Below are 54,366 nucleotides of genomic sequence, written 5' to 3' on the forward strand. Positions count from 1 at the left end.
CCGTCGGCGGTCGCGACTTCCGCGCCCGCCTCGATCGCGCTCGCCGTCGGTCCCGCCGCGGGCAGATACGTGCAGCCCGAGATCGCCGTCATGGCGAGCAGAGCGAGGGGGAGTTTGCGCATCCAGATGTTGCCCATCGGTTTTGCCGAGCCCGTGCCTAGCCCATAGCGGCTAGGGTGTCCGTAGCGGGTGGGCCACACTTCGCCCGCGACGGGCGAGAGGACGGTTTCATCCTCGCTAAGCACAGCTTTTTCGAGGCGAATCAGGGAAACGTGCCTGGTGCGTTCGGCAAACGGCCCGCCGGCGCGCCGCGGCGGCGACCGATCGAGGCGGCCCCGGATCGCCCCATTCAGTCGGCTTGCGTAACGGTGGCGCTGATCTGGTTGTAGATCGGGATCATCCGGGAGCCGTAATAGCGGATGCTGCCGGCCGCGACGATGAAGATCAGCGCGCCGATCAGCGCGTATTCCATCGCCGTGGAGCCGTTCGCATCGCGGGCGAACCCCATGGCCCGGCCGGTCGCGCGGAGGCGGGATCGTCCGTCGGGCGCCCCAGACCTGTCGCAGCTCGGCTCGCCCATCCGTGACTCCGACATCCGCCGCGTCCGGCCGGCCCTTACGCGCTGGCTTCAAGTCTAGCCCGGTCCCATTGCCGCCGGCTTAATGGAATCTCCGAAACGCGGCGCATGCGGCGCCCGGCCCCGAAACGGCGAAGGGCCGGAACCTGGACAGGTCCCGACCCTCGCGGATGCATCGGCGTGAACCGGGCCCCGCCGAACGGCGAGACCCCGGAGAAACCTCAGGCGTGGCCGGCCTTGTGCCGCAGGTCGTCGATCCGCTTGGAGGCCTCGGCCTTGTCGAGATCGGCGTCGAACGCCTCCGGCTCCTTGGCCTCCTCCGACAGGGTCTTGAGATACGAGGCCTGTGCTCCGGTCATCGGCTCGCCGCCGGTGGTCCACTGATCCGGATCCTTGATCTGATTCGACACGTCCTTCGGATCGGTCTTCGGGTTCTCCTGGGTGGTGTCGTGCTTGTCGGCTGCCTTGGCCATGGGATTCCCGTTCCTGAAATGTTCCGTCTTCGCCATCGAGAACGCGGCGCCCTCTCCCGGGGTTCCGGGCGATGTCGGGGTGCGGCCCGGTGTTCCCCAGAAACCTTTTCTTCCCGATCCCCGATCCTATTGATGAGGCGCCGGCGCACGGTTGCGCCCCTGAACACGGTGGTCCGGATGACCTCGGAGAGGCGGATTCATAAAGAGGCGGGCGCGGCCGCCCGCACGGCGCAGGTGCTCGTGGTGATGGGGGTCTCGGGCTCCGGCAAGAGCACGGTCGGCGCGCTGATCGCCGAACGGCTCGGCTGGATCTTCGTCGACGGCGACAGCTTCCACACCCCCGAGCACATCGCGAAGATGCATGCGGGCCACGCCCTGGACGACGAAGACCGTGCGCCGTGGCTCGCCCGGATCGCGACCTGGATCCAGCACCGGCTCGAGGCCGGGGAATCCGGGGTGGTGGTCTGCTCGGCCCTGCGCCGGGCATACCGGGACGTGCTCACCCGCGGCAGCCGGCGCGTGCGCATCGTCTATCTCGAGGGCGACAGGGCCCTGATCGCCAAGCGCCTCACCGAGCGCCACGGCCATTTCATGTCGCCCCGCCTGCTCGACAGCCAGTTCGCGACCCTCGAAGCCCCCGGCCCCGATGAGCGCCCGATCGTCGTGGGGATCGATGAACCGCCGGACGCGATCGCCGATCGCGTCGCGGCGCAGCTCGCCGAAGAAGCCCGCACCACTGCCGGAAGGACCTGAGCCATGGATGCGGGATCGCGCAAAGCCTCGGGGATCGCCCTGGTGATCTCCGACGTCGACGGCACGCTGGTGACCGACGACAAGAGCCTCGCCGCCTCGACCATCGCGGCTGTGAAGCGGCTGCGGGCGGCCGGGATCGGGTTCAGCATCGCGTCGGCGCGCCCGCCGGTCGGCCTGAGGGCCCTCGCCGCCGAACTCGCGCTCGACCTGCCGATGGGGGCCTTCAACGGCGCCAGCGTGGTCCGGCCGGACCTCTCGACGATCGAGGAGCGGCTGATCCCGGAGGCCGCCGCCCGCGAGGCCTTGCAGCGCCTGGAGGCCGAGGGCCTCGACGCCTGGGTCTTCGCCGAGGGGGCCTGGTTCCTGCGCGACCCGTACGGCCCCTACACCGACCTCGAGCGCCGGACGATCGGCGCCGAGCCGCGCGTGGTCGCCGATCTCGGCACGCTCATGGGCGCGGCCTCGAAGATCGTCGGGGTCAGCCGCGATCACGCCCATCTCGCCGCCTGCGAGGCGCGGATCGGCGCGGCCCTCGCCGAGCGGGCCACGGTGCACCGTTCCCAGGCCTATTACCTCGACGTGACGCCCCCCGGCCTCGACAAGGGACAGTTCGTGATCTGGATGAGCCGCCATCTCGGCATCCCGCCCGAGCGGATCGCGACCTTCGGGGATGCCGGCAACGACCGTCCGATGTTCGCCCGCAGCGGCTTCTCGGTGGCGATGGGCAATGCCGAGGAGGCCGTGAAGGCCGCAGCCAGCGCCGTCACGGAGAGCAACGGTGCCGACGGCTTCGCTCACGGGGTCGCGCGATTCATCCTGCCCTGACGGGTCCGACTTCGCAGCGTCCTGTGGATAACCGGGATGGTTAACCGACGGCGCGCGCCTGTGGCCGGCGAGGCACAGACGCGCGCCGGGCGGCAGTCGCCCACAGGCTGCCGAATCCGGGCCGCTTTCCGGCCTCATTTCCCCGCGACCTAGCTTGACCACAGAACAAGCAGGACCGGGTCTCGGAATGCATCGCCTTATCCTGGCTGCCGCTCTCGCGGTCGCGCCCGTCGCCGCCTTCGGGCAGGCCCCGCGCGACAACATCGACGCGCTGATCGAGCAGCAGGCCAAGGCGAACGGTGTCCCGGCGAGCTTCGTCCACGCGGTGGTCAAGCGCGAGAGCAACTACAACCCGAACGCCAAGGGCGGCAGCGCACTCGGCCTGATGCAGATCAAGCACGCGACGGCGCGCAGCCTCGGCTATACCGGCGACGCCGCCGGGCTCCTCGATCCCGCGACCAACCTGCGCTACGGCGTCGCCTATCTGGCGGGGGCCTATCGCACCGCGCAGGGCAACGTCAGCCAGGCGTACCAGTACTACAACCGCGGCTATTACTACGCCGCCAAGCGCCGGGGCATCTCCAGCGAGGTCGCCTCGGTGGTGGCCCCCGTGGCGGCCTCGGCCAGCGCCCTGGCCAGCCTGTTCAGCGGCGGCGTCACGGATTCCAGCGCCGCCTCAACGGCCCTGGCCTACGCGCCCACCGCCGCCACGGTGGCCGCCGCGCCGACCGAGACGGTCGAGGTGCCGCTGCCGCCCCGGCGTCCCGCCGCCCTCGGCGCGGCGGTCGATTACGCGAGCCTCTCCGTCGAGCCCGCCTCCGCGAGCCCGGCGCCGAGCGCCGCCGTGCAGAGTGCCGCGGTCGAGACCGTGGAGGTGCCGCTGCCGCCGCGTCGCCCGGCCGGCCTCGGCACCGCCGTCGCGGAGGCCGCCCCGGCCCAGCTCGCCGAGCTGCGCCTGACGTCGCAGCCGGAGGCCGCCGCGGCACCGCAGGCCGCCCCGATCTCCGAGACCGTCGAGGTGCCGCTGCCGCCGCGCCGGCCGTCGATCCAGCTGCTCGCCGCCGCGACGCCGCGCCGGGCCCCCGCGGCCGCGCCGGTCCGCGAGGCCACGGCGATTCCCGTCGAGTGATGCCGCACGCGGCAGATGGGCCATCGGACAACCACCGCTTGTCCAACATCTGCCCACACGAGGATCCTGCTCAAGGCTTGACCACCGGGCCGTTCCGCAACACATAGGCGCCACGCCAGCAACAGGGTTGGATCGCCGCCGCAACGGTCCGTCGATCGGTCGAGGCGGCCGGACACAGGCGGCGCAATACAGACTTCAGGGCAGGACTCGCCAGGCTTCGCACGAACGGTCGGGCAAGCACCCGCTCGATCCCAGGTTGCGAAGCAGAATTCATCTTGAAGTGGCAGACATGCAGGGCAAGCACTCTGCTTTCGGGCTGGCAGGAAAGCGGACGACGCCATGACCGGCGTGTTGGAACAGGAATCACTCTTTCTCACGGATCTCGGGCGCCGCGTCAGGCACGCCCGCACCGTGCGCGGTCTGTCGCGCAAGGTCCTGTCCCAGACCTCGGGCCTGTCCGAGCGCTATATCGCGCAGCTCGAGGGCGGCCAGGGCAACGTGTCCATCATCCTGCTCCGGCGGGTCGCCAACGCCATGGGCGTGCGCCTCGACGACCTGATCACCGGCAATGACGGCCTGCCCGACTGGCCGGTGGTGCGCGACCTGCTCGGCCAGGCGACGCCGGCCCAGATCGCGGCCGCCAAGGAAGCCCTGTCCGGCGGCAGCCGCCCGGAATCGAGCGGCCGCCTGCGCGTGGCGCTGATCGGCCTGCGCGGCGCCGGCAAGTCGACCCTGGGCAAGCTCGCCGCCGAGCGCCTGGGCTGGACCTTCGTCGAGCTGAACGCCGAAATCGAGCGCGAGAACGCCCTGTCGGTCCAGGAGATCTTCGCGATCTACGGCCAGGAGGGCTACCGCCGGCTGGAGCAGGCGGCCCTGCGCCGCCTCACCGAGCATCCGGGCCCGCTGATCCTGGCGACCAGCGGCGGCATCGTGGCCGAGCCGCTGACCTACGACCTGCTGCTCCAGGCGTTCTACACGATCTGGCTCCGCGCCCGCCCGGAGGAGCATATGAGCCGGGTGCGCGAGCAGGGCCACCTGGCCACCACGGGCGACCATGCCTCGGCGATGCAGGAATTGCGCGCCGTGCTGGCGAGCCGGGAACCGCTCTACGCCCGGGCCTCGGCCACGGTCGACACCTCCGACATCCCGCTCCAGACCATGGTCGACCGGCTCACCGCGGCGATCGAGGCGCGGTTCGGCGAGACGGCGGTCGCGGGCTGAACCGCGCCCGGAACCGGTGACAGCGCCGCCGGTGCGGCATCCCCGGCAGCCCCCATACCCTTGATCACCGCATTGCGGCGCACCACGCTATGACCTCATCCCGACGGGGCCGGCCGGGCTGCGGAACGCACGATGCATGAGACCAAGCGCCTCGCGCATGGCTTCGCGTGTAGGACGATGTGCTAGGATGACCCGCGACGGCGGGGTCCTTCACCTCGCTGGTGGCTGCACCGGAGCTTTGCTGCAGCGCCGGCCGGACCCGTCGTCGGAACAGCGTGGTGCGAGCCCGACAACTCGATCATGAGCCATCGTCCATGAGCGCCAGTCCAGCCCTCAGCCCGGCCTTCAACCACGATTCGGCCGACCTCTCGGTCTGCGATCCGGTCTGGTCGCGGCTGCGCGCCGAGGCCGAGGACGTGCTGCGCACCGAGCCGCAACTCGCCTCCTTCATCGTCGCGACGATCCTCAACCACGCCACCCTCGAGGGCGCGGTCGCCCACCGGGTCGCGGCGCGGCTGGGCCATCCGTCGCTGCCGGCCGAGCTCGTCGCCCACGCGTTCCACGAGGCGATCGGCGCCGATCCCGCCATCGGGCAGGCGTTCCGGGCCGATATCGGCGCGGTGATCGACCGGGATCCCGCGACCCTGCGGGCGCTGGAGCCGGTCCTGTACTTCAAGGGCTTCCACGCGCTCCAGGCCTACCGCCTCGCCCACCACGTCTGGACCCGGGGCCGGCGCGACCTCGCGCTCTACCTGCAGAGCCGGGTCTCCGAGGTGTTCCAGTGCGACATCCACCCGGCCGCCCGCATCGGCCGGGGCGTGTTCCTCGACCACGCCACCGGCCTGGTGGTCGGGTCGACCGCGGTGATCGAGGACGACGTGTCGATCCTCCACGCGGTGACGCTGGGCGGCACCGGCAAGCAGCGCGGCGACCGGCATCCCAAGATCCGCCGGGGCGTGATGATCGGCGCCGGCGCCAAGATCCTGGGCAATATCGAGGTCGGTGCCTGCGCCCGGGTGGCGGCGGGCTCGGTGGTGCTGCGGCCCGTCCCGGCCAACACCACGGTGGTGGGCGTCCCGGCGCGGGTCGTCGGCACCGCGGGCTGCGACGATCCGGCCCGCGCGATGGATCAACTGGTCGCCCTCGACCAGTTCATCCATGTGGGCGACGGGATCTGACCCCGACGCGGCCGCGCTTGCCGCTCCGCCGTGGGCGTGGCAAGCCCTCCGCCGATCCGGGCGTCAGCGCCGACAGGGGAGGCCAGACAGCGTGACCAAAGCCGAGACCGCGAAGCTACAGGACTACCTGCGCCGCAAATTCGCCAACAACAACATCCGCCTGACCGCGATGAAGACCGGCGATTCCGCCGAGGTGTTCATCGGCGAGGAGTCGATCGGCGTCATCGCCGACGACAAGGAGGACGGCGACGATTCCTTCGTCTTCCGCATGGCGATCCTCGACATCGACCTCGAGGAAGAAGCCTGACGCACGCGTCGCGGGCCGGGTTCCGCCGGCCCGCGCCTGTGCACGGGTTAAGGCTAACCGGCGTGATTGCTTAACAACCGGTAAATCGTGTGGCTAAACTGCGCCCAACCTTTTTTGGAGCGCGAATAATGGTCCTCACGCCCGCCGCCCTCGAATCCATCCGGACCTTGTGCATCGGTCTGGCGCTCTCGGGGCTGATTGCCAGCGCGTTCGAGCTGTTTGCCGCGCGCCGCGCGAGCTTCAGCCTGCTGGAGCGGGGCGGCCTGCCGGCGGTGGCGGCCCTGCCGATGCTGGCCTTCTCGGCCCCGTTCATCATCCTGCGCAACACCCTGCGCGGCCGCAAGATCGAGGGCCGCCCGATGCCGTTCGTGATGCTGGCCACCGTCATCGCCTGCGGCTGGGGCCTGCTCTCGGGCCGGGTCGCCCTCGACCTAGCGGCGATGCTGGTCGGCGCCTGACGTCCCATCAGGGCTCCGCGGTCGCCACCTGGGCGGCGCCGTCCCGGCCCTCCAGGGAGACCCAGGCCTGGCCGTCCTGGCCCGCGCGCTTGATGAAGCTGTAGCCGGTGCGCCGCCACGGGCGGATCGCGTCGGTCTTGTTGTCGAGGATGAAGTCGCCGTGGTCGGTGCGCACCGTCAGCACCGCGTGGCCGGCATTGGTCTCGTCGATCACGACGGTCATCAGCAGGGCCCGCCGGGGCAGCCCGCGCTCGGCCAGCATCCGGCGCTTGAGCAGCTGGTAATCCTCGCAATCGCCGAACCCGTCATCGGGAAAGTCCCAGCGGTCGACGACGCCCCAATGCGCCTGGTCAGTGATCGGCCGGATGCGGGTGTTGACCCGGTGGTTGACGCTCCGCAGCGTCCGCCACACCGCCACGGTCAGCGGGATCACGGCGGGCTCCGCGACATCGAGCGCGCATTCCTCGGGCATGCGCGCGCAGAACGCGGTCCAGCCGGCGATCGGGCTGATCGGGCCGTTGGCCTCGTGGGCCGGCGCCCCATCGGGCAGGGTCAAGCGGGCATGGGCGTGGGTGTTGGCGCCGCCCAGCATCAGGATCGTGCCGACAAGGGCGAGGCTCGCGGCCTGCCGGGCTCGGCGCAGCGGCGTGGCCCATCCGCGCCAGTGCGGCGCCACGAGCGCGAGAGCCGGAATCCCACCATCCGCGTGCCGCATGGATCACGCCCCATCGACCGATGATGACGGGAAGGTGACACGCGGGCGTGCGACGCACAATGGCACGGAGGGCGGAACAAACGCCCGAGGCCGCGTATCGGTTCCGCTTTAAAGGAGTGTTGCATCCGCGTTGCTGCCGCTCGGCGTATGCGCTGGCGGAATGCCCGCCCTGCCCGCTCACGGAAGAGCTTGATTCGAACCAGCTTTGCCGGCTTGAGACAGGGGATGCCCGCGCGTGGATTCGCGGGTGGATCGATCGTTTCGCAAGAACTCGGCCATCCCCGCGCGGGATCGCCTCAGGCCAGAGAAGGATTTCACGATGCAGCCCGCCATCCAGCAGGTGATCAGAGCGCTCGCCGAGGATGGTCGGGCCGGTGCAATCGGCATCGCCGAGCACGCCGTGGAAGCCTATCTCGCCGGCTCGCCCACCGAGGGCGACCGCGCCCTGTCGCGCGACATCCTGGTCCGCGACCTCGCCAGCCTCCGGGGCATCGCCCCGCACCTCGCCGGCTTCATCGGCCGGGTCGAGACCTTCGTGGCGAACCTCGCGCAGCCCTCGCTGAGCCGCGCCGCCTGAACAGGCCTCGCAGAATCAGGGTTTCAAGGTCCAGAGCCTGAACTTTTCGAGGTTTTGGGGAAGGCGGCGGGCAGTTCACTGTCCCGCCTACGCGACGACGCGCGGCCATCCTGACACCAGTCCCGTCATCCCGGGGCCGCGCAGCGGAGCCCGGGATCCAGAACCACCGTGACATCAGGATCTTGCGCCGTCGGCGGCTCTGGATCCCGGGCTCGCCTTCAGCGCCCCGGGGTGGAGGCTGCTACGGTGGAAGGATCGCTTTGCGATGCGTCTCCCGCATCCCCAGCCCGCCAAAAGGCCGAGCCTTCTCGAAAACCGTGATCGGTTGGAGATCGAGGACCGGATCAGCGGTTGGCGGTGGTGACCGGCGAGGTGACGCCGCCGAGGGAGACCCAGGCCGTGGCATCCTGGCTCTCGCGCTTGATGAACACGTAACCGGTCTTGTGCCAGGCCTCGATCACGTTGGTCTTGTTGTCGAGGATCAGGTCGCCCCGGTCGGTGATCAGGGTCAGCACCGCGTGGCCCTCACCCTTCTCGTCGATCACCACGGTCATGCGCATCGCCCGGCGGGGCAGGCCGGCCTCGGCCAGCAGGTGGCGCTTGAGCAGCTGGAAATCCTCGCAATCGCCGATGCCGTCCTCGGCGAGGTCCCAGCGGTCGGCGACGCGGAGATGCTCCATGTCGGTCATCGGCTCGACCGACTTGTTCACCCGGCGGTTGACCGAGACGATCGTCGCCCAGATCGCCGGGGTCAGGCTGATGCGGGCCGGCTCGCTCCGGTCGACCGTGCATTCGGCCGCGTAGGCCTGGCAAAACGTCACCCAGGCCGCGATCGGGCGGGCATCGCCGAGCACCTTGGCACCGACCTCGGTGGGCAGGCTCGCCAGGGTCTGGGCCTCGGCGGTCGCCGCGAGGCCGAGCAGCACCAGCGCGCCGGCGAGCGTCACCCGAACCGTGTTGAGAAGCCCCGCGCCCATCGAACCGTCCTCGTTGTTGAGGACAGGATTGCGCCGCAGAGCCTCCGCGGCGCTGAAGCGGATCGGCGCAATTTTATCGATTCGCCGATGGCGGCGGCGTCTAGCGCGACAACGTCGACGGGGGGCTTGGGAACCCCGGCAAATCCGCGGCTTCCGGTTCGGAAACCGGAAACCTTGAGGGCGCCTTCAGGGGCCGAGCAGCTTCACGAAGGCGGCACCAGCGCCGAAGAACGCGGCACCGGCCGCCATCCCAGCGAGTCCGATCTGCCAGGGTGCGAGGGCGCGGTCGCGCTCCAGCTTCGCCGCCTCGGCCATCAGCTTCTTCTGCTCGGCCACGAATTTCTGCGACTCTTCGATCGCGCGCAGCACCCGCGTGACCTGCTCGGCGAGATCGAGCGAGTCGGGAGCGGACGTGTCGGCCATCGGCCCTGATTCCTCAGCGTTCCAGCTACAATAACCTGAGGACTCCCCAGCGGGACGGCAAGGGGCTTACAGGCGCCTGAGACGCGGGTCGATCCGGCTGCGGAAGCCGGATCGACGGCCTCCCTCACCCCGCCGTCTGGTCGAGCTTGCGCTCCGTCTCACCCTTCAGCTCGGGGAAATCCGACTGCGTGTAGGCCCGGCCCCGGTGCGGATCCTCGGTCACGCCGTCATGCTCCAGGCGGCGCAGCTGGACACGGCGGATCTTGCCCGAGATGGTCTTGGGCAGCTCGGTGACGAATTCGAGGCCGCGCAGGCGCTTGAACGTCGCCAGCCGCGCATTGGTGAAGCGGAAGATGTCGAGCGCCGTCTCCGGGCCGGCCGAGGCGCCGGCCACCAGCGAGACATAGGCCTTCGGGATCGTGTGGCGCATCGGATCGGGGATCGGCACCACCGCGGCTTCGGCCACCGCCGGATGCTCGATCAGCACGCTCTCCAGCTCGAACGGGCTGATCCGGTAGCCCGACGACTTGAACACGTCGTCGGCGCGGCCGACGAAGGTGTAGCAACCCTGATCGTCCACGAAGGCGACGTCGCCGGTGTGGTAGAGCGCGCCATCCGCGCCCGACAGGTTGCCGCTGCCGTCGTCGTAGCCCTGCATCAGGCCGGCGGGACGGTGGGCGCCGAGTTCCAGGCAGACCTCGCCCTCGCCCGCCGGCTCGCCGTCGGCGTCGAGGACGCGCACGCGATAGCCCGGCAGCGGCCGGCCGAGGGCGCCGGGCACCACCGGCTGGCCGGGCGTGTTGGCCATCAGGGCCGTGGTCTCGGTCTGGCCGTAGCCGTCGCGGATCGTGACGCCCCAGGCGTCCTTCACGCGCTCGATCACCTCGGGATTCAGCGGCTCGCCGGCGGCGCAGACCTCGCGCAGAGCCAGCGTCCGGCCGGTCAGGTCCTCCTGGATGATCATCCGCCAGACGGTGGGCGGCGCGCACAGCGTGGTGGCGCGGGTGCGCTCAAGCTGCGTGAGCAGCGCCGCCGCGTTGAACGGCGCCTGGTTGATCACCAGGATGGTCGCGCCGGCATTCCAGGGGGCGAAGAACGACGACCAGGCGTGCTTGGCCCAGCCGGGCGAGGACACGTTGCAATGCACGTCCCCGGGCTGCAGCCCGAGCCAGTACATGGTCGAGAGCGCCCCCACCGGATAGGAGCGGTGGCTGTGGCGCACCAGCTTCGGCTTCGCGGTCGTGCCGGAGGTGAAGTAGAGGAGCAGCGGGTCGTCGGCCGCGGTCGGCCCGTCGGGCGTGAAGGTCTCGGAGGCGCCGAACGCGTCGTCGTAGGCGCTCCAGCCCTCCGTCGCCGGGCCGGTGACGATGCGGATCGCGCCGCCGGTCTCGAGGCCGGAGAAGCGCCCGAGCTGCTCCGGGCCGGCGACGATCGCCCGGGGCCGGCCGCGGGCCAGGCGGTCGCCGAGCTCGTCCGCGGTGAGCAGGGTGGTGGCCGGGATGACCACGGCCCCGAGCTTCATCGCCGCCAGCATGGTCTCCCACAGGGCCGGGACGTTGCCGAGCAGCAGGAGCAGGTGGTCGCCGCGCTTCAGCCCGAGCCCGCGCAGGTGGTTGGCGACCTGGTTGGACCGCCGCGCCATCTGCCCGAAGGTCAGGCTCTGCTCGGCGCCGCTGGCGGCCTCGACGATGTGGAGCGCGGTGCGGTCGCGGCTTTCCGGGCCGGCGAGCTCGGCGTCGAACCAGTCGAGCGCCCAGTTGAACGGCACCGGGTCCGGCCAGGTGAAGGCCGAAACCGCCGCCGCGTAGTCTGTGCGATGGGCCAGCAGCAGATCGCGGGCCTCCCGGAAGCTGGGCATGGTCGTTCCCCCCGTCGTTCTTGTCCGGCCGGAAGACCCGGCCCATCCCGCCCCTCAGGCGGGAATCAGATCCTCGCCGTCCGCGCCGCGCGCGAGGCGCTGCACCATGCCGGCGTGGAAATGGCGGATCTCGTCGGCGATCGCCTCCACCGCGCGGCCGTTGCGGGGGAAGTCGTCGGCGTTGAGCCCGATCAGGCCGGCGGTGTAGCCGGTCTCGTTGTTCTCGAATGGGTCGGCGTAGAGCCAGGTCCACCAGTCTCGGGCCGGGACGAGGCTTGCGCCGGGCTTGACCCGCAAAGCCGCCAGGAACCGGACGTGGCGGAGCAGCTCCTTGCGCCAGACCGCACGCGTCTCCGGGGCCACGTCGAAGGCCAGCAGCGTCACGCAATGCGCGTTGATGGTCTCCTCTCGGCCGCGCGCCTTCTGGGCCACGATTGCGCGCGGGAAGGCCATCTCGAAGCGGGCTTCGCTATCGCAGTCCAGGACGTCCATCGCCCATGCCCCAGCTCAGGTGTTCTCGAACCGGGCCGGCCGCTTCTCCACGAAAGCGGCCATCCCCTCCTTCTGGTCCTTGGTGGCGAACATCGCGTGGAAGACCCGGCGCTCGAAGCGCACGCCCTCGGCGAGGGTGGTCTCGTAGGAGCGGTTGACCGCCTCCTTGGTCATCATGGCGATCGGCAGCGACATGGACGCGATGGTCTCGGCGGCCTTCAGCGCCTCGTCGAGAAGCTGGTCCGCCGGGATCACCCGGGAGACCAGGCCGGCGCGCTCCGCCTCGGCGGAATCCATCATCCGGCCGGTCAGGCACATCTCCATGGCCTTCGACTTGCCGACGAAACGGGTGAGGCGCTGGCTGCCGCCGATCCCCGGCATGACGCCGAGCTTGATCTCGGGCTGGCCGAACTGCGCCGTGTCGGCGGCCAGGATGAAGTCGCACATCATGGCGAGCTCGCAGCCGCCGCCGAGCGCGTAGCCCGCCACCGCGGCGATGATCGGCGTGCGCACCCCCGTGAACCGCTCCCAGTCGGCGAAGCGGTCTTGCGCATACATCTCCGCGTAGGTCGCGTGCTGCATCTCCTTGATGTCAGCCCCGGCCGCGAAGGCCTTGGCCGAGCCGGTGATGACGATGCAGCCGATGCCCGGATCGGCATCCGCCTCGGTCGCCGCCTGGATCACCTCGCGGGTGAGCTGCGCGTTGATGGCGTTGAGCGCCTTCGGGCGGTTCAGGGTGATCAGCAGGACGCGCCCGCGCGTCTCCGTCAGGATCGTCTCGTACGCATCCATCACGACTCACTCCCTGGGCCGCGAAGCATACGGATGATCGCGGAAAAGTCCTCTCCCCCGTGGCCGAGGCCCTCGAACAGCCCGTAGATCTGCGCGGCCTCCGCGCCGAGCGGCGTCGCAGCCCCCGAGGCGAGGGCGGCGGCCTGCGCCAGCCGGAGGTCCTTGAGCATCAGCGCGGCGGCGAAACCCGGCTTGTAGCCGGCATTGGCCGGCGAGGTCGGCACCGGGCCCGGCACCGGGCAATAGGTGGTGAGCGACCAGCACTGGCCCGAGGAGACCGAGGCGACGTCGTAGAGCGCCTGGTGCGACAGGCCGAGCTTCTCGCCCAGCGCAAAGGCCTCGCTGACGCCGATCATCGAGATCCCGAGGATCATGTTGTTGCAGATCTTGGCCGCCTGCCCGGCACCGGCCGCGCCGCAATGGAACACGTTCTTGCCCATGGCCTTCAGCAGGGGCTCGGCGCGTCCGAAGGCGGCCTCGGTGCCGCCGGCCATGAAGGTCAGCGTCCCGGCCTTGGCGCCGCCGGTCCCGCCGGAGACCGGCGCATCGACCGACAGGCAGCCCCGCGCCTCGGCGAGGTTGTGGGCCTTGCGCGAAGACTCGACATCCACGGTCGAGGAATCGATCAGCAGGGTGCCGGCGGGCAGCGCATCGGCGAGCTGGGTCCAGACCTCGACCACGTGCCGGCCGGCGGGCAGCATGGTGACCACCACCTCCGCGCCCTCGGCCGCCTCAAGGGCCGAGCCCGCCACCGCGACCCCCGCTTCCCGGGCCGCCTCCAGGGAGGCCGGCGCCAGGTCGAACCCGCGCACCGTGTGCCCCGCCTTCACGAGGTTGGCCGCCATGGGACCGCCCATGTTGCCGAGACCGATGAACCCGATGGTCTGTGCCATCATACCCCTCCCATTCGCTTGTTCGTGCCCCTCCCAACCATCCCCTCATCCTGAGGTGCGGCGAAGCCGCCTCGACGGAGGGCTCCAGGGATCGCGCGGCGACTGGAGGGCTCCTTCGAGGCCCGCCGATCCTATGGATCGCCGGGCACCTCAGGATGAGGGCGTGGTCGGGAGACGCCGCTCACATCACACCGGCCCCGTACGGCCTTGCGAGAAAACCGGCTCCGCCCGTCGCTCCAGCCAGCGGGCGATCCGGGCCGGGTCGACCGCGTCGAGGCTCGGCGGGTTCCAGCGCGGGCTCTTGTCCTTGTCGATCACCGCCGCCCGGATGCCCTCGCGGAAATCGCCTTCCTCCAGCAGCGCCAGCGAGGCGTGGAACTCGCGCTCCAGGCAGGCTTCGAGGTTGGGCGAGCGCCGGCCGAGGCGCAGCAGGCACAGGGTCAGGACCAGGCTCGACGGGGATTTCGTCAGCAGCGTCTTGCGGGTCGCCGCCGCGAACTCGGAACCGTCCGCCGCCAGGGCGGACAGGATCTCGTCGATCATGTCGAAGGCGAAGCAGCGATCGATGGTCTCGCGATGCTGTGCCAGGGGCGGCGCGCCAGGATCGCGCGCCAATCGGTCGATCGCCTCCCGCACGCCGGCATCCCCGGCATCGGGCGGCAGCGCCGAGAGCGCGTCGATCAGGTCCGGCAGGGCCTGGGACGGCACCATCACGTCGGCGAGCCCGCAATAGAGCGCGTCGGCGGCGCCGACCGGCTCGCCGGTGAGACCGAGATAGGTGCCGACCTGGCCGGGCGCCCGCGGCAGCAGCCAGGTGCCGCCGACATCCGGCAGGTAGCCGATGCCGGTCTCCGGCATGGCGACGCGCGAGCGCTCGGTGACGATCCGGTGGGCGGCATGCCCCGCGAGGCCGACGCCGCCGCCCATGGTGATGCCGTCCATCACCGCCACGAACGGTTTTTCGTAAGCCGCAATCCGCGAATCCAGGCGGTACTCGTCCCGCCAGAAGGTTTCCGCGAAGGCGGTGCCAGGGTTGTCGTACAGGCCGCGCAGGTCGCCGCCGGCGCAGAGGCCGCGCTCGCCCTCGCCGGTGAGCAGCACCGCGGCGAGGCCGGGATCGGCGGAGAACTGGTTCAGGGCCGCGTCGATCTCCCGGACCATGCCGTGGGTCAGGGCGTTCAGGGCCTTGGGCCGGTCGAGGCGCAGGCGCCCCAGGGCGCCGACGCGCTCGACGATCACATCCGCCATCAGCGTCCCCCTGTCAGCGCGCGGGCGATGATCACCCGCATGATCTCGTTGGTGCCTTCGAGGATCTGGTGCACGCGGAGGTCGCGGACGATCTTCTCGATCCCGTACTCGGCGAGATAGCCGTAGCCGCCGTGGAGCTGCAGGGCCTGGTTGGCGACCTCGAAGGCGGCGTCGGTGACGTGGCGCTTGGCCATGGCGCAGAGCTGAGTGGCCGCCGGGTCCTTGGCGTCGAGCGCCGACGCGGCGTGGCGCAGGAAGGTGCGCGACACCTCCAGGGACGTCGCCATGTCGGCCAACCGGAACTGCAGCGCCTGGAAGTCGCTGAGCCGGGACCCGAAGGCGCGCCGGTCGCCCATATAAGCCAGGGTCTTGTCGAGGGCCGACTGGGCACCGCCCAGCGCGCAGGCGGCGATGTTGAGCCGGCCGCCGTCGAGGCCGCTCATGGCGATGCGGAAGCCCTGGCCCTCCTCGCCCAGGCGGTTCGCCACCGGCACACGGCAGCCGTCGAACCGCACGGAGCGGGTCGGCTGGGCGTTCCAGCCCATCTTGCGCTCTTCCGCGCCGAAGGAGAGGCCGGGCGTCCCCTTCTCGACCACGATCGCCGAGATGCCCTTCGGTCCCGCCGCGCCGGTGCGGACCATGCAGACATAGAGGTCGCTGACGCCGGCGCCGGAGATGAACTGCTTCTCGCCGGTCAGCACGTAATGGTCGCCATCCCGCTCGGCCCGGGTGCGCAGCGCCCCCGCGTCGGAGCCCGAGCCCGGCTCGGTCAGGCAGTAGCTGGCGATCGTCTCCATGCCCATCAGGGCCGGGATCCAGCGCTGGCGCTGGTCCGCGTCGCCATAGGCGTCGATCATCCAGGCGCACATGTTGTGGATCGACAGGAACGCCGCCACGGTCGGGCAGCCGGTGCTCAGCGCCTCGAAGATCAGGGCGGCGTCGAGCCGCGACAGACCCGAGCCGCCGACATCCTCGCGCACGTAGATGCCGGCCATGCCGAGCGCCGCCGCGGCCCGCAGGGTCTCGACCGGGAAGGTCTTGTCCCGGTCCCAGTCGAGAGCGTGCGGCGCGATATGCTCGGCCGCGAAGCCGAGCGCCATGTCGCGGATCGCGGTCCGATCCTCATCGAGCCCGAAACTCATGGGCGCTTCCTCCAAGTTCATCGCCGAGCCAGCGCAGATTCCTCATCCGCACTGGCCACGATGGTCGCACACCGGCTGCCGTTAGGCGCAACGTGCCCCCTCTCCCGTTCGGGAGAGGGTTGGGGTGAGGGATCAGGTCTTTCCGGACAGGGCGCATCCCTCACCCTGTCCCTCTCCCGCACGGGAGAGGAGACCCGCGCTCAGCCATAGAGCCGCGCGGCCCCTTCTGCCGCCAGGACGCTCGCCCCTACCGCATCGTCGGGATGGAGAACTCCGCCCCGCTCTTGATGCCGCTCGGCCAGCGCTGCGTCACCGTCTTGGTCTTGGTGTAGAAGCGGATCGAGTCCGGCCCGTGCTGGTTCAGGTCGCCGAAGCCGGAGCGCTTCCAGCCGCCGAAGGTGTGGTAGGCGATCGGCACCGGGATCGGCACGTTGACGCCGACCATGCCGACATTGACCCGGGCGGTGAAGTCGCGGGCCGCGTCGCCATCCTGGGTGAAGATCGCGACGCCGTTGCCGTATTGATGGGTCGAGGGCAGCGCGAGCGCCTCCTCGTAGTTCTGGGCCCGCACCACCGAGAGGACGGGGCCAAAAATCTCTTCCTTGTAGATGATCATGTCGGGGGTCACGCGGTCGAACAGCGAGCCGCCCATGTAGAAGCCGTTCTCGTAGCCCTGGAGCTTGAAGCCGCGGCCGTCGACGGCCAGATGCGCGCCCTCGGCGACACCCTGGTCGATATAGCCCGCGACCTTCCGGACCGCCTCGGCGGTGACCAGCGGCCCGTAATCGGCCGAGCCGTCATGGGACGGGCCGATCTTGAGCGACTCGACCCGCGGGATCAGCTTCTCCATGAGCCGGTCGGCCGTGGCCTCGCCCACCGGCACCGCCACCGAGATCGCCATGCAGCGCTCGCCGGCCGAGCCGTAGCCGGCGCCGATCAGCGCATCGACCGCCTGGCCCATATCGGCGTCCGGCATGATGATCATGTGGTTCTTGGCGCCGCCGAAGCACTGGGCGCGCTTCCCCGTCTGGGCGGCACGCACGTAGATGTACTCGGCGATCTGCGAGGAGCCGACGAAGCCCACCGCCTTGATGTCCTCGTCGTCGAGGATCGCGTCGACCGCTTCCTTGTCGCCGTTCACGACGTTGAGGATGCCCGGCGGCAGGCCGGCCTCCAGGAAGATCTCGGCGATGCGCAGCGGCACGCTCGGGTCGCGCTCGGACGGCTTCAGGATGAAGGCGTTGCCGCAGGCGATGGCCGGGGCGCATTTCCACAGCGGAATCATGGCCGGGAAGTTGAACGGCGTGATGCCGGCGACCACGCCGAGCGGCTGGCGCAGGGAATAGACGTCGATCCCGGGCCCGGCGCCCTCGGTGTACTCGCCCTTGAGCAGGTGCGGGATGCCGCAGGCGAACTCGACCACCTCGACGCCGCGCTGGATGTCGCCCTTGGCGTCCGGCACGGTCTTGCCGTGCTCGGAGGCGAGGAGCTCGGCCAGGGAATCGTTCTCGCCGCGGATGAGCTCGAGGAAGCGCATCATCACCCGGGCGCGCTTCTGCGGATTGGTGGCGGCCCAGGCCGGCTGGGCCGCCGCGGCGTTCTCGACCGCGGCGCGCATTTCGGCCTTGCTGGCCAGCGCGACCTTGGCCTGGACCTCGCCGGTCGAGGGGTGGAACACGTCGGCGAAACGCCCGCTCTCGCCGCCGACGAGACGGCCGCCGATGAAGTGTCCGATCGTGCGCATCAGCGCCTCCCTGTTGTCGTTATCGATTTGGTTTTGGCGCAGCCTAACAGGATCGCTTGAACGATAAAGCCGGATGCGCTTACAGCCGCCGTGCATCGATGCACAGCGGGTTTGCGATCATGAGCCGGACGGGGCGCAACTGGGACGACCTGCGCTTCTTCCTGGCAGTGGCGCGCACCGGCACCCTGAGCGCCGCGGCAGCGCGGACCGGCACCGAGCACACCACGGTCGGGCGCCGGATCCGCGCCCTGGAAGACGGGCTCGGCGCCCGCCTGTTCCACCGCAGCAACCTCGGCTACGCGCTCACCGAGGACGGCGCCAACCTGCTGGCCGTGGCCGAGACCATGGAGAGCGCCTTCCTGTCGGCCAGCGCCGCCACGCAGGCCGGCGCGCAATCCGTCTCCGGCACGGTGCGGATCGGCGCCCCGGACGGGTTCGGCAGCGTGTTCCTGGCCTCGCGGATGCACCGGCTGACCGAGCGCCATCCGGGGCTGGAGGTCGAGATAATGGCGACCGCCCGGATCTTCAGCCTGTCGAAGCGCGAGGCCGACATCGTCATCGGCCTCTCGACCCCGCAGCAGGCCCGGGTGGTGGCGCGCCGGCTCACCGATTACCGGCTGTTCGTGTACGGGGCCGAAGCCTACCTCGCCGCGGCGGCGCCGATCACCGCCGTCTCGGACCTCACGGCGCATCCCTTCGTCGGCTATATCGAGGACATGCTGTTCGCGCGCGAGCTGAACTATCTCGGCGCGCTGGAGCCCGCGGTCTCCGCGCGGCTGCGCTCGACCAACCTGCTGGCCCAGGTCCACGCGACCCTGAACGGCGCCGGCCTGTGCATCCTGCCGGCCTTCATCGCGGCGGCCCATCCCGGGCTGGCGCCGGTCCTGCCCGGGGCGGTGTCGCTGACGCGCTCGTTCCATATGCACATCCACGAGGATCACCGGAAGGCCGCCCATATCCGGGCGGTGGCGGGCTTCATCGCCAGCGAGGTCGAGGCGGCGGGCGCGCTGTTCGCCGGGCCGGCGGTGTAAGCGGCGGCGGTTTCGCGGGCCGGCGCCGTGGCCTAAGATCGGCGGAGACCGGCCGACGAGACAAAGCGCCGGGTGGGAGGATCAACAGATGGTCGCCTCGATCGCCCTGCCCCGGCTGATGCGCATCGGCGCCGGCGCCTCGCGGCTGCTGCCGGAGATCCTGGGCCAGCTCGGCCTGTCGCGCCCCTTCGTGGTCACCGACCCGTACCTGGTCAGCAGCGGCCGCACCGACACATTGCTCGAGCGGCTCAACAGCGCGGGCGCCCGCGGAACAATCTTCTCCGAGACTGTGCCGGACCCGACCGTGGCCTCCGTGGAGGCGGCGCTCGCCGCGCTCCGGGCCGGCGAGTTCGACTGCGTGGTCGGCTTCGGCGGGGGCAGCCCGATGGACACCGCCAAGGCGGTGGCGGTTCTCGCCCGCCACGGCGGCCACATGCGCGACTACAAGGCGCCCCGCCTGCAGGACGAGCCCGGCCTGCCGATCGTGGCGATCCCCACCACCGCCGGCACCGGCTCGGAGGCGACCCGCTTCACCATCGTCACCGACGAGGCCTCGGACGAGAAGATGCTCTGCATCGGGCTGGCCTACCTGCCGGTGGCGGCTCTGGTCGATTACGAGCTGACCTTGACCAAGCCCAAGCGCCTCAGCGCCGATACCGGCATCGATGCGCTCACCCACGCGATCGAGGCCTATGTCTCGCGCAAGTCCAACCTGTTCTCGGACGGGCTCGCCCTCCAGGCGATGCACCTGATCGCCCCGAACCTGCGCCGGGTCTGGACCGATCCCAGCGACCGGGCGGCCCGCGAGGCGATGATGCTGGGTGCGACCCAGGCCGGCATCGCCTTCTCGAACGCCTCGGTGGCGCTGGTCCACGGCATGAGCCGGCCGATCGGCGCGCATTTCCACGTGGCGCACGGGCTCTCGAACGCGATGCTGCTGCCGGTGGTCACCGCCTTCTCGGCCCCCGCCGCGGTGGCGCGCTACGCCGCCTGCGCCCGGGCCATGGGCATTCCCGGGGTCGACGGCGACGACCGGGCCGCCGTGAACGCCCTGGTGGCGGAACTCGAAGCCCTCAACGACGATCTCGACGTGCCCGGTCCCCGGGAATACGGGATCGACCCGGCCCGCTGGGAAGCGCTGCTCCCGACCATGGCCGCCCAGGCTTTGGCCTCCGGCTCCCCGGCCAACAACCCGGTCGAGCCGACGGCCGAGGAGATCCAGGCGTTGTATCGGCGGGTCTGGGCGGCGTAAGGCCGGCCGGGACTAGGCGGGTATGGCGCCCTAGCCATCGCTACCGGGCGTAGCTACATTCGGCCCACATCGGGAGCCGAAGATCATGCCCGCAGATACGGTCGTTCGCGCGCGCATCGACCTCGCCACCAAGGAGCGTGCGACGAAGGCGTTGGACGCGATGGGGCTTTCGGTCTCGGACGCGATCCGGTTGCTGATGGTGCGGATCGCGGACGAGCAACGCCTGCCGTTCGCCGTCAGGGTCCCGAACGCGGCGACCCACGCGGCCATCGCCGAACTGGAGGCCGGCAAGGGCGCGCGGATCGGCGATGTCGACGCGCTGATGGCCGACCTGCATGCGGACGATTGAGCGTTCCGCGCAGTTCAAGCGGCACTACAAGCGCGAAGCGAAGGGACGCCATGCCGCGACCCTCGATGCCAATCTGATACCCATTCTCCGAGCCCTCGCCGGCGATGATCCGCTGGAGGCGCGCATCGGGATCATGCGCTGAGCGGCACCTGGGCAGGCTATCGCGACTGTCAGCTCAAGCCGGATCTCGTGCTGATCTATCGCAAACCCGACGCGGACACGCTGCGCCTGGCCCGGCTCGGGTCCCACAGCGAGGTCTTCGGCTGATCTGGTTTCCGATCGCGTCGCTCGACCGTCCGATCTCCGCCGTCATCGCGAGCGTAGCGAAGCGAACCAGGGACACGCCAAGGTCCGGGATCGCGCGCTGCACTGGGTTGCTTCGGCTCCGCTCGCAATGACGACCACAGGAAGCGTGGCTCATTGGCGAAGTTTCACCTCGCCACTTGGAATGCCTTCGACTCGAGTATCCCGAAGCTCGGGATACTCGAGCAGCCGCTCTACTTCGCCGTCAGCGGGCAGCCGCTCTCGGCCGCGGTGGCGTAGGCTTCCTTGCCCGGGATGGTCGCGAGCTGCCGGTAGAGGTCCCAGGGGCCCTTCGACTCGGCCGGCTTCTTGACCTCGAACAGGTACATGTCGTGCACCATGCGGCCGTTCGGCTGGACGATGCCGCCATGGGCGAACACGTCGTCCACCGGGAGCGCCTTGAGCTTGGCGTTGACCGCCTCGGTCTCGTCGGTGCCCGCGTCCTTCACGGCCTTCAGGTAGGACAGGACCGCCGAGTAGGTGCCGGCCTGGATCATGTTCGGCATGCGGCCGGTGCGCTTCATGTAGCGCTGCCCGAAAGCCCGGGTCTCGTCGTTGGCGTCCCAGTACCAGCCCTCGGTGAGCGTCAGGCCCTGCGCCACCTTGAGCCCGAGCCCGTGCACCTCCGAGAGGGTGAACAGCAGCGCCGCGAGCTTCTGGCCGCCCTCGACGATGCCGTACTCGGCCGCCTGCTTGATCGAGTTGGAGGTGTCGAGGCCGGCATTGGCGAGCCCGATCACCTTGGCCTTCGAGCCCTGCGCCTGGAGCAGGAACGAGGAGAAGTCCTGGTTCGAGAGCGGGTGGCGGACGCTGCCCAGCACCTTGCCGTTATTGGCGAGCACCACGCGGCTGGTATCGGCCTCGAGGGCCGAGCCGAAGGCGTAGTCGGCGGTGAGGAAGTACCAGGTGTCGCCCCCGGCCCGGGTCAGCGCGCCGCCGGTGCCGACCGCGAGCGCCCGCGTGTCGTAGGCCCAGTGGTAGCCGTAGGGCGTGCAGGCCTTGCCGGTGAGGTCGCTGGAAGCCGCCCCGGTGGTGATCGTGATCTTCTTCTTTTCCTTGGACAGGCCCTGGACCGCCAAAGCCACGGAGGAGGTGGTCAGCTCCATGATCGCGTCGACGCCGTCGCGGTCGTACCATTGCCGGGCGATGGCCGAGGCGATGTCGGGCTTGTTCTGGTGGTCGGCCGAGAGGATCTCGATCGGGACGCCGTCGATCTTGCCGCCCATATCCTCCACCGCCATCTTCGCGGCCTCGATGGAGCCCTGGCCGCCGAACTCGGCATAGAGGCCGGACTGGTCGTTAAGCACGCCGATGCGCAGGGCGTTGCCGGAGAAAGCGCCGGACGCGGCACCTTGGGCGGAGGCCGGGCCCGAGCTCAGCACCGTGCCCGCCAGGGCGGTGGCCAGCACCGCACCGCCAATTCGTCTGATCATGTCACTCCCCGGCATGTTTTGCCCGGATGATCCGAGCACCCGATTCTGACGCGGGTTCGGGGGCAGAATATTGCAGGTGCGGATCCCGCGCCACGGCCAGGATTGGGTCGAGATTGAGAGATTGCGCCGGTTGTGACGCGTCCCGGCAACCGCCCCGTTTCCGGACCGTATCCAGCCGGCGCAGTTATAATACCTTAACCATAAGTACACGAATGGCCGCGCAGGGTCTGGTGATGGACGGCAATTCGGCCGTCTCCGGCGCGTGGCGATGCGATGAATCCAGCCCGTCTCGCCGTCCTCGGCATCGCCCTCGCAGCGGGCGGCGGGGCGGCGTTCCTGATGAGCGGTGGCGATCCGCCCCCGCCGCCGCCGGCCCCCAAGGCCGAGCTGCCGCCGCCTCCGATGACCGAGGTGCTGGTGGCCGCCGCCGACATGCCGATGGGCCAGGTCCTGCGGGCCGCCGACCTGCGCTGGCAGCCCTGGCCGGACGGCGCCATGACGGCGGGCTACATCAGCCGCAAGGACAACGCGAAGGCGCTGGACGAGACCGTCGGCGCCTCCGTGCGCTCGGGCTTCCTCGCGGGCGAGCCGATCCGGGCGCAGAAGCTGGTCCGGCCCGACAGCGGCTTCATGGCCGCGATCCTGCCCGCCGGGATGCGCGCGGTCGCCATCGTCACCGACAGCCGCGGCACCAACTCGGCCGGCGGCTTCATCCTGCCCAACGACCGCGTCGACGTGATCCGCACCTTCCGGGACGATGCCAATTCCCGCGCCAACAACAGCGAGGTGCAGCTCTCCCAGACCATCCTGACCGACATCCGCGTCCTGGCGATCGGTCAGCTGATCCAGGAGAAGAACGGCACCAACGTCGTCACCGGCGAGACCGCGACGCTCGCCGTCACCCCCGCCCAGGCGGAGACCCTGACGCTCGCCCAGAAGGTCGGCTCGCTGTCGCTCTCGCTGCGCAGCCTCGCGGATGCGGGGCGACCGGTCGAGGCCCAGCCGGTCGATGCCGCGATGGCGCAGATGCCCGAACCCGGATTGACCGTCGTGCGCTTCGGCGTCGCGCGGCAGCAGACGCCGTGATCCCCATGATTGCCCTGCCGCGTTTCCTCCGCCCGGCGCGCGCGCTGGCGCTTCTCACGCTGATCCATGCCGGCCCGCTCCTGGCGCAGGAGCGTCCGGCCCTCGGCCCGGCCCCGGTGCTCACGGTGGGCTCGGCGGAAGCCGCCTCGTCCCGCCGGGTCGAGCTGACCGCGGGCCGTTCGGTGATCGTCGACCTGCCGCGGGACGCCAAGGAGGTGTTCGTCGCCAACCCGGCGGTGGCCAACGCGGTGGTCCGCTCGACCCGCAAGGTGTTCGTGATCGGCATGGCGGACGGCGCCACCTCGATCTTCATCATGGATGCCGAGGGCCGCCAGATCGCCGCCCTCGACGTGACCGTGGCCCGGGACCTCAACCTCGGGACGCTGCGCGAGCTGCTCGGCCAGAGCATCCCGGGCGGCCGCTTCGACGTGCGCTCCTCGGGCGCCTCGGTGCTGCTCTCCGGCTCGGTGAACTCGTCCTCCGACGCCCAGCAGGCGATCGACATCGCCAACGCCTTCGTCGGCCTAGGCGGCGGAGCCGCCGCCACCGGTGCGCCGAGCGGCGGCGTCTCGGCCGGCGCGCGCGGCGCGGTGATCAACAACCTCACGATCCGCAACAAGGATCAGGTGATGCTCCGCGTCACCGTGGTCGAGGTGTCCCGCAACGTCCTGAAGCAGTTCGGGATCAACATGACCGGCAATTGGTCGGCGTTGAATCCTGTCAGTACCGTAAAGGACCTCGCGACTGGGCTTGTATCCAACGCTCCAGCGGGTTCTTACAGCCCGTCGCTTGCCAACAGCCTGCCGTTCCCAATCAACGGTGATTTGGGCAACGGTAACCAGTTTCAAGCCTCCGCGAGAGGCGCCGGGTTCTCACTGCAAGCAACGCTGAAAGCTTTCGAGCAGGCGGGCGTGTCGCGCATCCTGGCCGAGCCGACACTGACCGCGATCTCTGGAGAGGCAGCCAAATTCCTGGCCGGCGGCGAGTTCCCGGTCCCTTCCTCGGCTTCCTGCACCATTGGCGCTTGCACGCCGGGCATCACATATAAACCCTACGGCGTGGCTCTGTCTTTCACCCCGGTGGTGCTCGCCGACAACCGGATCTCGATCCGCGTTGCTACGGACGTCACAGAGATCGATCCGCAACAGAGCTTTAGCTACACTCTCGGTAATTCGACGGTAGCCGTACCCGGCACCCGGGTGCGCCGCTCCGAGACTACGGTCGAGCTGCCCTCCGGCGGCGTGATGATGACCGCCGGCCTGATCCAGCAGACGAACAGACAGGCGATTTCCGGCCTGCCCGGCCTGATCAATCTGCCGATCCTCGGCGCGCTGTTCCGGTCCCGGGACTACCAGCGCATGGAGACCGAGCTGATGATCATGTGCACCCCCTACATCGCCCGGGCGATGGAGCCCAAGCAGGTGACCCGGCCCGACGACAACTTCGTCGACGCCACCGACGGGCAGGCGGTGCTGCTCGGGCAGGTCAACCGCCTCTACGGCAAGGTCGGCGCCGCCCCGCTCGGGCGCACCTATCGCGGCCGCGTCGGCTTCATCGTCGAGTAGCGCCGCGCTTCCAGGACCGGATCCATGACCCGACGTCACCCGCCCGCCCCATCCCGCCGGCCAGCCAGCCTCCTGGCCGCCTGCGCGCTCGGCCTGCTGGCCGCTGCCTGCAAGGGCGAGCCCGCCACCACGGGCGGCATCGACCTGTCCGATTACCGCGCCCGGCACCCGATCGTGCTGGCCGACGGCACCCGCAGCCTCGACGTGTTCGCCACCGGCCCGGGCCATCTCGACCCGCGCCAGGCCGGCGACATCGACGCCTTCATGCTGGAATACCGCCGCTACGGCCGGGGCGGCATCCTGATGGAGGTGCCCCAGGGCCTGCCGCCCGCCCAGGCCGCCGCCGTGGCGCGCACCGCCGCGGCCGTGGGCCGGCGCGGCGCCGAGGACGGCGTCGGCGCCCGCGAGATCGCACAGTCGCCCTACCCGGTGGCGGCACCGGGCCTGGCCGCGCCGATCCGGCTGAGCTTCCAGCGCATGCAGGCCAAGGTCGCCGACCAGTGCGGGCTCTGGCCCCAGGATCTCGGCACCTCGAACTTCGCCTCCGACTACGGCAACCGGCCGAGCTGGAACCTCGGCTGCGCGACGCAGGCGACCGTGGCCGCCCAGGTGGCCGACCCGGTCGACCTCGTGCGCGGCCGGCCCGAGGGCCGGATCGACACGGTCAAGCGCGTCCGGGACATCGGCCAGTTGCGGGACGGCAAGGATCCGTCAACCACATGGCGGCAAGATGGGACCAACGCCGTCAAGTCCCAGGTCAGCAACTAGGACAGGCGGTGCCACTCCCCCCGTCCCCACCATTCACGCCGCGACCCGAGCACGGACCCGAAAGTGTCGTCATGGCGGACCTGTCCGAGACATCCGAGCGCACGATCGCCCCGGTGCCCCGGATCACGATCCAGGCCTTCTGCGAGACCGGCGAGACCGCCGCGATGATCGAGGGCGCGTCCCTCGATCGGCGCATGCAGAAGGCGCAGGTCAAGGTCCGGATGGGCGGCGGCGCCGCGGCGATCGAGGCCTACCGCCACGCGCCGACGCCCAACGTCATCGTCATCGAGACGCAGGGCGTCCGCTCGAAGCCGGTCGAGTGCCTGGATGCCCTGGCCGAGGTCTGCGACGAGGGCACCCGCGTCCTGGTGATCGGCCACGTCAACGACGTGACCCTCTACCGGCAGCTGATCCAGCGCGGCGTCTCCGACTACCTGATGGCGCCGGTCGAGCCGCTGACCCTGATCGCGGCGATTTCCGACCTGTTCACCGCGCCCGGCGTCAAGCCGGTGGGCCGCACCGTGGCGGTCTACGGGGTCAAGGGCGGCATCGGCGCCTCGACGGTGGCGCATAACTTCGCCTGGTCGGTGGCCCGGAACCAGGGCGTGCAGACGGTGATCGCCGATCTCGACATCGCCTTCGGCACCGCCTCGCTCAACTTCAACCAGGACCCGCCGCAGGGCATCGCCGAGGCGGTGTTCGCGCCCGAGCGCCTGGATTCGGCCCTGGTCGAGCGGCTGCTGTCGAAATGCAGCGACAACCTCAGCCTGCTCTCGGCCCCGGCGAGCCTCGACCGGACCATCGACCTGTCCGAGCCGGCCTTCGATTCCCTGATCGAGTACCTGCGCGCGAGCGTGCCCTGCGTGGTCCTCGACATTCCGCACCAGTGGAGCGCGTGGTCGAAGCGCGTGCTCACCGCGGCCGACGAGATCCTGATCGTCGCCGGTCCCGACCTCGCCTGCCTGCGCAACGCCAAGAACCTGCTCGGGGCGCTCAAGCACGGCCGCCCGAACGACCAGCCGCCCCGGGTCCTGCTCAACGGCGTCGGCATGGCCAAGCGGCCGGAAATCGGCACGGCCGAGTTCGCCAAGGCCCTCGACGCGCCGATCACGGCCACGATCCCGTTCGAGCCGACCCTGTTCGGCACGGCCGCCAATAACGGCCAGATGATCGCCGAGATTCAGGCCGGCTCGAAGGTGGCGGAGCTGTTCAACGACCTGGCGGCGGTCACCCTGGGGCGCCCGGAGACCCGGCGCAGCCGGTCGAGCCTGCTGGAGCCGCTGCTGGCCAAGCTCGCCGGCCGCAAGGCCTCGTGATGCGCGGGACCTTCGCCGGGACGATGCCTCACGCGGGCCGCGGGGATCTGACCCATGTTCGGTAGGCGACAATCCGGAGCCGCCCCGACGGCGCCCGCGCCGGTCCCGCAGATGCGGGCCGCCCTGCCGGCCGCGCCGGTGCTGCGCGACGCCGCGCCGGCACCGAAGCCGCCCAAGCCCGCCGCCCCGGTGGTGGTCGAGAACCTGCGCTCCGAGGATTACTACCGGACCAAGAGCCTGATCTTCGGCGCCCTGATCGAGGCGATCGACCTCACCCAGCTCGCGCGCCTCGACGCCGAGACCGCCCGGGAGGAGATCCGCGACATCGTCACGGAGATCATCGGGCTCAAGAACATCGTCCTGTCGATCGCCGAGCAGGAGGAGCTGCTCGACGACATCTGCAACGACGTGCTGGGCTACGGCCCGCTGGAGCCGCTGCTCGCCCGCGACGACATCGCCGACATCATGGTCAACGGCGCCAACCGGACCTTCATCGAGGTCGACGGCAAGATCCAGCTGACCAATGTCCGCTTCCGCGACAACCAGCAGCTGATGAACATCTGCCAGCGGATCGTCAGCCAGGTCGGGCGACGCGTGGACGACGCCTCGCCGATCTGCGACGCGCGCCTGCCGGACGGCTCCCGCGTCAACGTCATCGCGCCGCCGCTGGCCATCGACGGGCCGGCGCTCACAATCCGCAAGTTCAAGAAGGACAAGCTCACCCTGGAGCAGCTGGTGCGCTTCGGGGCGATCTCCCCCGAGGGCGCCGAGGTCCTGAAGATCATCGGCCAGTCTCGCTGCAACGTCGTCATCTCGGGCGGCACCGGCTCGGGCAAGACCACGCTGCTGAATTGCCTCACCGCCTTCATCGAGCACGACGAGCGGGTCATCACCTGCGAGGACGCGGCCGAGTTGCAGCTCCAGCAGCCGCACGTCGTGCGCCTGGAGACGCGCCCGCCGAACATGGAGGGCCAGGGGCAGGTCACCATGCGCGACCTGGTCAAGAACTGCCTGCGCATGCGGCCCGAGCGGATCATCGTCGGCGAGGTCCGCGGACCCGAGGCCTTCGACCTGCTCCAGGCGATGAATACCGGCCATGACGGCTCGATGGGCACGCTCCACGCCAACAGCCCGCGCGAATGCCTGTCGCGGATCGAGTCGATGATCTCGATGGGCGGCTTCACGCTGCCATCGAAGACCCTGCGCGAGATGATCTGCGGCTCGATCGACGTGGTGATCCAGGCCATGCGCCTGCGCGACGGCTCCCGGCGCATCACCCATATCACCGAGGTGCTGGGCATGGAGGGCGACGTCATCACCACCCAGGACGTGTTCCTCTACGACATCGTCGGCGAGGATCCGAACGGCAAGCTGATCGGGCGCCATCGCTCGACCGGGGTCGGGCGGCCGAAATTCTGGGAGCGGGCCCGCTATTACGGCCTGGAGCGCCGCCTCGGCGAGGCGCTCGACGCCGCCGAAATCGTCGACGGGGCGTGACCGTGGCGGATGCGTCCCAGATGCCGCTTGCCGCCGGCCTGATCGGCGTCGCGGTGGCGGCCGTCGCCTATGTGGCGGTGCTGCCGCTGCTCGGCGGCCAGCGCCGGGCGAACCGGCGGCTGAAAGCGATCGGCGTCACGGCCTCCGGGGCGGCGGTGCGCGGCGTCGCGGTCAACCGGCGCGAGCAGGTCGCCAAGACGCTGAGCGAGATCGAGGCGAAGGCCAAGAACGCCAACAAGGCCACGCTGGAGCTGAAGCTCGCCCGCGCCGGCCTGAGCTGGACGAAGCGGACCTTCTACACGATCTCGGGCGGCTGCGGCGGCGTCCTCGGCCTACTGCTGTTCCTGATCACCGACAGCCCGGTGGCGGCGGCCGGCGCCGCCTTCGCGGGGGGCTTCGGCCTGCCCGCCTGGATGCTGCGCCACCTGCGCATCCGGCGCATCGCGAAGTTCAACAAGGAACTGCCCAACGCCGTCGACGTGGTGGTGCGCGGCATCCGCACCGGCATCCCGGTGGGGGACTGCTTCCGGATGGTCTCGCGCGAGGCCGAGGAGCCGGTGCGCAGCGAGTTCAGGACGGTGATCGAGACCCAGGCGATGGGCCTCTCGCTGGGCGAGGCCGTCTCGCGCCTGTTCGAGCGGGTGCCGACCGCCGAGGTGAACTTCTTCGCGATCGTGATCAACATCCAGCAGCAATCGGGGGGCAACCTGTCGGAGGCGCTGAACAACCTCTCGGTCGTGCTGCGCGACCGGGCCAAGATGCGCGGCAAGGTCCAGGCGATGAGCATGGAGGCCAAGGCCTCGGCCTCGATCATCGCGTGCCTGCCCTTCGGCGTGGCCGGCATCACCACGCTGACGAGCCCGGATTACATCTCGCTGCTCTGGACGACGGATGTCGGCACGATCGCCCTCGTCGGGGCGGCGATCTGGATGTCGCTCGGCGTCTTCACGATCCGCAAGATGATCGCCTTCGACTTCTGAGCCCGCCCGGATTCGGACCCCGTTCCATGATCGACGCCATTGCGGAGAAGCTGTTCGATCCCCGCTTCATGGGCACGCTGCTGACCGCCATCGCGGCGGCCGCGACCGCCTTCGCGGTGGCGCAGCCCTTCTTCGAATCGGACAAGCTTTCCAAGCGGATGAAGCTCGTCAGCGACGAGCGCGAGCTCATCCGGCGGCGGGAGCGCCAGGCGGACCGGGCCCGGCCGAACGAGCGGGCGACCCTGCGCGTGGCGCCCAAGGCCTACATGAAGTCGATCGTCGACCGGTACCAGCTGCACCGCTGGCTCGGTACCGATACGGCCAAGCGCAAGCTGATGATGGCCGGTTATCGCGGCCAGGGCGCGGAGACCACGTTCCTGTTCTTCCGCTTCGTCGTCCCGGTCGCGTCGGTGATCGGGTCCGCGTTCTACCTGTTCGTGCTGGAGGTGATCGACGCCTCCTACCTGATGCGGATCGGGATGGTGATCGGCGCGGCCTATACGGGCATCAAGGCGCCGGAACTGTTCCTGGTCAACACCGCCAAGAAGCGGCAGGCCGAGATCCGCCGGGCCTGGCCGGACGCCCTCGACCTGACGCTGATCTGCGTCGAATCCGGCATGGCGATCGAGAACGCGTTCCGGAAGGTGAGCACCGAGATCGCCGCCTCCTCGGTGGTGCTGGCCGAGGAGCTCGCCCTCATGACCGCCGAGATGTCGTTCCTGCCCGACCGGCGCCAGGCCTACGAGAATCTCGTCATGCGGACCGGGCTCGAGCCGGTGAAATCGGTGGCGACCGCGCTGATCCAGGCCGAGCGCTACGGCACGCCGATCGGCCAGGCGCTCCGGGTGCTGAGCCAGGAGAGCCGCGACCAGCGCATGAACGAGGCGGAGAAGAAGGCGGCCAGCCTGCCGCCCAAGCTGACCGTGCCGATGATCCTGTTCTTCCTGCCGGTGCTGTTCGTCGTCATCATCACGCCGGCCGTCATCCAGGTCATGCGCACGCAGTGACGGCCGTGCCCGCGACCCGGTGACCGCTCAGCGGATGCGGCCGGGACGGGTCGGCTCGAACACGATCCGGCGGTGGAAGGCGCACCAGCTCTTGCCGTCGGAGACCGGCGCACCGCAGCAGATCGCGCGGTCGTTCGGCTCGCCGATGATGTACTTGCACACGAAAGCCCCGGACTGCGCGAAGGGCACGCGCAGGTCCGCCGACGGCTCCTGGACGCCTTCGGCATCGCCGATCTGAGACATGCGGACGAGTTGATTCATGGCGGTGATCGGCTCAATAAGCATCTGCACGGTCGGCGCGGGCGCCTCGGCAGTGAGGGAGGGTTGAACGCCCTGCCTTCAGGCGGCGGCCCCGTCTCGCGTGTCCGGGACTTGCGTCTCGCGGAGCGGCATCGGGGGCGACCCGCCCGAGCCGGCCTCGACGGCTGGCGCGGTGAGCGTCATCGTGTTGTCGTAACTGGGGTTACAACGATTGAAAACAAGACCAGCGTGCATTCGCTGCATCGGACCACGGTGCGGGGTGCGTAGCTGGGCACAGAGTCGCGGCTCTTCGGCCTCGATCCGCAGGGCCTGACGAAACCGCCGGAACGCGCCGCCGCAGCCCGCGACCGGGCGTGCAACCGGCCCCTGGCTGTGGTTTGGTGGGCGCTCACGCGAACAGAGCCGGATTGCGGATTATGGCCCACCCGCCCCTCGTGCCCCCCGAATGGTTGCACGACCGCCTCGATGCGCCCGACATCGTGGTGCTCGATGCCTCGTGGTACCTGCCGGCCGCCGGTCGCGACCCGGCCGCCGAGTTCCGGGCCGCCCATATCCCCGGAGCGCTGCGCTTCGACCTCGACGCCATGAGCGACACCGAATCGAGCCTGCCGCACATGCTGCCGCGCTCCGACGTGTTCGCCTCGCGGATGCGGGCTTTGGGCATCGGCGACGGCATGCAGATCGTCGTCTATGACGGCCAGGGCCTGTTCTCGGCCCCCCGGGTCTGGTGGATGCTCAAGACCTTCGGGGTCCGCGACGCGCTGGTGCTGGATGGCGGCCTGCCCGCCTGGATCGCGGCCGGCTACCCGACCGAGGACGGCGACCCCGCCCCGCGCGAGCGGCGCCACTTCACCGCCCGCCTCGACCACGGCGCCGTGGCGGACGCCAACGACGTCGCCCGGGCCCTGGAGACCGGCTCGGCCCAGGTGGTCGATGCCCGCTCGGCCACCCGCTTCCGCGGCGAGGAGCCGGAGCCGCGTCCGGGCGTGCGGCCGGGGCACATGCCGGGCGCGCACAACCTGCACTACGCGTCCCTCCAGCAGGACGGCCGCCTGAAGAGCCCGGAGGAGCTGGAGCGTCTGTTCGCGGAGACCGGCATCGATCCCGACCGGCCGGTGGTGACCACCTGCGGCTCGGGCGTGACCGCGGCGATCATCGCCCTGGCGCTGGAGACGATGGGCCGGCCGGCCCGCGGCCTCTACGACGGGTCGTGGTCGGAATGGGGTGCCGACACGGCGCGCCCGGTCGCGACGGGCGTTTGAGCGCGCATGTCAGGGCCCTGCCCTGACGACCCGCCAAAGGGCATGGCCCTTTGGAAACCCTGACTTAAGCCGTGCGCACCGAGCGGCGCTTGTCGGCGGCGCTCCACTGCATCAGCCCGACCATCACCGCGATGGTGCCGACATAGACCAGGCCCTGCAGGGCGGTCGGCCGGTCGGTGTAGCCGACCAGCGCGTGCAGCACCCGGCCCGGCCAGGAATTCTCGGCGATCACCCCGGAGCTGTTCCACAAGGTCTGGCCGAGGACATCGACGACGCCGGCATTGGACAGGAACTGGGCGGCCTGCGACGCCAGTCCCGCGGCGAGGAAGATGATCAGCGCGCTGGTGATCGAGAACACGTACCGGCTCGGGATCGCGGCCAAGCCGAAATAGGTCACGGCCGAGAGGAGGATGCCCGCCCCGATGCCCGCGAAGGCGCCGAACTGGATATCCGCGCCCGAAGTGCCCGACGCCACGAGACCGTAGAGGAACAGCACCAGCTCCGCGCCCTCGCGCAGGATCGCGGCGCCGACCACGATCGAGAGGGCGGCGGCCTCGCGCTCGCCCGAGCGCACGGCCTCGCCCGTCGCCCGCAATTCGCCTGCGAGCTCCTTCCCGTGCTTGCTCATCCAGGTGTTGTGCCAGATCAGCAGCAGCACCGCGACGATCAGCACGGCGGCGTTCAGGATGTCCTGGCCGCTGCCCTCGAACGCGTCGGAGATCGATTCCGCGAACAGGGCCACGAGGCCGGCCCCGGCGAGGCCACCGGCGACGCCGAGCAGGACCCAGCGCATCCGGCCCGGGATGCCCCGGGTGGCGGCCAGCACGATCGAGATGATCAGGCCCGCCTCGATGACTTCGCGGAAGGCGATGATGAAGGCGCCGATCATGGCGTTCTCCTCAGTTGAACGCGGACCGCGCTACCAGACCCAGAACAGGAGCACCCAGTTGGCGACCGAGAGGGTCACCGCCGAGGCGATGCAGGCCGTGGCCGCGGCCCGCTGCAGGCCGCCCGCTGCCAGGCCGGCGACGCGCCAGCCGAGCCACACGCTCCACAGGCCGGAGCCGATCAGCATGGCGGCGCGGATCTCCGACACGTACGGGATGTGGATGCCGTCGCCGCGCAGAAACGTGACCGTCAGCGCCGAGAGGCCCAGGAAGACGCCGCAGCCAGCCACCGGGATCAGCGTCTGCGTGAGGTGGTGGAAGCGCGAGAGCGACCAGCCGCCGAGCGCCACGGTCGCCAGCGCCACGATCCCCGACAGGGCGAGCCCCAGGATGACGGTCGCGGCGCCGATGTAGGCCAGCAGCAACCCGCCGTCGAGCAGGGTCATCACGTCGCTGTGGTCGGGATAGTTCGTCAGCACGAACCACGGCGCGGACATCTCCAGCGGCCAGGTGATCCCGTGCTCGATCAGCCAGGTGGCGGCGACCTGCTTGGCCTCGACGAACCAGGGGCTCGACGACCACTGGAACGCGCCCACCGCCAGGGCCAGCATGCCGAACAGGATCAGCACGGTCTGTTCCAGGCTCGGCTCCTGGCCGGCGACGTGGACGATCTCGTGGTTGGGCGAGCGCAACGCGAGGCGCACCGCGCCGCGATGGCCGCTGCAGCGCCCGCACATGTGGCAGGAGCCGGAGCCGCGCATCGCCTTCACCGGCACCAGGGGGGCGCAGTTGAAATGCTCGGTTCCCTGCACGGGCTTGGGCGAGGCGGCCCAGGCGGCGCGGTCCACCTGGAAGCTGATCGGCGCGAGCTTCGAGAGCACCGCGAACACGCCGTTGACCGGGCAGAGATAGCGGCACCAGACCCGCTTGTTGCGCCCGTAGAGCAGGCCGACCACGATCGCTGCAAGCGTCGAGCCGCCGAGCACGGCGAGCACCGGCTTCGGATAGCCGTAGACGCTGGTCATCTGGCCGTAGACCGTGGTGCCGGCAAACGCCAGGAACGGCCAGCCCTGCCAGGTGATCCAGCGCGGTATGGCGTAGCCGCGGCTCCAGCGGCTGGCGAACTCGCTGAGCGCCCCCTCGGGGCAGAGCACGCCGCACCAGGCCCGGCCGACCAGCACCATGCTCAGGAGCACGAACGGCCACCAGATGCCCCAGAACGCGAATTGCGCGGCGAGCGTCAGGTTGGTCCAGATATGCGCGGTGTTGTCGGGCAGCGGCAGCAGCGCGGGCACGATCACCAGCACGCCGTAGATTCCGACGATCACCCATTGCACGGCGCGGATCATCCAGCCGTGCAGCCGGAGCCAGTCGCCGAAGCGGGCGAGCCGCTCGTCGATCATGTCCCGGCGCGAGGGCGCCTCGGCGAGGAAGGTCTGGGACGCCACCGTCAGGACGCGCTCACTTGGCCACCAGGGTGGCTTTCGCCTCGGGATGGAAATCGTCGAACACCTGGTAGGTGCCGGGATCGAGGGTGCGGAACACGATCGCCGAGGTCGAGCCCGCCGCCAGCGCCTTCTCGCGCTTGAGTTCCGTGCTCTCGAACTCCACCGGCGATTGGCCGGTATTCGAGATCTCCAGCTTGAACCGCGTGTTGGCGGGCACCTCGATGACCGCCGGCAGGATCACGCCGTCGCGCATCTCGACCTTGATGACCGGCATGTCGTCCGCACGCGCGGAGGTCGCCGCCCAGGAGGCGACGAGGAGAGCGGCGGCGGCGAGCCGGAGGGGGCGCAACGAGCGTGACACGGATATCCCTTCGGTTCAGTAGGCGCCCTTCTTGCCGACGCCGGCGAAGGTGAAATCCTGGGTGACGTCGAAGGGCTCGAACCACGGGCCGACCCCGGTCTCCTTGTCGACATGGCGGCCGAAATGGCTGTCCTTGCCGGGCGGTGCGACCGTGACCTTCAGGCGGTAGCGGCCGGGGCCGAACAGCTTGACGTTGTCGCCGTAATGCGGGCCGTCATTGGCGACCATCGGCATCAGCATGCCCGAGACTTTCTGGTCCGTCGGCTTGTCGCCGTCGAGCTTCACCGCCTCGAAACGGACCTCGAGCGCGGGCACCCAATCGCCTTCCGCGAAGCCGTTCCGGTTGTCCTTGGCGGCGCGGATATCCGTCTCGAGATGCAGGTCCGACTGCGCGGCCTCGCGCATCATGCCGGGCGGGTCCATCTCGATCGGCTGGAGGTACACGGCCGCGACCTCCAGGCCGTTCTTGGTCACGTGCGGACCGATCGGCACCTCCTTGGCGGAGGCGGCACCCGCGGTCGCGAGAAGGGCAGCCGCGGCGAGGCCGCGGAGAATCGGGAAGAGAGTCGAAGCGCGCATGGCGTCGCACATAACGCTCTCGGCAGAAGTTTCAAAGAGGCAACCCGCCGCCGATCAAATCATAACAATTCTAAACTAATACCTCTACAGCCTTGGCGAATGGTAGTTCTTGGTCTTTACCTGCCACATCGCCGAGTTGTGGTGTGCGGGCGGAAGTTATTCCGCCCGCTGTGGCCGGGCGTATCTTGACCGGTGGATGGATGTAGGGATCGTCACGTCGTTGCCATGCGAGCCGACGACAAGGTCGCACAGGACGAGAAAATGGTGCGGTCTGTGTTCGAGACGATCCGGAACGGCTTGCGCGTCCGCAATTCCCATTATAGCAAGTGCTATATCTTTTCCGCGAGTCCGATGCCCCTCCGTTTCGCGCCCCTCCTCCGCGCCACAGCCCTCGTCCTGGCCGCGCCCCTGATCCCGTCCGTTCCCGCGACGGCCGCCGACCCTGCGGCGCGTCGCCCCGCGACGGACATCCCCGCCTATACCGACTGGTCGGGGGGCTTCATCGGCCTCGAGGGCAGCGCCAGCGGCTCCTACGGCGCCTATAATTTCGGCCCGACGGCGATCGGCGGCCGCGCGGTCCCCTCGTTCAAGAGCGGCGATTCGACCGGCCGCAGCGACCAGGGAAGCAACGCCACCACGGCGGTCGGGGGCGTGTTCGGCGGCTGGAACTGGCAGGCCGGCCCCTGGGTCTACGGCGTCGAGGCCTCCCTCGACGCGGCGAACCTGAAGCGGCCCGTGCCCTCGACTATCGCGGGCTTCGGCTACGCGGAGGTCGACCCGGCCTTCAACATCGTGCGCGCCAAGACCGACCTGTACGGCACCCTCCGGGCCCGGATCGGCTACAGCTTCGACCGGTACCTGGTCTACGGGGCCTTCGGGTTCGCGGGCGCCAATGCCCGCTTCCTGGCGAACTATCCGGATCTCGACGCCGGCGGCCAGAACACGGCACGGCGCGAGATCGGCTATCTCGGGTTCACCCTCGGCGCGGGCATCCAGTACGCCATCAGCGATTCGCTCGCGCTCGGGATCGACTACCGCTACATCGATCTCGGCGGCAGCCGGCGCTTCTCGCTGGGCAGCGTGCCCGGGGACAATGGCGGCCCGGTCACGTCCCGGGCGAGCTTCACCTCGAACCAGCTGTTCGCGCGGCTGATGTGGTTCCCGGACGGCCTGAAGGTGCCGGCCGATCCGGACGAGACCGCCCCGCACGATCCCGACAACGGCGATACCGGGCGCTTCTCGCTGCACGGGCAGACGACGCTGATCGCCCAGGGCGTGCCGGGCTTCCGCTCGCCCTACGAGGGGGCGCAGAGCCTGATCCCGCACCAGGCCCGGCAGACCACCACGGCCACGATCTTCCTCGGGCTCAAGCTCACCGACAGCACCGAGCTGTACTACAATCCCGAGTTCAGCCAGGGCTTCGGCCTGTCGCGGACTTTGGGCGTCGCGGGCTTCGTCAACGGCGAGGCGCAGAAGGCCGGCGCCCCGTTCCCGAAGCTGCGCTCGAACCGCTACTACGTGAAGCAGACGATCGGGCTCGGCGGCGAGACCGTGGAGGTGCCGGACGGGCCGAACCAGGTCGCCACCCGGTACGATGCGGAGCGGATCACCCTGATCGCCGGCAAGTTCGCGCTGGGCGACTTCTTCGATGGCAACGTCTACGCCCACGACCCGCGGGTCGACTTCTTCAATTGGTCGCTCTGGGGCGCCTCGGCCTGGGATTTCCCGGCCAACCTCCCGGGCTTCACCCAGGGCGTCTACGCCGAATACAATCGGCCGGACTTCGCGATCCGCGCCGCCTACACGCAGGTGCCCAAGGAGCCGTCGAGCGACGTGCTCGACCCGCGGGTGTTCCGGCGCGCCGGCCTGAACGCCGAGTTCGAGGAGCGCCACATCCTCCCGTGGCTGGAGCAGCCCGGCAAGATCCGCATCGGCCTGTTCTCGAATGTCGGGGTCTCGGCCAACAACCGGCAGCTCGTCACCCTCACGCAGCTCGGCCTGTTCGACAACGGCAGCGACGCCGCTCTCGCGACCCGCAAGCCGCGCCGCAAGACCGGCGGCTACATCAACCTGGAGCAGGCGCTGACCCCCGAGCTCGGCCTGTTCGCCCGGGCCAGCCTGAACGACGGGCGCACGGAGAACATCTCCTTCACCGATATCGACCAGAGCTTCTCCGGGGGCCTGTCGCTGAAGGGCAAGGCCTGGGACCGCCCGGACGACACGATCGGCCTCGGCGCGGCGATGAACCGGCTCTCGCCCTCGCACCGCGCCGCCTTCGCGGCCGGCTATTACGGCCTGCTGATCGGCGACGGGCGGCTCAATTACGGCAGCGAGCGGGCCGTGGAGACCTACTACGCCCTGAACCTCACGAAGTTCTTGACCCTGACCTTCGATTACCAGTTCGTGGCCAATCCCGGCTACAACCGCGACCGCGGGCCGGCGCATTTCTTCGCGTCGCGGCTGCACGCGGATTTCTGATCGCCGGTAGCTACTCCGCCGTCTCGATCGCCGTCGCCCCGAAAATCTCCTCGAAGGCGGCGCGCAGCTGCATGTCGACCTCCGCCAGGCTCACCGGCAGGCCGAGATCGACCAGGCTCGTCACCCCGTGCTCGCGCACGCCGCAGGGCACGATGCCGGCGAAATGCGACAGGTCGGGCTCGACGTTCAGGCTGATCCCGTGGAAGCTGACCCAGCGGCGCACCCGGATGCCGATGGCGGCGATCTTGTCCTCCACCCCGGGCCCCTTCTCGGGGCGGCGCACCCAGACGCCGACCCGGTCCTCCCGGCGCTCGGCCCGGACGTTGAAGGCCGCCAGCGTCTCGATCAGCCAGCCTTCCAGGCTCGCCACATAGGCGCGCAGGTCCCGGCTCCGGCGGTCGAGGTCCAGCATCACGTAGGCGACCCGCTGGCCCGGGCCGTGATAGGTGTACTGGCCGCCCCGGCCGGTGGCGTGGACCGGGAAGCGACCGGGGGCCACGAGGTCCTCGGGCTTCGCCGAGGTGCCGGCCGTGTAGAGCGGTGGGTGCTCGAGCAGCCAGACGCATTCGGGTGCCGCGCCCCGCGCGATCCGCTCCACGCGCGCCTCCATCCAGGCCACCGCCTCCGCGTAGCCCACGGGCGCGTCGCTCACGCGCCAGCCCACCGGACCGGCGGCCGGATCCGAGCCGGGCCGCTTCGGAAAGGCGTGGGGCGAGACCGTGAGGCGGGGCGCGTTTACCAAGGGTTCACCATCCTGCGTCGATGGTCGAAGCCTTCAACATCCGCGGCCGGCGGTGGCAAGGTTTTGCGTGCTCCGGGTCGGCTGCGAGACGGGATGGGCAAGCGGTGGCGGTCTTCGAGACCCTGAAGGTCGATCTGACGGTGGTGCTCGGCCGGGCGCGGATGCCGCTGCACATGCTGCTACGCATGGGCCGCGGCGCCGTGATCGAGCTGGAGGCCAGCGACAGCGACATGGTCGAGATCCTGGCCAACGATCACCCGATCGCCCGCGGGCAGATCGTCGTGACCGGCGACCGCATCTCCGTCGAGGTGACGGAACTGATCCGCAAGGCGGCGGCGATCGTCGAGCCCGGCACCACCATCGGCGACAGCGCGACGCCATTCCTGGACGACGACTACGCTTCCGTTTGAGCGGGGCGCTTGTCGGCGGCGGATCGATCTGTTATCCGCTGCGCCGCCCGACATGACGACGACCCGAGGGGTTTCCCGGAGGTCGCAGCGTGCGGGCGAACGGGCGGATCTTCGCGTCCGATGCGGCCATGGCGGAATTGGTAGACGCGCTAGCTTGAGGTGCTAGTCCCGCGAGGGGTGGAGGTTCGAGTCCTCTTGGCCGCACCACACGTTCGATGTGGTGCTCTTCCTCACAAACGGATCGTTGGGCGTGAGGCCGCGATCATCGGTTCGGGAAGCAATCTTTTCTCGATCACACGATATGGAGCCCGGCAGGGCAGCCCCCGAAAGCCGGGGCGGTCAATCCTTGCGGGTGAACAGGGCTTCGAACAGAGCCTCCGATCGGCGCAAGCCCTCCTCGGTCAGCACCACGGACTTGGCCCGGCCGACCGGATCGCCGATCAGCCCCTTCGCGTGAAGGCGGCCCAGCGTCGCCCAGTCGAACCCTTTCCAGGCCCGGCGCTCGCCGTGGAGCGTCAGCCACAGAAGGGCGAGCACCGTCTCGTCAATGCGCTCTTCGTCGATCTGCATCATCGGATATGAGCATCGCGCGCCTGCATCGCCGCCAGCTTGAAGCGCAGGTGGCGAGCCGTGCAAGTTTCACGGCCCGAGATATCCACATCCGAACAACACGATCGTTGAGATGAGCTTTTCATCCAGAATGCGGGTGTCGCGTCGATAGAAACATGGGCCGCACGCCGACTTAGACCGGGATGATACGCGGGCGCGCCGGTTGTGTCCCTCAGCCGCCTATCGATAAACTCGGCGGATGAGGTCCCGGAGCCCGATTCGCATGTCCAGCGGCACCACGCCCGCCGAATTGACCTGGCGCGGCCTCCTGCTCGGCGGCGCGCTGACGCTGCTCTTCACCGCCGCCAACGTCTATCTCGGACTCAAGGTCGGCCTCACCTTCGCGACATCGATTCCGGCCGCGGTGATCTCCATGGCGGTGCTGCGGCACCTGCCCGGCGCCACGGTGCTGGAGAACAACATCGTGCAGACCGTCGCGTCGGCGGCGGGCACGCTCTCGGCGATCATCTTCGTGCTGCCCGGCCTGGTGATGATCGGCTGGTGGCACGGCTTCCCCTGGCTCACCACCGCGGGGATCACCGCGACGGGCGGGATCCTGGGCGTGATGTTCTCCGTGCCCCTGCGCCGCGCCCTCGTGGTCGATTCGGACCTGCCCTATCCGGAGGGGCGCGCCGCCGCCGAGGTGCTGGCGCTCGGCACGCAGGGCGCCGCGGGACAGGCCGACAGCGCGCTGGGCCTGCGCATCCTCATCTGGAACAGCCTGGCCTCGGCCGGCTTCGCGATCCTGGCCCAGACCCGGCTGGTGCTCGACAGCGCCGCGACCTGGTTCCGCGTCGGCGCCGGCGCGACCGGCATCGCCGGCAACCTATCCTTCGCGCTGCTCGGCGTCGGCCATCTGGTCGGCCTGTCGGTGGGCGCCGCCATGGCGCTCGGGCTGGTGATCGCCTGGGTGGTGCTGGCCCCGATCCTGACCGCACAGCAGCCGATGCCGGACGTGTCGGTCGAGGCCTGGGTCGGCGCCGTGTTCCGGCAGGAGGTGCGGTTCTTCGGCGCCGGCGTGATGGGCGTCGCGGCGATCTGGACGCTGATCCGGATCGCCCGCCCGGTGCTGGGCGGCATCCGCTCGGCCCTCGCGGCCGGGCGGGCGCGTCAGGCCGGCGCGACGCTCGTGCTGGAGGAGCGCGACCTGCCGGTGACGGTGGTCCTTCTGGTCTCGGTGAGCCTGCTCCTGCCGATCGGCTGGCTTCTGTGGGACGTCCTCGCCGGCACGAGCCTGGAGCGTCACGGCGTGCTGCTGGTCGCGGGCGGCCTGCTGTTCGTCGGGGTGATCGGGCTCGTGGTGGCCGCGGTGACCGGCTACATGGCCGGGCTGATCGGCGCCTCCAACTCGCCCGTGTCGGGCATCGGCATCCTGGCCGCGCTGGCGAGTTCGGCGATGCTGCTGGGGCTGCTCGGCCGCGACGCGGATGCGCAGAGCAGCGGGGCGCTCGTCGCCTACGTGCTGACCGTCACCGGCATCGTGTTCAGCATCTGCACCATCGCGAACGACAACCTGCAGGACCTCAAGACCGGCCAGCTCGTCGGGGCGACCCCGTGGAAGCAGCAGACGGCCCTGATCGTCGGCGTGGTGTTCGGCTCGGCGATCATCCCGCCGGTGCTGAACGTGCTGGCGACGAGCTTCGGCTTCGTCGGGACGCCCGGGGCCGGCCCGAACGCCCTGGCCGCCCCGCAGGCCGGCCTGATCTCGACCCTCGCCAAGGGCGTGCTCTCGGGCGAGGGCAACTGGCGCATGCTGGGCTGGGGCGCGGCCGCGGGCGTGGGGCTGGTCGCCCTGGACGAGACCCTCGGCCGGCTGAAGCGCCTGCGAATCCCGCCGCTGGCCGCCGCCTTCGGGATCTACCTGCCCATGAAGCTGATCGCGCCCCTGGTGGCCGGCGCATTGATCGGCACGGTCTACGAGCGCTGGGCGCGCCGCCAGGCCGACCCGGAGCGTGCGATCCGGCTGGGCACCCTTACGGCCACGGGGCTGATCGTCGGCGAGAGCCTCTGGGGCGTCGCCTTCGCGCTAATCGTCTACGTCTCGGGCGACGATGCCGCCCTGGCACTGGTCGGCGACGGCTTCGGCGGCCCGGCGCTGATCGGCGGTCTGGTGCTGTTCGTGGGCCTGACGGCGGGGCTCTACCGACAGACACGGCGGTTGGTGGGCTGACGCGAGCCGGATGCCCCGCTTTCGTATCGCGCGGCGCTAGCGGACCAGTTCGACCGTCAGCCCGGGCACGCTGACCTTGGCCCATGCCCTATCGGTCGTCAGCACCGGCAAACGAAGCTTCACCGCGAGCGCCATGCAGGTTCGGTCACCGATCCCGCTCCCGAACTATCGCGTGGCGCCCGTCAGCAATGCGGCCGCGAAGGCAGCCTCGCGGTCATGCGCATGTATGTCGAGCCGCAGGTTCTGCAGCAACGTCTCGATGACCGGCAGATCCAGTCCCCGCAGAAGAAGAGCTTTGATGAGCTCTTGAAGGTTCACTGCGGACATCGCCGCCTGGCCGACGTAACGGGCGACCAAATCGGCTCCGGGCTCATCGCGTAGAAGGGCGATGACGGCCGAGGTGTCGAAGACGACGGCGCTCACACGATCGAATCCTGGCTTTCCTCCTCGGCGCGGCGCTCCTTCAGGAAGGCGGAGGAATCGGCATCATGCCGAACGTTCTCGCGGTAGAGAGCCTGAAGCTTCGCGACGGCGCGGCTCACCGGTGAAAGGCGCACCTCGTCGCCGTCGACAGTCACGACGAGCCGGGTCTCGCCCGTGACGCCCAAAGCCTCGCGGACGGATTGCGGGAGAACCATGCGGCCGTCGGCGGCCACCTTCGCGTCGGTCACGAACCGCATCGCAGGATCCTCAGCTTCACAGCTCAATCTACCACACCGGCCCGCGCCCGTCGTCAGGACGTCGCGGACAGAGACGCATCGCCGAGCCGTGCACCCACGCGATCGGTGCCATGTCATCCGGGTCGCAGCCATGCATTGACTTCGCAGCCGCACACCCGCATATCGGCGATGCAGCGTCAGCGGCCGTCATGGCCCGCTTGAGGGGGCTGCGTGACGGATCGGGCGCCTTCCGGCGTGATCCGGCCCCCCTCTTCATAACGTGCATGCACCCGGGCCGCCCCATCACGCGGGCTGCCCCCTGCCAACGGACCGACCTGTATACCGCGCTGCTCGCAAACGACGCGAAGCGCCCGGCCGGCCCTGCTGCATCGGATATCTCTTTGACCCAATTCACCGATTTCGGCCTTGCCCAGCCCGTGCTCCGGGCGCTCGGCGAGGCTGGTTACGTCACGCCGACCCCGATCCAGGCCCAGGCGATCCCGCCGGCCATGGAAGGCCGCGACCTCTGCGGCATCGCCCAGACCGGCACCGGCAAGACCGCGGCCTTCGCGCTGCCGATCCTGCACCGCCTCTCGCTCTCCGACCGCCGGGCCCCGCGCCGCGGCTGCCGGGTGCTGGTGCTCTCGCCGACCCGCGAGCTCGCCAACCAGATCGCCGAGTCCTTCGCGGATTACGGTCGGCACCTGTCCTACACCACCACGGTGGTGTTCGGCGGCGTCACGATCAGCCGCCAGGAGCGGGCCCTGGCCCCCGGCGTCGACATCCTGGTCGCCACCCCGGGCCGGCTCATCGACCTGATCGAGCGCCGCTCGCTGACCCTCGAAGGCGTCGAGATCCTCGTCCTCGACGAGGCCGACCAGATGCTGGATCTCGGCTTCATCCACGCCCTCAAGCGCATCGTGAAGATGCTGCCGGCCCAGCGCCAGAGCCTGTTCTTCTCGGCGACCATGCCGAAGAACATCGCCGGCCTGGCCAGCCAGTACCTGAAGGATCCCGTGCAGGTCGCCGTGACCCCGGTGGCCACCACGGCCGAGCGCGTCGAGCAGAAGGTCATCTTCGCCCATACCGGCGCGAAGCAGGCGCTGCTCGCCCATATCCTGCGGGATCCGGCCATCGACCGCGTCCTGGTCTTCACTCGCACCAAGCACGGGGCGGACCGGGTCGTGCGCGGCCTCGACAAGGTTGGGATCGCCGGCGCCGCGATCCACGGCAACAAGAGCCAGCCGCAGCGCGAGCGGGCGCTCCAGGCCTTCCGCGACGGCGATTGCCGGGTGCTGGTGGCCACCGACATCGCCGCCCGCGGCATCGATGTCGACGGCGTCAGCCACGTGGTCAATTTCGACCTGCCGAACGTGCCGGAGAGCTACGTCCACCGCATCGGCCGCACCGCGCGCGCCGGGGCGACCGGTCTGGCGATCTCGTTCTGCAACGACGAGGAGCGGGCCTACCTGCGCGACATCGAGCGGCTGACCCGCCAGAGCGTGCCGGTGGCGGGCTTCCCGGAGGGCTTCACGCCCCCGTCCCGCCAGGAGGCGGCCGACATCGCCCGCGAGGAGGAGCGCCGGCCCGAGCGCCAGCAGCAGCGTCCGGCCGGCGGCCGTCCCGGCCAGCGGTCCCGCCCGCAGCAGGGCCGTCCCCAGCAGGGACGCCCGGAAGGCGGCCGCGGCTTCGGCGGCGGCCAGGGCCAGGGTGCCCCGCGCCAGGGCCGTCCGCAGGACGGTCGCGGTGACGGTCGCGGCCCCGCCCCCCAGGGACGCGAGGCCCGGTCGGACCGGCCCGCCCGTCCGCAGGGCGAGCGTCCGGCCCAGCAGCAGGCGCGCCCGGCCCGCGACAGCCGCCCCCAGCGGACCGATGCCCGCCCGCGCAGCGCCGGCGGCGCCGGCGAGGGCCGCAACATCGGCTGGCTGGAGCGGTCGCCCCGGTCCTGAGGACAAGCAGGGCGCTGCCCTGCACCCGCAAAAGGTCCCGGACCTTTTGAAACCAAGATTTTTCTGAGAACAAAAAAGCCGCCCCGGGAGGAGACTTCCGGGGCGGCTTCTTTTTTGGGCGCGGCATCCCATCTGACCGGACGGTCAGACAGGAGCCTGCCCCATGCGGTTCGAACTCTATCGGGATGCCAAGGGCGAGTGGCGCTGGCGCCTGCGGGCGCAAAACGGCGAGGTGATCGCGGATTCCGGGGAGGGCTACCTCCGCCGCGAGGATTGCGAGCACGGCATCGCCCTCGTCCGCCAGAGCGCGGAGGCGCGCCTCGTCGATATGACCACCCAGATCGCCTGAGCGTCCGCGCGCTTGAAGATCTAAGCTCTTGATGCAGCGCGACGAAGTCCGGCGGGCCGACAGGCCGGCCGGCGGCCGCTGCCGAAAATAAACCCTTTCGCCTATCCGTAGCGGTTACGCTGCAACGCTTGCCATCGCCCGTGCGTTGCAGCGTTTCGGACCGCCGGGAGGTTGCTCGTGCCTCGCGGTCCGTCGTCCAAGACGTGATCACGCGAAGGGAGTCGAGACCGTGCTGAGGAAATTCCTGCTCGCGGCCCTGCTGGTGCTGGGCTTCGCGGCTGCTGCGCCCCAGGGCGCGTCGGCCGCGCCGGTCGGCCCGGGCATCGCCCTGCCGGCCGATGCCGCGCCGGCCGTGGCCCAGAAGGCCCAGTACTACTACCGCCGTCGGTTCTATGGCCCGCGGCCGTTCTACCGCCGCCCCTACTACCGCCGCCGGTTCTACTACGGCCCGCGGCCGTTCTACCGCCGTCCGTATTACCGCCGTCGGTTCTTCTACTAAGCTCTTCCCGATCCTGACCGGCCCGGCGGCTCACACGAGGCGCCGGGCTTTTTCATGCCCTGATTCGGGATGCGCGGCCGGGCTCCATGCCGTATAATGCAGGAAAGAGCGGCGCCGGCGGCGGACCGGCCCGCCCGGGAGGATTTCCGATGAACGATATCGCGCAGCGCGCCGAGTCCACGGCCGCGACGCCGGACCTCTGGCAATCGATCCCGCTCGAATGCATCCTGGGCGCGGTCACCGTCGTTCTGGCGGCGGGACTGAAGCTCGCCGGCCTCCTTCCCTGACGGCGCGCGAGACAGGCGGATGGACGGCATGCAGCACGTCGGACGCGCGAATGGCGAGGGCGAGCGGGCGCCGGCGCCCGAGGCGGACCTGCCGCGGGGGGATCTGACAGTCCGGACCATCGCGATGCCGGCCGACACCAACGCCAACGGCGACATCTTCGGCGGCTGGGTGCTGACGCAGATGGACCAGGCCGGCGGCATCGCGGGGGTCGACCGGGCCCAGGGCCGGGTCGTCACCGTGGCCCTCGACGCGATGACCTTCATCCGGCCGGTCCGGGTCGGGGACGTCCTGTGCGTCTACACCCGGGTCTCGCATGTGGGCCGGACCTCGATGAAGATCGAGGTCGAGGCCTGGGCGCGGCGGTTCTGCACCCAGGTCCGCGAACGGGTGACGCAGGCCACCCTCACCTTCGTGGCGATCGACGAGGCCGGGCGCCCGCGCCCGATCCCGCCCCTGGTGCCCTCGCCCAACCCGGTCTGACCGGCCCTACTTGATCACCGCGCAGGCGACCCGGTCGCCGGCGCCGCCGATCGGCTGGCTGGTGTGATCGTCCTCGTTGGCGTGGACGATCAGCGCCGAGCCGTCGCCGTCCTTGAGGCCGCCCTCGCCGGTGAGCGGCGTCTCGCTGGTCACCTCGGCATTCGCCGAGCCGTCCTGGCTCGCGTAGAGGTTCGGCAGGTCGCCCTCGTCCGGCCCGTCCGGGTTGAGCAGGCCGTGCTTGCTCTGGTCGTGATTCACATGGGCCTTGGAGTTCAGGAATTTCGGATCCGAGCAATCGCCCACCGCATGGAAATGCATGCCGTGCCAGCCGGGCGGCAACCCGCCGGGCTGGATCGCGACGCGCAGCACCAGGCTGTTGGCGCCGTCGCGGATCGCGATCGTGCCGATCGTGTCGCCCTTGGCGTTCTTCACCGGCGCCTGGAACGTCTCGGTGGGCTTGGCGGCTGCCGGCTCCTGGGCCAGGGCGCCGCTCGCCGCGAAGGGTCCCAGCAGCGCGAGCAGCGGCAGGATGCGTGTCATACGGTGGCTCTCCTCTCCAGCCCGGTCTAGGTAGGATACAAGCCGCCCCTTCGACAGGGCCGGCCCCGAAACCTTTGCCGTATCCCTGCCCCGAGCCCGTAAAGCCTTGATGACCGGAGACCGGCCCATACCGGACGGCGGAGCGTCCGTGCACCGCGCGCCTGCGCCGAAGCGGGCCGACCTGTTCCTGGTCGAGCACGGCCATTTCGAGAGCCGGGCGCGGGCGCAGGCCGCGATCCGGGCCGGGCTGGTGCGGGTCGACGGCCGCCTCCTGGCGCGGGCTTCGGAATCGATCCCGCCGGGTGCGCGGATCGAGGCCGTGCCCGAGCACCCTTACGCCTCCCGGGGCGGGCTCAAGCTCGCGGCGGCGCTCGACGCGTTCGGGTTGGATCCGGCCGGCCGCGCCTGCCTCGATGTCGGCGCCTCGACCGGCGGCTTCACGGACGTCCTGCTCGCCCGGGGCGCGGCCCATGTCCACGCGGTCGATGTCGGCCGCGGCCAGCTGCATCCGCGTCTGGCGGCGGATCCCCGTGTCACCAGCCTGGAGGGCACCGATATCCGCGCCCTCGACCCGGCGCGGCTCGTGCCGCGGCCCGCGATGGCGAGCGTCGACGTGAGCTTCATCGGCCTGCGCCTGGTGCTTCCGGCCCTGCCGGCCCTGCTCGCGCCCGGCGCCGGGATCGTCGCGCTGATCAAGCCGCAATTCGAGGCCGGGCGCGCGCGCGTCGGGCGCGGCGGCCTCGTGCGCGACCCGGCCGTCCACGCCGAGGTCTGCGCGACCATCCGCGGCGTGCTGGAAGGGCTCGGCGCCACGATCCTCGGCCTGATCGACTCGCCCGTGCCGGGTGGCGACGGCAATTCCGAATTCTTGATCGGCGCAAAGCTACCATGAGCGAAACGGTCACGATCCGGGAGCTCGGCGCCCGCGGCGACGGCATCGCGGAGGACGGGATCCTCGTCCCCTACGCGCTGCCCGGGGAGCGGGCGACGATCCGCCGGGAGGGCAAGCGGGCGGAGCTGCTCGGCATCGAGCAGCCCTCCCCCGACCGGGTCGAGCCGTTCTGCCCGTACTACATGCGCTGCGGCGGCTGCCGGACGCAGCATCTCGCGACGGCGGCGGAACTGTCCTGGAAGCGCGGCCTCGTCGCCCAGGCCCTGTCGCAGGCCCGTCTCGAGGTCGAGCCGGGGCCCACCGTCGACGCGCACGGGGCCGGGCGCCGCCGCATCACCCTGCATGTCCGGGAGATCGACGGACAGGGCGAGGCCGGGCTGATGGCGGCGCGCAGCCACGCGCTGGTGCCGATCGACCATTGCCCGATCACCGTGCCGGCGCTGCATCCGGCGCCCGCCGTGGCGCGGCGCCTCGCGGCCCCGCTGGGCCATGGCCGCAAGCCCCTCGACGTGGCCGTGACCGCCACCGACCAGGGCCTCGACATCGACCTGCGGGGCCACGGGCCGGTGAGCGGCGGCGTCGCCTCCGCGCTGGTGCGGATCGCGGGCGAACTCGGCCTCGCCCGGCTGTCGCTGCACGGCGAGCGCCTGATGGAGGCCGAGCCCGTCTCGGTAACCTCCGGCGACAGCCGCCTCTATCCGGCCCCCGGCGGCTTCCTGCAGGCGACCGCCGCCGGGCAGGCGACGCTGACGGACCTGACCGTCGCGGCCCTGGGACGCCGTCCGCGGCGGGTCGCCGACCTGTTCTCCGGCTGCGGCCCCCTCGCCCTGGCGATGGCGCGCCAGGCCGCCGTCCACGCGGTCGAGGCGGATGCGGCAGCCCTGGCCGGGCTCGACCGGTCGGCCCGGGCGGCCACCGGCCTGCGCCAGATCACCACCGAGCGCCGGGACCTGTTCCGCCGGCCGCTGCTGCCCACGGAGCTCGACGGGTTCGACGCGGTGGTGTTCGATCCGCCCCGGGCCGGCGCGGAGGCCCAGGCCCGCCAGCTCGCCGCCGCGCGCGTCCCGGTGGTGATCGGCGTCGCCTGCGATACCGGCACCTTCGCTCGGGACGCGGCAACGCTCACGGCCGGCGGCTACCGGCTCGAATCGGTGACGCCGGTCGACCAGTTCCGGCACTCGGACCATGTCGAGATGATCGGCGTGTTCCGGCGCGAGGCCGCGCGCCGGCGCTGACGCCTGCAACCTGGAGGCTTGCAACTTTTCGGAGAATCTGACCCTCTTTCACGGACTGGAGGTGTCATGATTGCAGCCTCGATCCGTACGCTTCTCTGCGCCGCGCTGAGCGTCGCCCTGCCCACGGCGCTATCGGCGCAGCCGCGCGCGCCCGATCAGACCGGCACCGGCGGCGGGCCGACCTCGACGATCACGGCGCCGAACACCAACAGCCTCGGCGTGACCAAGCCCCCGGGCACGTCGCTGGGACCGGGCGAGGTCCCGTCGCGGCGGGAGCAGCGCCGTGAGCGCGCCCTGACCGACAAGATCGAGGACAGCGTCTGCGAAGGTTGCAACTGAGCGTGGAACCGCGCGGCGCCCCGCCGCCGAGGCGGGCCGCGATGTCACGGAAGCGTCAGAAAACAACGCCACACCCGCGGCACAGCTTGCGCTTGGAGCCGCCGTGCCGGATGCGGACCGGACCTTGCGCCGACTTGTGACCGTTTCGCACCCGAGACCGCTTCGTGATTTTCATCCACCAGCCCGCAACCGGCGCCGGATCCTCGCTGCTTGAGCGCCGAATCGTCGACCTTCAGGACACGATCCCCGAGGACACCGTCTGGCTCGACCTGATCCGCCCGAGCCGCGAGGAGGAACTCAAGGTCGAGGCCTTCGCGGGCATCGAGGTGCCGACGCGCGAGGAGATGAAGGACATCGAGCCGTCGGAGCTGCTCTATGTCGAGGAGGGCGCGCGCTACATGACCGGGCGCGTGCTCTCGAAGGTCAGCGACGCCGAGGAGCCGGGACTGGCCGGCATCACCTTCATCCTGCGCGGCAGCCGGCTCGTGACCGTGCGCTACGAGGAGCCCCAGGCCTTCCGGATGTACACCCAGCGGGCCGGCCGCACGACGGGCAACGGCAGCGCCTCCGCCGTCTCCGGCGAGACCATCCTGGCCGGGCTGATCGAGGCGGTGATCGACCGGGCGGCGGACGTGCTCCAGCTCCAGGGCGAGCGTATCGACCGCCTGTCGGGCAAGATCTTCGAAGTGCAGGCCGACCCCTCCGCCCGCAACACCGCCCTGCAGGACACGTTGCGGGCGCTCGGGCGCCACGGTGATCTGATCTCGAAGCAGCGCGAGAGCCTGGTCTCGATGGAGCGGATCCTGTTGTCGCTGTCGGCGACCTATCGGACCAACAAGGCACCCCGCGACCTGCGGGAGGATGTGCGCTCGACCCTGCGCGATCTTCAGTCGCTGGAGGAGCACGCCACGTTCCTCTCCACGAAAATTCAATTCCTGCTCGACGCGACACTCGGCTTGGTCAACCTGGAACAGAACAACATCATCAAGCTGTTCTCGGTCATGGCCGTGGTCTTCATGCCGCCCACGCTGATCGCCTCGATCTACGGCATGAATTTTAAGTCCATGCCGGAACTAGAACTCCCGTATGGTTACCCGATGGCGGTAGTCATGATGTTCGTGGCGGCGATCCTGCCCTACGTTTTCTTCCGTTGGAAGAAGTGGCTCTAGTCGTCAATATTTATAGTCGCGCAGCAGAACGTTAAGACCTCTCGTAGAGATCCTGGAGCCTGGAAGCGCGGCCTGTCCGCGACGACGGAAGCTCCGATGCGATTCTCCCTGAAGACGATCCTCTCCGGGGCCATCGGCCTGCTCGCCCTCGCGGCCGCGGGCCAGGGTGTCGTCAGCGTCATGCGGCTGACCGAGATCGAGCGGGACGCCAAGACCGTCTCGCAGGTCTGGCTGCCCGCCCAGAACCAGGCCGAGGCGATCGGCATGGCGGTGCGCGACGTGCGGCTGAAGCTCTACAAGCTGGTGGCGGGCTCGCCGGATTTCGTGACCCTCGACAAGAACCAGACGGCGCTGACCGACGGCCTCGGGGCGCTCTCCGAGCTGCGCCAGGCCTATCAGGACCGCCTGTCGACCCCGCGGCAGCGCGACACCTACGAGCGCTTCACCGGCGCCTGGAACGCCTACCAGAACATCCAGCTCCAGGTGGTCGAGCTGATGATCGCCGGCGACACGAGCGGCGCCCTCAAGCTGGTCCTGGATCCGGAGACCGGCGCCCAGAACGAGGCGGCGGTCGCCAGCCTCACCGAGGCGATCGATCTGGCCCGGTCGCAGACCGACGCGAACGTCATGGCCACCGCCGACAACGCGACCTCGGCCAAGCTTACCGCCCTGGTCGCCACCGCGGTGGCGCTGGCGGTCGCGGCCGCCGCGATGCTGTTCGCCCTGTTCGGCATCGCCCGCCCGATCCAGCGGATGACCGGCGCCATGGGCCGCCTGGCCGAGGGCGACGCGACCGTGGCGATCCCCGGCACCGGCCGCCGGGACGAGATCGGCGCCATGGCGGCGGCCGTGCAGGTGTTCAAGGACAACCTGATCCACACCCGCGCGCTGGAGGAGGAGACGGCGCTCGCCCGGGCCGGGGCCGAGGCGCAGCGGCGGCGCGCCGTCCAGGAGATGGCCGACGGTTTCGAGGCCGCGATCGGCGGCGTGCTGGCGGCGGTGACGGAGGCGGCCCTCGACCTTCGGGCCAATGCCGAGGCGATGACCAGCACGGCGACCCGCACGGCCGAGCGCTCGGCCGCGGTGGCGAGCGCCGCGCAGGAGGCGGCCGCCCATGTCGGCACGGTGGCGGTGGCGGCCGAGGAACTCGGCGCCTCGGTCCAGGAGATCGGCCGGCAGGTCGACGGCTCCGCCGACCTCGCCCGGGGCGCGGTGGATCAGGCCGGCCGGACCGCGGGCCTGGTCCAGGAGCTGAGCGAGGCCGCGGGCCGGATCGGCGACGTGGTCCGTCTGATCTCCGACATTGCCGGGCAGACGAACCTGCTGGCGCTGAACGCGACGATCGAGGCCGCCCGCGCCGGCGAGGCGGGCCGGGGCTTCGCCGTGGTGGCCTCCGAGGTGAAGGCGCTCGCCGCGCAGACCGCCAAGGCGACCGACGAGATCACCGGACAGGTCGGCCGGATCCAGGGCGCGACCGGCCAGACCGTGGGCGCCATCGACGGCATCACCGGCCGGATCCGCGAGATCGACGGGGTGGCGACCTCGATCGCGGCCGCCGTGGAGCAGCAGGGGGCGGCGACCCAGGAGATCGCCCGCAACATCGCCGACGCGGCCGCCGGGACCGGTTCGGTCACCGGCACGATCGACGCGGTCGCCCGGGCCGCCGAGGAGACCGGCTCGGCCGCCACCAGGATGCTCGCCTCGGCCGAGAGCCTCTCGGCCCAGTCCGAGGCCCTGCGCCGGGAGATCGGCGACTTCCTGCAGACGGTGCGCGCGGCCTGAGCCCGGTGCGGCCGGTCAGGCCACCGCGGCGAGGTGCTTGACCTCGGCGCGGGCGACCACCTTGCCGACCGGCACGGCCTTGCCGCCGCTGTCTTTCTCGGGGGCCAGGATCGGGGGCGACACCCAGCGGCCGGCCTCGAGTTCGGCGATTCGGCCGTTGATCTCGCGGATCACGTAGCGCGAGAACGGGTAGACGTGCAGGTAGATCACCATGTTGGTGACCACCGCCTCCAGGGCCGCCGGGTTGTGGCGGGCGGTCTGGAGGAACGCGCCCCAGAAATGCTTGGCCAGCTCCGGCCGCCGCACGGTCATCCGCCAGCAGATCCGGAGCAGCGACCCCAGATCACGGGCGACGTGGCGCCAGTTGACTTTGTGCGCGGCGAATTTCGGGCGCTTCACCCGGCGTCCGATCTCGCGGATGCGGGCGAAGAAGTTCGGCGGATCGTAGATCTCGGCCAGCACGTCCCGGTAATCGGCCAGCACGTCCTGCTGCGGGCGCAGGGTCACGAAGTTGAGCCCTTGCGTGCAATGGTCGCCCTGCTCGGCGGTGGTGTAGGCGAAGTTCTCGAACAGGCGGCCCTCCTTGCGCAGGCGGCGCGAGAGCTGCGTGTTCGGCATTGCGTAGAGCAGCCCGACCATCGCGATCGGGATGCCGGTCTGGCTGATGCACAGGGACATCGCCTTGGCTATGCTGTCCTTCTCGGTGTCGAAGCCGACGATGAAGCCGGCCGTGACGAACATGCCGTGCTCGTAGAGCTTGTGCACGCTGTCGGCGATCGAGCGCTTGGTGTTCTGCTTCTTCTGGGTCTGGATCAGCGTCGCCTCGTCGGGCGTCTCGATCCCGGTGAACAGGGCGAAGAAATTCGCGTCCCGCATCATCCCGAGCAGCTCGTCGTCGTCCGCGAGGTTCAGCGAGGCCTCGGTGGAGAACTTGAACGGGTAGCCGTGCGCCTCCTGCCACTGGATCAGATGCGGCAGGAACAGCTTGATCGCCTTCTTGTTGCCGATCAGGTTGTCGTCGACGAAGTCGACATGGCCGCGGTAGCCGAGGCCGTAGAGCCGGTCGAGCTCGGCCAGCATCTGCGGCGTGGTCTTGGTCCGCGGCGCGCGACCGTAGAGTTCGATGATGTCGCAAAACTCGCAGGTGAACGGGCAGCCGCGCGAGAACTGGACGCCGATATACAGGTAGTGGCTGAAGGTCAGGAGCTCGAAGCGCGGGATCGGGCTGGTGGTGACGTCCGCCTTGAACTTCTCCGCCGTGAACCGGCCGCGGCGGGCGCCGGATTCCCAAGCCTCCACGAAGGTGGCGAGGATGCCCTCGGCCTCGCCCAGCACGAGGAAATCGGCCTTGTCGTAGATCTCCGGGGTCGAGGTCGGGGCCGGGCCGCCGACGCAGACCGGGACGCCGAGCGCCGCGCACCGGTCGATCACGACCAGGCAATCCGGCTCCTGGGGCAGCATGCCGCCGGTCATCACCAGGTCGGCCGCCAGGATCTGCGCGTCGGTGAGGTCCTCGCAATTGCGGTTGACCAGGGTCACCTGCCAGGCCGGGGGCAGCATCGCGGCGAGCGTGATCAGGCCCAGCGGCGGCGCCGGCGCGCGGGCGCCCTGCAGCTCCATGGCTTCCTTGAAGTTCCACATCGAGTTTTCGTAGAACTTGGGGAATACCATCAGCACGCGCGGGGCCATATTCGCATCCGACATGCTTGTTTTCCTCGTCGCCCATAAGTGAGCCGGCTCAAACACCGTAGAGCCGAGCACACGATTACGGTCCAACCTGCGGGGCAATTAAGGCCGTTTTTCGCTCCCGAAGTGCGCCAAACCGGTTTCCGGCGCGGTCAGGGCCCGACGCGGAAGCGCTCCGGCTGGGTGCCGTCGGCATCGGTGAAGCCGTAGATCCGGGCCAGATCGCCCGCATGGAGCACCGCGCCGGCCCGGGCGGCGACGTTTGGATCGGCGGCCAGCGCGGCGAGCGCCCGGCCGGCGTAGAGCGGACCCTCGGTGGCCTGCGCGTCCTGCCCGAGATCGCGCGCCCGCTCGGTGGCGACGAAGCCCGGCGAGAGGCCGAGCGCGGTCACGCCGTAGGGCGCGAGTTCCCGCCCGAAGGCCAGCGCCAGCCGGTTGGTGGCGGCCTTGGCGGAATCGTAGAACAGGTCGCCGAGGTAATCCTCGGTCCCGAACGAGACCAGGGCGATCAGGCCGGACCGCGCCGCCACCATGGACGGTGCGACCGCGCGGGCGAGCAGCAGCGCCGGCAGAGGCCCGGCCTGCAGGAAGCCCAGATACGGCTCGGCCGAGCGGCGCCAGAACGGCGTGCCCCAGCCGGCCCCGTCCGGGTAGCGCTCGCCGTCATAGCCCTCGTTGCCGCCCCAGACGCTGCAGGCCGCGACGTCGATCCGCCCGAAGCGGCGCAGCACCCAATGGACCAGCGAATCCGTGGCCCGCTCGGAGCGGTGATCGCAGAGGTAATGGTGGCCGCGCCCCCCGGCCGCGTCGACCAGGCGGGCGGTGTCCTCGATGGATTCCGGCCGCATCTCGGTGCGCGGGCCGGTCTCGCTGGAGCGGGCGGTGACGATCACGGTCGCCCCGGCCTCGCCGAGCGCCCGGGC

56 protein-coding genes, 1 tRNA gene and 2 pseudogenes (1 of these 59 only partly in view) are annotated in these 54,366 nt (G+C 70.2%); 34 read left to right on the forward strand and 25 right to left on the reverse strand.

The genetic code is table 11. The features are described from left to right. Positions 1-349 precede the first annotated feature (349 nt). The gene (locus tag LGR69_RS27110; protein ID WP_007565928.1) at positions 350-580 is read right to left on the reverse strand and encodes a Flp family type IVb pilin; all 231 of its coding nucleotides are present in this window, start codon (positions 578-580) and stop codon (positions 350-352) included. Positions 581-798: 218 nt separating this feature from the next. Further along, on the reverse strand, positions 799-1,050 hold the full coding sequence (locus LGR69_RS27115) for a DUF3072 domain-containing protein (RefSeq protein WP_007565930.1): 252 nt from the start codon (positions 1,048-1,050) through the stop codon (positions 799-801). A gap of 177 nt (positions 1,051-1,227) precedes the next feature. Between LGR69_RS27115 and LGR69_RS27120 the strand changes: the two genes are divergently transcribed. The 7 genes and pseudogenes from LGR69_RS27120 (at position 1,228) to LGR69_RS27150 (ending at position 6,921) form a co-directional block, all read left to right on the forward strand. After that, positions 1,228-1,803, forward strand: a complete 576-nt coding sequence (locus LGR69_RS27120) for a gluconokinase (protein WP_230368029.1) — start codon at positions 1,228-1,230, stop codon at positions 1,801-1,803. 3 nt (positions 1,804-1,806) lie between these two features. After that, positions 1,807-2,628 (forward strand): Cof-type HAD-IIB family hydrolase, encoded by an 822-nt coding sequence (locus LGR69_RS27125; RefSeq protein WP_230367992.1) that lies wholly within the window; start codon positions 1,807-1,809, stop codon positions 2,626-2,628. Positions 2,629-2,815: 187 nt separating this feature from the next. Further along, positions 2,816-3,757 (forward strand): lytic transglycosylase domain-containing protein, encoded by a 942-nt coding sequence (locus LGR69_RS27130; protein ID WP_230367993.1) that lies wholly within the window; start codon positions 2,816-2,818, stop codon positions 3,755-3,757. 324 nt (positions 3,758-4,081) lie between these two features. Continuing rightward, a pseudogene (locus tag LGR69_RS27135) lies at positions 4,082-4,978 on the forward strand (helix-turn-helix transcriptional regulator); the annotation flags it as partial. Between the two features lie 314 nt (positions 4,979-5,292). Next, positions 5,293-6,156 (forward strand): serine O-acetyltransferase, encoded by an 864-nt coding sequence (cysE, locus tag LGR69_RS27140; protein ID WP_007565938.1) that lies wholly within the window; start codon positions 5,293-5,295, stop codon positions 6,154-6,156. 91 nt (positions 6,157-6,247) lie between these two features. After that, positions 6,248-6,463, forward strand: a complete 216-nt coding sequence (locus LGR69_RS27145; RefSeq protein WP_007565940.1) for a DUF3126 family protein — start codon at positions 6,248-6,250, stop codon at positions 6,461-6,463. Between the two features lie 128 nt (positions 6,464-6,591). Beyond that, complete coding sequence (locus LGR69_RS27150) at positions 6,592-6,921, forward strand: DUF6949 family protein (protein WP_007565941.1); 330 nt, start codon at positions 6,592-6,594, stop codon at positions 6,919-6,921. A 7-nt stretch (positions 6,922-6,928) separates the two neighbouring features. Here the strand turns inward: LGR69_RS27150 and LGR69_RS27155 are convergent, their stop codons facing one another. Continuing rightward, positions 6,929-7,636, reverse strand: a complete 708-nt coding sequence (locus LGR69_RS27155) for a transglutaminase-like cysteine peptidase (protein WP_007565943.1) — start codon at positions 7,634-7,636, stop codon at positions 6,929-6,931. A 319-nt stretch (positions 7,637-7,955) separates the two neighbouring features. Between LGR69_RS27155 and LGR69_RS27160 the strand changes: the two genes are divergently transcribed. Further along, a complete protein-coding gene (locus tag LGR69_RS27160; protein WP_007565945.1) occupies positions 7,956-8,213 on the forward strand; it encodes a hypothetical protein in 258 nt (85 codons plus the stop codon). A gap of 344 nt (positions 8,214-8,557) precedes the next feature. Here LGR69_RS27160 and LGR69_RS27165 read toward each other — a convergent pair whose 3' ends face one another. From LGR69_RS27165 to LGR69_RS27205, 9 genes are all read right to left on the reverse strand, one after another. Continuing rightward, entirely contained in the window at positions 8,558-9,190 is a 633-nt protein-coding gene (locus tag LGR69_RS27165; RefSeq protein ID WP_230367994.1) for a transglutaminase-like cysteine peptidase, read from the reverse strand. Between the two features lie 186 nt (positions 9,191-9,376). Beyond that, positions 9,377-9,613 carry a hypothetical protein gene (locus tag LGR69_RS27170; RefSeq protein ID WP_091864569.1) on the reverse strand — a complete coding sequence of 79 codons (237 nt, stop codon included), beginning with the start codon at positions 9,611-9,613 and terminating at the stop codon, positions 9,377-9,379. Positions 9,614-9,737: 124 nt separating this feature from the next. Continuing rightward, complete coding sequence (locus LGR69_RS27175; protein ID WP_230367995.1) at positions 9,738-11,471, reverse strand: AMP-binding protein; 1,734 nt, start codon at positions 11,469-11,471, stop codon at positions 9,738-9,740. Between the two features lie 54 nt (positions 11,472-11,525). Continuing rightward, entirely contained in the window at positions 11,526-11,963 is a 438-nt protein-coding gene (locus LGR69_RS27180; RefSeq protein ID WP_230367996.1) for a hypothetical protein, read from the reverse strand. Between the two features lie 15 nt (positions 11,964-11,978). Next, on the reverse strand, positions 11,979-12,755 hold the full coding sequence (locus LGR69_RS27185; RefSeq protein WP_007565954.1) for an enoyl-CoA hydratase: 777 nt from the start codon (positions 12,753-12,755) through the stop codon (positions 11,979-11,981). After that, complete coding sequence (gene mmsB, locus LGR69_RS27190; RefSeq protein WP_230367997.1) at positions 12,755-13,648, reverse strand: 3-hydroxyisobutyrate dehydrogenase; 894 nt, start codon at positions 13,646-13,648, stop codon at positions 12,755-12,757. Before mmsB ends, LGR69_RS27185 begins: the two co-directional genes overlap by 1 nt. A 186-nt stretch (positions 13,649-13,834) precedes the next feature. Continuing rightward, on the reverse strand, positions 13,835-14,896 hold the full coding sequence (locus LGR69_RS27195; protein ID WP_230367998.1) for an enoyl-CoA hydratase/isomerase family protein: 1,062 nt from the start codon (positions 14,894-14,896) through the stop codon (positions 13,835-13,837). Beyond that, positions 14,896-16,038 (reverse strand): isobutyryl-CoA dehydrogenase, encoded by a 1,143-nt coding sequence (locus tag LGR69_RS27200; RefSeq protein WP_230367999.1) that lies wholly within the window; start codon positions 16,036-16,038, stop codon positions 14,896-14,898. The genes LGR69_RS27195 and LGR69_RS27200 overlap by 1 nt, the downstream gene beginning before the upstream one ends. 247 nt (positions 16,039-16,285) lie before the next feature. Beyond that, on the reverse strand, positions 16,286-17,782 hold the full coding sequence (locus LGR69_RS27205; RefSeq protein WP_230368000.1) for a CoA-acylating methylmalonate-semialdehyde dehydrogenase: 1,497 nt from the start codon (positions 17,780-17,782) through the stop codon (positions 16,286-16,288). 119 nt (positions 17,783-17,901) lie between these two features. Between LGR69_RS27205 and LGR69_RS27210 the strand changes: the two genes are divergently transcribed. The 4 genes and pseudogenes from LGR69_RS27210 (at position 17,902) to LGR69_RS27225 (ending at position 20,681) form a co-directional block, all read left to right on the forward strand. After that, complete coding sequence (locus tag LGR69_RS27210) at positions 17,902-18,813, forward strand: LysR family transcriptional regulator (RefSeq protein ID WP_230368001.1); 912 nt, start codon at positions 17,902-17,904, stop codon at positions 18,811-18,813. 88 nt (positions 18,814-18,901) lie between these two features. Beyond that, complete coding sequence (locus LGR69_RS27215) at positions 18,902-20,065, forward strand: iron-containing alcohol dehydrogenase (protein ID WP_230368002.1); 1,164 nt, start codon at positions 18,902-18,904, stop codon at positions 20,063-20,065. An 85-nt stretch (positions 20,066-20,150) separates the two neighbouring features. Then, positions 20,151-20,414: a type II toxin-antitoxin system RelB/DinJ family antitoxin gene (locus LGR69_RS27220; RefSeq protein WP_230368003.1), complete on the forward strand. Its 264-nt coding sequence runs from the start codon at positions 20,151-20,153 to the stop codon at positions 20,412-20,414. Further along, a pseudogene (locus tag LGR69_RS27225) lies at positions 20,401-20,681 on the forward strand (type II toxin-antitoxin system YafQ family toxin). Before LGR69_RS27220 ends, LGR69_RS27225 begins: the two are co-directional and overlap by 14 nt. 230 nt (positions 20,682-20,911) lie before the next feature. Here the strand turns inward: LGR69_RS27225 and LGR69_RS27230 are convergent. Beyond that, complete coding sequence (locus LGR69_RS27230) at positions 20,912-22,150, reverse strand: ABC transporter substrate-binding protein (protein ID WP_230368004.1); 1,239 nt, start codon at positions 22,148-22,150, stop codon at positions 20,912-20,914. Positions 22,151-22,423: 273 nt separating this feature from the next. Here LGR69_RS27230 and cpaB point away from each other — a divergent pair, with 273 nt between their 5' ends. The 7 genes from cpaB to LGR69_RS27265 all read left to right on the forward strand — a co-directional run bounded on the left by cpaB (position 22,424) and on the right by LGR69_RS27265 (position 30,369). Further along, positions 22,424-23,236 (forward strand): Flp pilus assembly protein CpaB, encoded by an 813-nt coding sequence (cpaB, locus tag LGR69_RS27235; protein ID WP_007565969.1) that lies wholly within the window; start codon positions 22,424-22,426, stop codon positions 23,234-23,236. Between the two features lie 5 nt (positions 23,237-23,241). Continuing rightward, entirely contained in the window at positions 23,242-24,801 is a 1,560-nt protein-coding gene (locus LGR69_RS27240) for a type II and III secretion system protein family protein (protein ID WP_230368030.1), read from the forward strand. 24 nt (positions 24,802-24,825) lie between these two features. Continuing rightward, the gene (locus LGR69_RS27245; protein WP_230368005.1) at positions 24,826-25,569 is read left to right on the forward strand and encodes a CpaD family pilus assembly protein; all 744 of its coding nucleotides are present in this window, start codon (positions 24,826-24,828) and stop codon (positions 25,567-25,569) included. A gap of 71 nt (positions 25,570-25,640) precedes the next feature. After that, entirely contained in the window at positions 25,641-26,885 is a 1,245-nt protein-coding gene (locus tag LGR69_RS27250; protein ID WP_230368006.1) for an AAA family ATPase, read from the forward strand. 54 nt (positions 26,886-26,939) lie between these two features. Further along, positions 26,940-28,382: a CpaF family protein gene (locus tag LGR69_RS27255; RefSeq protein ID WP_007565975.1), complete on the forward strand. Its 1,443-nt coding sequence runs from the start codon at positions 26,940-26,942 to the stop codon at positions 28,380-28,382. Positions 28,383-28,402: 20 nt separating this feature from the next. Further along, positions 28,403-29,362, forward strand: a complete 960-nt coding sequence (locus tag LGR69_RS27260) for a type II secretion system F family protein (protein ID WP_007565976.1) — start codon at positions 28,403-28,405, stop codon at positions 29,360-29,362. Positions 29,363-29,388: 26 nt separating this feature from the next. Beyond that, positions 29,389-30,369, forward strand: coding sequence for a type II secretion system F family protein (locus LGR69_RS27265; RefSeq protein ID WP_007565977.1), 981 nt, complete (start codon positions 29,389-29,391; stop codon positions 30,367-30,369). Between the two features lie 27 nt (positions 30,370-30,396). Here LGR69_RS27265 and LGR69_RS27270 read toward each other — a convergent pair whose 3' ends face one another. After that, a complete protein-coding gene (locus tag LGR69_RS27270) occupies positions 30,397-30,630 on the reverse strand; it encodes a GcrA family cell cycle regulator (RefSeq protein ID WP_039903524.1) in 234 nt (77 codons plus the stop codon). A 416-nt stretch (positions 30,631-31,046) separates the two neighbouring features. On the opposite strand from LGR69_RS27270, the gene sseA reads away from it, so the two are divergent. Beyond that, positions 31,047-31,892, forward strand: coding sequence for a 3-mercaptopyruvate sulfurtransferase (gene sseA, locus LGR69_RS27275; RefSeq protein WP_230368007.1), 846 nt, complete (start codon positions 31,047-31,049; stop codon positions 31,890-31,892). 64 nt (positions 31,893-31,956) lie between these two features. Here the strand turns inward: sseA and LGR69_RS27280 are convergent, their stop codons facing one another. The 4 genes from LGR69_RS27280 to LGR69_RS27295 are packed head-to-tail and all read right to left on the reverse strand — an operon-like array spanning position 31,957 to position 35,167. Further along, positions 31,957-32,781, reverse strand: coding sequence for an FTR1 family iron permease (locus tag LGR69_RS27280; protein WP_230368008.1), 825 nt, complete (start codon positions 32,779-32,781; stop codon positions 31,957-31,959). Between the two features lie 30 nt (positions 32,782-32,811). Further along, on the reverse strand, positions 32,812-34,182 hold the full coding sequence (locus tag LGR69_RS27285) for a 4Fe-4S binding protein (protein WP_163006248.1): 1,371 nt from the start codon (positions 34,180-34,182) through the stop codon (positions 32,812-32,814). Between the two features lie 58 nt (positions 34,183-34,240). Continuing rightward, positions 34,241-34,588 carry a cupredoxin domain-containing protein gene (locus LGR69_RS27290; RefSeq protein ID WP_230368009.1) on the reverse strand — a complete coding sequence of 116 codons (348 nt, stop codon included), beginning with the start codon at positions 34,586-34,588 and terminating at the stop codon, positions 34,241-34,243. 15 nt (positions 34,589-34,603) lie between these two features. Continuing rightward, positions 34,604-35,167, reverse strand: coding sequence for an iron transporter (locus LGR69_RS27295; protein WP_039903552.1), 564 nt, complete (start codon positions 35,165-35,167; stop codon positions 34,604-34,606). 351 nt (positions 35,168-35,518) lie between these two features. On the opposite strand from LGR69_RS27295, the gene LGR69_RS27300 reads away from it, so the two are divergent. Further along, entirely contained in the window at positions 35,519-37,645 is a 2,127-nt protein-coding gene (locus LGR69_RS27300) for a carbohydrate porin (protein WP_230368010.1), read from the forward strand. A 10-nt stretch (positions 37,646-37,655) separates the two neighbouring features. Here LGR69_RS27300 and lipB read toward each other — a convergent pair whose 3' ends face one another. Beyond that, on the reverse strand, positions 37,656-38,387 hold the full coding sequence (gene lipB / locus LGR69_RS27305; RefSeq protein WP_230368011.1) for a lipoyl(octanoyl) transferase LipB: 732 nt from the start codon (positions 38,385-38,387) through the stop codon (positions 37,656-37,658). A 104-nt stretch (positions 38,388-38,491) separates the two neighbouring features. Between lipB and LGR69_RS27310 the strand changes: the two genes are divergently transcribed. Both LGR69_RS27310 and LGR69_RS27315 read left to right on the forward strand, forming a co-directional pair. After that, a complete protein-coding gene (locus LGR69_RS27310) occupies positions 38,492-38,797 on the forward strand; it encodes a FliM/FliN family flagellar motor switch protein (protein ID WP_007565993.1) in 306 nt (101 codons plus the stop codon). 122 nt (positions 38,798-38,919) lie between these two features. Then, positions 38,920-39,004: transfer RNA gene (locus tag LGR69_RS27315), tRNA-Leu, on the forward strand. Between the two features lie 132 nt (positions 39,005-39,136). On the opposite strand, the gene LGR69_RS27320 is transcribed toward LGR69_RS27315, so the two are convergent. Further along, on the reverse strand, positions 39,137-39,367 hold the full coding sequence (locus tag LGR69_RS27320; RefSeq protein WP_230368031.1) for a DUF6429 family protein: 231 nt from the start codon (positions 39,365-39,367) through the stop codon (positions 39,137-39,139). A gap of 262 nt (positions 39,368-39,629) precedes the next feature. On the opposite strand from LGR69_RS27320, the gene LGR69_RS27325 reads away from it, so the two are divergent. Beyond that, positions 39,630-41,576 carry an OPT family oligopeptide transporter gene (locus LGR69_RS27325; protein ID WP_230368012.1) on the forward strand — a complete coding sequence of 649 codons (1,947 nt, stop codon included), beginning with the start codon at positions 39,630-39,632 and terminating at the stop codon, positions 41,574-41,576. 165 nt (positions 41,577-41,741) lie between these two features. Here the strand turns inward: LGR69_RS27325 and LGR69_RS27330 are convergent, their stop codons facing one another. Then, positions 41,742-41,999: a PIN domain-containing protein gene (locus tag LGR69_RS27330; RefSeq protein ID WP_230368013.1), complete on the reverse strand. Its 258-nt coding sequence runs from the start codon at positions 41,997-41,999 to the stop codon at positions 41,742-41,744. Next, the gene (locus LGR69_RS27335) at positions 41,996-42,256 is read right to left on the reverse strand and encodes an AbrB/MazE/SpoVT family DNA-binding domain-containing protein (protein WP_007566001.1); all 261 of its coding nucleotides are present in this window, start codon (positions 42,254-42,256) and stop codon (positions 41,996-41,998) included. Before LGR69_RS27335 ends, LGR69_RS27330 begins: the two co-directional genes overlap by 4 nt. A 380-nt stretch (positions 42,257-42,636) precedes the next feature. Here LGR69_RS27335 and LGR69_RS27340 point away from each other — a divergent pair, with 380 nt between their 5' ends. From LGR69_RS27340 to LGR69_RS27360, 5 genes are all read left to right on the forward strand, one after another. Then, entirely contained in the window at positions 42,637-44,184 is a 1,548-nt protein-coding gene (locus LGR69_RS27340; RefSeq protein WP_230368014.1) for a DEAD/DEAH box helicase, read from the forward strand. 163 nt (positions 44,185-44,347) lie between these two features. Further along, a complete protein-coding gene (locus LGR69_RS27345; RefSeq protein WP_007566003.1) occupies positions 44,348-44,533 on the forward strand; it encodes a YegP family protein in 186 nt (61 codons plus the stop codon). 229 nt (positions 44,534-44,762) lie between these two features. Beyond that, complete coding sequence (locus LGR69_RS27350; RefSeq protein WP_007566004.1) at positions 44,763-45,032, forward strand: hypothetical protein; 270 nt, start codon at positions 44,763-44,765, stop codon at positions 45,030-45,032. 149 nt (positions 45,033-45,181) lie between these two features. Then, complete coding sequence (locus LGR69_RS27355) at positions 45,182-45,319, forward strand: hypothetical protein (RefSeq protein ID WP_163006172.1); 138 nt, start codon at positions 45,182-45,184, stop codon at positions 45,317-45,319. Positions 45,320-45,347: 28 nt separating this feature from the next. Then, on the forward strand, positions 45,348-45,800 hold the full coding sequence (locus LGR69_RS27360) for an acyl-CoA thioesterase (protein ID WP_205836121.1): 453 nt from the start codon (positions 45,348-45,350) through the stop codon (positions 45,798-45,800). A gap of 6 nt (positions 45,801-45,806) precedes the next feature. Here LGR69_RS27360 and LGR69_RS27365 read toward each other — a convergent pair whose 3' ends face one another. Beyond that, positions 45,807-46,340, reverse strand: coding sequence for a superoxide dismutase family protein (locus LGR69_RS27365; protein ID WP_230368015.1), 534 nt, complete (start codon positions 46,338-46,340; stop codon positions 45,807-45,809). Between the two features lie 109 nt (positions 46,341-46,449). Between LGR69_RS27365 and LGR69_RS27370 the strand changes: the two genes are divergently transcribed. From LGR69_RS27370 to LGR69_RS27390, 5 genes are all read left to right on the forward strand, one after another. Then, positions 46,450-47,232 (forward strand): TlyA family RNA methyltransferase, encoded by a 783-nt coding sequence (locus LGR69_RS27370; RefSeq protein WP_230368033.1) that lies wholly within the window; start codon positions 46,450-46,452, stop codon positions 47,230-47,232. Continuing rightward, positions 47,229-48,467, forward strand: coding sequence for a class I SAM-dependent RNA methyltransferase (locus LGR69_RS27375; RefSeq protein ID WP_230368016.1), 1,239 nt, complete (start codon positions 47,229-47,231; stop codon positions 48,465-48,467). Before LGR69_RS27370 ends, LGR69_RS27375 begins: the two co-directional genes overlap by 4 nt. 66 nt (positions 48,468-48,533) lie before the next feature. After that, positions 48,534-48,806: a hypothetical protein gene (locus LGR69_RS27380; RefSeq protein WP_007566011.1), complete on the forward strand. Its 273-nt coding sequence runs from the start codon at positions 48,534-48,536 to the stop codon at positions 48,804-48,806. Positions 48,807-48,970: 164 nt separating this feature from the next. Further along, entirely contained in the window at positions 48,971-49,975 is a 1,005-nt protein-coding gene (locus LGR69_RS27385) for a magnesium transporter CorA family protein (RefSeq protein WP_007566012.1), read from the forward strand. 96 nt (positions 49,976-50,071) lie between these two features. Further along, positions 50,072-51,757 (forward strand): methyl-accepting chemotaxis protein, encoded by a 1,686-nt coding sequence (locus LGR69_RS27390; RefSeq protein ID WP_230368017.1) that lies wholly within the window; start codon positions 50,072-50,074, stop codon positions 51,755-51,757. Positions 51,758-51,772: 15 nt separating this feature from the next. Here LGR69_RS27390 and LGR69_RS27395 read toward each other — a convergent pair whose 3' ends face one another. Further along, positions 51,773-53,461 carry a B12-binding domain-containing radical SAM protein gene (locus LGR69_RS27395; RefSeq protein ID WP_230368018.1) on the reverse strand — a complete coding sequence of 563 codons (1,689 nt, stop codon included), beginning with the start codon at positions 53,459-53,461 and terminating at the stop codon, positions 51,773-51,775. 134 nt (positions 53,462-53,595) lie between these two features. After that, a protein-coding gene (locus tag LGR69_RS27400; protein WP_039903533.1) for an SDR family NAD(P)-dependent oxidoreductase crosses the window boundary here: on the reverse strand, positions 53,596-54,366 show its 3' portion. Its footprint extends 36 nt past the window's final position; only the last 771 of its 807 coding nucleotides appear in the window; its start codon lies off the right edge, out of view; it ends in the stop codon at positions 53,596-53,598.

The sequence above is a fragment of the Methylobacterium brachiatum genome (genome assembly GCF_020523825.1).
In the GTDB taxonomy this organism is placed as follows: domain Bacteria; phylum Pseudomonadota; class Alphaproteobacteria; order Rhizobiales; family Beijerinckiaceae; genus Methylobacterium; species Methylobacterium brachiatum.

What these genes read in the sequence shown, in the direction of transcription:
- LGR69_RS27360 (WP_205836121.1), top strand. Translation starts at nt 45,348, where the DNA reads ATGCAGCACGTCGGACGCGCGAATGGCGAGGGCGAGCGGGCGCCGGCG.
- LGR69_RS27165 (WP_230367994.1), bottom strand. Translation starts at nt 9,190, where the DNA reads ATGGGCGCGGGGCTTCTCAACACGGTTCGGGTGACGCTCGCCGGCGCG.
- LGR69_RS27215 (WP_230368002.1), top strand. Translation starts at nt 18,902, where the DNA reads ATGGTCGCCTCGATCGCCCTGCCCCGGCTGATGCGCATCGGCGCCGGC.
- LGR69_RS27270 (WP_039903524.1), bottom strand. Translation starts at nt 30,630, where the DNA reads ATGAATCAACTCGTCCGCATGTCTCAGATCGGCGATGCCGAAGGCGTC.
- LGR69_RS27210 (WP_230368001.1), top strand. Translation starts at nt 17,902, where the DNA reads ATGAGCCGGACGGGGCGCAACTGGGACGACCTGCGCTTCTTCCTGGCA.
- LGR69_RS27110 (WP_007565928.1), bottom strand. Translation starts at nt 580, where the DNA reads ATGGGCGAGCCGAGCTGCGACAGGTCTGGGGCGCCCGACGGACGATCC.
- LGR69_RS27205 (WP_230368000.1), bottom strand. Translation starts at nt 17,782, where the DNA reads ATGCGCACGATCGGACACTTCATCGGCGGCCGTCTCGTCGGCGGCGAG.
- LGR69_RS27285 (WP_163006248.1), bottom strand. Translation starts at nt 34,182, where the DNA reads ATGATCGACGAGCGGCTCGCCCGCTTCGGCGACTGGCTCCGGCTGCAC.
- LGR69_RS27180 (WP_230367996.1), bottom strand. Translation starts at nt 11,963, where the DNA reads ATGGACGTCCTGGACTGCGATAGCGAAGCCCGCTTCGAGATGGCCTTC.
- LGR69_RS27380 (WP_007566011.1), top strand. Translation starts at nt 48,534, where the DNA reads ATGATTGCAGCCTCGATCCGTACGCTTCTCTGCGCCGCGCTGAGCGTC.
- LGR69_RS27185 (WP_007565954.1), bottom strand. Translation starts at nt 12,755, where the DNA reads ATGGATGCGTACGAGACGATCCTGACGGAGACGCGCGGGCGCGTCCTG.
- LGR69_RS27240 (WP_230368030.1), top strand. Translation starts at nt 23,242, where the DNA reads ATGATTGCCCTGCCGCGTTTCCTCCGCCCGGCGCGCGCGCTGGCGCTT.
- LGR69_RS27325 (WP_230368012.1), top strand. Translation starts at nt 39,630, where the DNA reads ATGTCCAGCGGCACCACGCCCGCCGAATTGACCTGGCGCGGCCTCCTG.
- LGR69_RS27390 (WP_230368017.1), top strand. Translation starts at nt 50,072, where the DNA reads ATGCGATTCTCCCTGAAGACGATCCTCTCCGGGGCCATCGGCCTGCTC.
- LGR69_RS27120 (WP_230368029.1), top strand. Translation starts at nt 1,228, where the DNA reads ATGACCTCGGAGAGGCGGATTCATAAAGAGGCGGGCGCGGCCGCCCGC.
- LGR69_RS27355 (WP_163006172.1), top strand. Translation starts at nt 45,182, where the DNA reads ATGAACGATATCGCGCAGCGCGCCGAGTCCACGGCCGCGACGCCGGAC.
- LGR69_RS27255 (WP_007565975.1), top strand. Translation starts at nt 26,940, where the DNA reads ATGTTCGGTAGGCGACAATCCGGAGCCGCCCCGACGGCGCCCGCGCCG.
- LGR69_RS27125 (WP_230367992.1), top strand. Translation starts at nt 1,807, where the DNA reads ATGGATGCGGGATCGCGCAAAGCCTCGGGGATCGCCCTGGTGATCTCC.
- LGR69_RS27130 (WP_230367993.1), top strand. Translation starts at nt 2,816, where the DNA reads ATGCATCGCCTTATCCTGGCTGCCGCTCTCGCGGTCGCGCCCGTCGCC.
- LGR69_RS27335 (WP_007566001.1), bottom strand. Translation starts at nt 42,256, where the DNA reads ATGCGGTTCGTGACCGACGCGAAGGTGGCCGCCGACGGCCGCATGGTT.
- LGR69_RS27160 (WP_007565945.1), top strand. Translation starts at nt 7,956, where the DNA reads ATGCAGCCCGCCATCCAGCAGGTGATCAGAGCGCTCGCCGAGGATGGT.
- sseA (WP_230368007.1), top strand. Translation starts at nt 31,047, where the DNA reads ATGGCCCACCCGCCCCTCGTGCCCCCCGAATGGTTGCACGACCGCCTC.
- LGR69_RS27250 (WP_230368006.1), top strand. Translation starts at nt 25,641, where the DNA reads ATGGCGGACCTGTCCGAGACATCCGAGCGCACGATCGCCCCGGTGCCC.
- LGR69_RS27230 (WP_230368004.1), bottom strand. Translation starts at nt 22,150, where the DNA reads ATGATCAGACGAATTGGCGGTGCGGTGCTGGCCACCGCCCTGGCGGGC.
- cpaB (WP_007565969.1), top strand. Translation starts at nt 22,424, where the DNA reads ATGAATCCAGCCCGTCTCGCCGTCCTCGGCATCGCCCTCGCAGCGGGC.
- LGR69_RS27365 (WP_230368015.1), bottom strand. Translation starts at nt 46,340, where the DNA reads ATGACACGCATCCTGCCGCTGCTCGCGCTGCTGGGACCCTTCGCGGCG.
- LGR69_RS27200 (WP_230367999.1), bottom strand. Translation starts at nt 16,038, where the DNA reads ATGAGTTTCGGGCTCGATGAGGATCGGACCGCGATCCGCGACATGGCG.
- LGR69_RS27155 (WP_007565943.1), bottom strand. Translation starts at nt 7,636, where the DNA reads ATGCGGCACGCGGATGGTGGGATTCCGGCTCTCGCGCTCGTGGCGCCG.
- LGR69_RS27115 (WP_007565930.1), bottom strand. Translation starts at nt 1,050, where the DNA reads ATGGCCAAGGCAGCCGACAAGCACGACACCACCCAGGAGAACCCGAAG.
- mmsB (WP_230367997.1), bottom strand. Translation starts at nt 13,648, where the DNA reads ATGGCACAGACCATCGGGTTCATCGGTCTCGGCAACATGGGCGGTCCC.
- LGR69_RS27345 (WP_007566003.1), top strand. Translation starts at nt 44,348, where the DNA reads ATGCGGTTCGAACTCTATCGGGATGCCAAGGGCGAGTGGCGCTGGCGC.
- LGR69_RS27280 (WP_230368008.1), bottom strand. Translation starts at nt 32,781, where the DNA reads ATGATCGGCGCCTTCATCATCGCCTTCCGCGAAGTCATCGAGGCGGGC.
- LGR69_RS27195 (WP_230367998.1), bottom strand. Translation starts at nt 14,896, where the DNA reads ATGGCGGATGTGATCGTCGAGCGCGTCGGCGCCCTGGGGCGCCTGCGC.
- LGR69_RS27320 (WP_230368031.1), bottom strand. Translation starts at nt 39,367, where the DNA reads ATGCAGATCGACGAAGAGCGCATTGACGAGACGGTGCTCGCCCTTCTG.
- LGR69_RS27175 (WP_230367995.1), bottom strand. Translation starts at nt 11,471, where the DNA reads ATGCCCAGCTTCCGGGAGGCCCGCGATCTGCTGCTGGCCCATCGCACA.
- LGR69_RS27260 (WP_007565976.1), top strand. Translation starts at nt 28,403, where the DNA reads ATGCCGCTTGCCGCCGGCCTGATCGGCGTCGCGGTGGCGGCCGTCGCC.
- LGR69_RS27170 (WP_091864569.1), bottom strand. Translation starts at nt 9,613, where the DNA reads ATGGCCGACACGTCCGCTCCCGACTCGCTCGATCTCGCCGAGCAGGTC.
- LGR69_RS27245 (WP_230368005.1), top strand. Translation starts at nt 24,826, where the DNA reads ATGACCCGACGTCACCCGCCCGCCCCATCCCGCCGGCCAGCCAGCCTC.
- LGR69_RS27370 (WP_230368033.1), top strand. Translation starts at nt 46,450, where the DNA reads ATGACCGGAGACCGGCCCATACCGGACGGCGGAGCGTCCGTGCACCGC.
- LGR69_RS27295 (WP_039903552.1), bottom strand. Translation starts at nt 35,167, where the DNA reads ATGCGCGCTTCGACTCTCTTCCCGATTCTCCGCGGCCTCGCCGCGGCT.
- LGR69_RS27375 (WP_230368016.1), top strand. Translation starts at nt 47,229, where the DNA reads ATGAGCGAAACGGTCACGATCCGGGAGCTCGGCGCCCGCGGCGACGGC.
- cysE (WP_007565938.1), top strand. Translation starts at nt 5,293, where the DNA reads ATGAGCGCCAGTCCAGCCCTCAGCCCGGCCTTCAACCACGATTCGGCC.
- LGR69_RS27150 (WP_007565941.1), top strand. Translation starts at nt 6,592, where the DNA reads ATGGTCCTCACGCCCGCCGCCCTCGAATCCATCCGGACCTTGTGCATC.
- LGR69_RS27220 (WP_230368003.1), top strand. Translation starts at nt 20,151, where the DNA reads ATGCCCGCAGATACGGTCGTTCGCGCGCGCATCGACCTCGCCACCAAG.
- LGR69_RS27395 (WP_230368018.1), bottom strand. Translation starts at nt 53,461, where the DNA reads ATGTCGGATGCGAATATGGCCCCGCGCGTGCTGATGGTATTCCCCAAG.
- LGR69_RS27265 (WP_007565977.1), top strand. Translation starts at nt 29,389, where the DNA reads ATGATCGACGCCATTGCGGAGAAGCTGTTCGATCCCCGCTTCATGGGC.
- LGR69_RS27300 (WP_230368010.1), top strand. Translation starts at nt 35,519, where the DNA reads ATGCCCCTCCGTTTCGCGCCCCTCCTCCGCGCCACAGCCCTCGTCCTG.